This is a genomic window from Fibrella rubiginis, from assembly GCF_017353185.1.
Classification (GTDB): domain Bacteria; phylum Bacteroidota; class Bacteroidia; order Cytophagales; family Spirosomataceae; genus Fibrella; species Fibrella rubiginis.
The window spans coordinates 173,015-230,685 of sequence record NZ_JAFMYV010000008.1 but is presented as its reverse complement, the minus strand read 5'-3'; the positions used below and the strand labels follow the sequence as shown (position 1 = coordinate 230,685).

Here is a 57,671-nt window from a genome sequence, read left to right as displayed (position 1 = left end):
CCTCCTGCTCGAAATATGACCGCCCGCTCACTCTGTAGGCGTTGTCCTTGTAGTTCATCTGCACGTAACTCTGCCCGCACCATTCCTGCCCCGATGTGCTTACTTTCAATGTGTTAGGAAATCGTGACGGACTGCCGTTGGCATTGTCGATGGGCGTGAATACCGACGTGAACAGCGAATAATCGTACACGCCCGTAACAAACTGGCGGACGTAGTTGGTTTTCAATACCGGAATGGCCGTGTTTCGGCTCGCTTCCGACTCCAATTTTACCTGCTTATCGACCCGAAAATCTTCCGTCACAAATACCAGAACGGCTTTGCCGGGGTACATAGCGCCATATTGAGCCTGTTCAAGGCGGTAGTTGTTTAGCTCCGCCTTGCCACCAAACCAGTAAGCCCTGAAGGCCTCGGTTGTAGCGGGCGATGGGGTAGGTGGCGTGGTAGGTTCGCGCTGGTAGACAGTTGCTTTCATAGCCACGGCCAACAGCACGGCCAGCGCCATGACGATGAACAGGAAATTGCGTTGAATAAACATAGCTCAGCTGGTGCTAACGGGTCTTAGGCAATCAGGACATACAAACCTACGCCAAACCCAATAACGCTGCTAACGTAGAAAAGCCAGATCAGGCAAAAACGTAGGTAATGACTCAGGCAGGCTGGGTAGGGGCGCGTTAGCTCAATACCAAGCCGGTGCCGTAAGTCGCTGACAGGGAGCTGCATAAGTTGGGTTTTGGTTAACCCCAAACTAAGAATAGGACGACAATAGGTGCCCCGCACAAAAGCCAGGAAAGCACGCCTCGGAAAAAGCAACACTCCAATACTGCTGGCTAGTATAATCAGCAGCCAGACATACAGTTGCCAACCCCAGCCGCCCGTTGCCAGCTCCCAGGCCGATACACGCCCCTCACCAGACCACGTAGTAGGGTATTCGTTGAGCAAATGGTGCAGGTCGTGAAGCCAGATCACTTTTTTACGTTGCTCCGTATTGGGTAATGGAACTGCAACAGGACCAAACGTAAGCCAGACAACCTGTTCATTCACTCCACCCTCTTCGCCAAAGTCATGGTCTGTATAAAACTGGTTAAGAGCGTGTTGTACAGTACTGGTCGGATGCACATTCATAGCATAGCGGTAATTGATTCGGGAGCAAAGCTCTGCGTGGGTACGTGTCGGTGCATTATCAAACGTTAATTTCCGTGGCTTCACCGGCCCGCCATTAATCGCTTGCGTATTCGGCTCAGGCTTACGGGGGTTACGCCTACATACGAAGCAAGAATGGTTTGGGGAACACGCTGAATCAGATCAGGGTCGTGTTCGAGCAGGTAGAGATAGCGTTCTTCGGGACGGCGGGTCATGTATTGACTCATCTGCGCAATAAGCCGGTAGAGATATTGCTCGGTATAGAGGCGGCTGAGGTGATCGAGGTCGGCGTATTGGTCGCAGGCAAGGCGTAGGTCGGCAATGGGGGCCAGCATAATCAGGCAAGGTTCGAGCGCCTGTACATAATGGTCGGCAGGCTGATTGAGCAGCATATTGTTGTATTCACCCACCAGATCACCGGCTCTGGCAAATTCTACGGTGATTTCGGTGCCATCGGTCTGAAGAAAATAGTGGCGCATCAGCCCTTCTGCCAACAAGCCCATCTCTGGCATATACTCTCCCGCCCTAACCAGATACGCATGCTTGTTTAACTGGACTGGTCTGAATAGTTGCATGGCATACGCTGTGGCATCGGCACTGACAGCACCGACTCCCAACCATTCGGCAAGGCTATCGAAAGGGCTAGAAAAGGGAGGAATAGTCATAGCGGCAAGCTACTGAGAAAAGGCTGAACACAGTATCTTCGACCCTAAACTGACATCGTTATGCGCCGCCTTCGCCTGTTGCTCTCCGCCACCCTCATCATGCATTGTACATTGTCCATTGTACATTCCTCAAACGCCCAGGTCGAGAAAGCTCCGGCCCGGAAGGCCGGGGAAGGTGGCGGACCGTATGATCGGCTCATTGTCAGGGGGGTAACGCTGATTAACAGCACGGGCGCGCCGCCAATTGGGCCGGTTGACATTGTGGTGGAAAAGAACCGCATTGCCCAGATCCGGCAGGTAGGCTACCCCGGCGTTGCCATCGATCCAAAGAGTCGTCCGCAGGCTACGGCGGGTACGCACGAATTAAACTGTGAGGGTATGTACCTCATGCCGGGGTTTATTGACATGCACGGGCATATTGGCGGAAAAGATCAGGGGGCCAACGCCGACTATGTGTTTAAACTCTGGCTTGGTCATGGCATTACCACCATCCGCGACCCGTCGGCGGGCAACGGGCTGGACTGGGTACTGGAACACCGTGCCAGGAGTGACCGTAACGAGATTGTGGCTCCGCGTATTAAGGCTTATACTGTCTTTGGGCAGGGGAGCAAGGAACCCATCACCACACCCGAACAGGCCCGCGCCTGGGTGCGCCTGAACGCCCAAAAAGGCGCCGACGGTATTAAATTCTTCGGAGCCGAACCGAACGTTTTCCGGGCGGCGCTGGACGAAAACAAGAAGCTGGGGCTTCGTTCTGCCTGCCACCATGCGCAACTGGAAGTGGCCCGGATGAACGCCCTGGCCACCGCCAAAGCTGGTTTAACTACGATGGAACACTGGTATGGCCTGCCCGAAAGCCTCTTCGCTGACCGTACCGTGCAGGATTACCCCGCCACTTACAATTATAACAACGAGCAGGACCGCTTTACCGAAGCCGGGAACCTCTGGCAGCAGGCCGCCAAGCCTGGTACCGACCGCTGGAACAAGGTCATGGATGAGCTGATTGCCCTCGATTTCACCCTCGACCCCACGTTTAACATCTACGAAGCTAACCGCGAACTGATGCTGGCCCGCCGCGCCGAATGGCATGACGACTACACCCTGCCAAGCCTGTGGCGGTTCTACGGGCCGAGCCGCATTTCGCACGGGTCCTATTGGCACAACTGGGGAACGGAACAGGAAGTGGCCTGGAAAAAGAATTACCAACTCTGGATGCAGTTCATCAACGAATACAAAAACCGGGGAGGACGCGTTACCACGGGGTCCGATTCGGGCTTCATCTACCAGCTATACGGCTTTGCCTACATCCGCGAGCTGGAACTCCTGCGCGAAGCCGGTTTCCACCCGCTCGAAGTAGTCCGCGCCGCCACCATCAAAGGGGCCGAAGCTCTCGGTATGGCCGATCAGATTGGCTCGGTGGAAGTAGGTAAACTGGCTGACTTTGTGATCGTTAAAGAAAATCCGCTGGTAAATCTAAAAACACTCTATGGTACCGGGGCTATTCACCTGAACGACAAAAACGAAGTGGAACGCGTGGGCGGCGTGACCTATACAGTCAAAGACGGCGTAGTCTACGACGCCAAAAAACTCCTCGCCGATGTACGGGCGTTAGTGGCTGAGGCCAAGAAGAAGGAGAACTTCGAGATCACCCAACCCGGCATTCCGCAAAAACCCGCTAAAGTGGGGGAGGGGAAGAACTGATGTCAGTGTAGCCAGCGAATTGGCGTATTGCCAGACCTAACGTCATTACATACCCAACCCGCTAATTTTTACGGTTTTTTGGATGAAGTTTATCTGCGTTGGGATTGGGGCGGTTAGACGAATCAGGCTGAAGCCCCTTGCTGTTTTTGGGAACGTCAAAGTTTCTTAAAAACGTAGCCAGGTTTTCGTCAGATGCAGGAGGGCCTGAGTAGGTAGGCATATTTATGGCCGTTCCCTGACCTGTCCGGGTAGGCATCTCTCTGGCGTGTGCTATGTCTCTCAGAACAGGCATGTTATCTACGTTACGAAGTGAGTCAACTCTATTTTTGGTCGAGTTTTGCTGGGCAAGTCCCGCTGATGCAAGTACTGAGCAGAAGAGTGTGATAAGCAGTTTCATAGCTGTTAGCCAGGATAATTATACGCTAAGGACCCGAAATTCTGATTTAGAGTTGCATTGCGGTTAGGATTAGTACAAAAACGGCCTGCGCAAATCACGCAGGCCGTTTTTGTACTAATGAAGTGTTTACTATCGGGTGAAGCGTCGCCCCGATGGCGGCTAATGCAACACAACCACGCGCTTGGATTGTACCCCCGCCGGTTCAGCCACGCGAAGGAGGTACGTGCCGCTGGGCAGGTTGCGCACGTCAATATGCAAGCGGTTATTGTTAGTCAATTGGCTACTGCGGAGTTGCCCATTCAGGTCGAGCAGGTCAACGGTCGAGCCGACTTCGAGACCTGCTACGCCAAGTTGTTCGGCGGCCGGGTTCCCCCAAATAGCCAGTTCGCCATTGCTCCGAATTTGCACCGCCCGCACCGGCGAATACGAAAACCGGCCATCGGCGTCGACCTGCCGCAGTCGGTAATAATTGGTTCCTAAACTGGGCGATTCGTCTGAAAAGCTATACACCTGAGGAGTAGATGTAGTCCCCCGGCCCTCCACACGGCCTACGTGCTCGAACAATCGGGCGTCTGCACTGCGTTCCACGTCGAAATAAGCGTTGCCCTGCTCAGTCGCCGTTGCCCAATCCAGGCTGGCCATGTGGTTATTGGCTTTTGCATTGAATGACGTCAGCGTAACGGGAAGCGTCGTTGACGATACGGTGAACGAGGCCTTTACGTTGGCACCACCGTTGCTATCGAAGCGATCACCTAAGTTGGTCGTAATCTGCCAGTACACTTCCAGTGTGTAGTTGCCCGCCGGTAATCCAGTGGCCATGTTGATATTGGCCATTGTAGTGGCCCACTTTTGGTCACCACTGCCGTTTAGGTTGGCAGCAAAGGGAAGATTGATCAACGTAAATGCTCCTGCCGGACTACCTGCTGGATAGACGCGGTAATATAAACGTGCCCCCGTCACGTCACCCCCGTTATTCTTGAATGTCTTGATTTCACCCCCTTTCAACGTGATCGACGTGTTGGCTATGCCGTAGCTGGAGTTGTTGAAAGTGGTGGCGCCATCTGCGTTTCTGTTTCCAGCCCTATAACTGTCTGTACCCCCATCTACGTTAACAATGGCGTACGTTTGAAACATATCTGCCTGCTGGGCTACAGCAGTATGAGTAAGTAATAAAGTGCTGAAAAGTAGCCTGTAGAATAGCTTCATATGCGGGGTTTTTAAACCGCAAATTCGCAAGGATAAGTAAGCTTTCAATGTCTGCCCGTATTATTTCTAAGCATACCCAGCAAAAACGCGAAGGGGGCGTCGACGTATAAATAACAATTATACGTCGACGCCCCCTTCTGCCTATCAATGCTTCCTACGGCTTGTTGCTGTCTACTTTCAGCCGTTCGTCGCGGTTGGCGATATCCCAGGCGGTATAGAAAACGAGGCGCGCGGTTTTTTCGGCCAGCTTGAAATCAATCTTCTCTACGTCGTCAGTAGGGCGGTGATAATCGGCGTGTAAACCGTTGAAATAGAAGATAATGGGTATTTTATGCTTCGCGAAATTGTAATGATCCGACCGGTAATAAATCCGCTCCGGGTCTTGCGAATCATTGTATTTATAGTCCAGTTCCATCTGCGTGTGTTCGGCGTTCTGCGCTTCGCTGATCTTGTGCAAATCGCTCGACAGCTTGTCTGAGCCAATCACGTAGATGTAGTTATCGTTGGGCGATTTGTCTTTGTGCAAATCATCGACCCGGCCTACCATGTCGATGTTTAAATCGGCCACGGTCTTTTCCAGGGGGAACACAGGGCTAAAATCGGCGTAGTATTCCGAACCCAGCAGGCCCTTTTCTTCACCCACCACTGTCAGAAACAGTACCGAACGCCGGGGACCGTGCCCTTCGGCTTTGGCCTTCGCAAATGCCTGCGCCAGTTCCAGCACTGATACCGTACCCGAACCGTCGTCGTTGGCGCCATTGTTGATTTGCCCGTCGGGATTAATGCCGATGTGGTCGTAGTGGCCTGAAATGACCAACACTTCATCTTTCTTGTCCCCACCTTCCAGGTAGCCCATCACGTTTTCGGTCTGCACGTTTTCGTCTTTACGCTCAGCTTTCACGGCTACTTTGCCCGTCAGCTTCCCGAAAGGCGGCTGCGCGCTATTAACCGACTGCTCCAGGGCCTTCCGAAACTTGTCGGGTTTCTGGCCCAGCAGGGCCGCGCCCATATCGGCCGAGACTATAAACGCACCTACCGAACCTGTGTTTTCGTTGCCTGCTTTCAGACCCAGCCGGTTGAACCGCTGCACCATGGCCGACCGTTCGGCCAGCATTTGCTTAAACGACGCCGCGTCGGCCGCCGAGATAATGAATACCTGCGCGGCTCCTTTGTCTTTGGCGGCGGTCAGTTTCACGCGATAGCTGTCAGGGCGGCCCCATTTCGAGGGGTCTTTGGTACCGCTGATGAGTGAGGTGCCGTCGGCGTTTTTGGGTTCACCGTCAATCATGACCACCGCCTTACCTTTCACGTCGCGGTTGGCGTAGTCATCGATTTTCTCACCCGTGATGCCGTGCCCTACGAAAACGGTCTCGAAATTGGTTTCGGTGGGAATCGAAAAAAGGCCGTTGACCAGGAAATCGGTGAGGTAGGCAAAGCTCTTGCCGTTGGCTTTGACGTAGAGGTCGCCCCAGGTTTTTTTGTAGAGGGTAAATGGCTGGAGGTAGCCCATTTTGCCGTCGGCCTGCTTCACTACAGGCGCAAGGCCGAAGCTCTCGAACTGCCCGGCAATGTAGGCGGCAGCCTTTTTCTGGCCACGGGTGCCCGTTTCGCGACCTTCCATGTCGTCGGCGGCCAGAATACGCAGGTGCTTCTCGAGGTCAGCCGCCGAGACGGTCTGGGCGTAGGTGTTGGCAAATGAAGCGGTACTTGCCGATGTAGTGGGAGTGGCCACACTGGCCGCTGGGGCCTGTGCCACGGCCAACTGCCCGGTGAGAATCAAAAGGCCAGTCAGCCGACTAGCGCGTGATGTGTGCATGGACGCGAAAGGATTGTGATGAATAGCCAGCCTGCTGGCGTACTGCAAAGGTAAACGATTCAGAGGGTTAGGCTGGTATGTGGCTCGCCTGTAACCAGTTATGTAGAATATGTACGTCGCTGGGTCAAAATCAGACAGTTCATGGTCAAGATAGTGCAGCACACAAGCGACTGATTCACAGGGTTTTTACGTTAATAAATAAGAAATTTGCTAGACAGATAACGAAAGTAATTGGTCATATTCCTTTTGTTGATCAACTGAAATGGCTGTTTTAACCGGATTGTAGGCGTTATGAAAGCAAGGTGGCTGGTGATGAGTGCAACAGGTGCGGTGGTGGCGTTGTCGTCATTTTCGCTATTGGGCGGTTTTGGCGAGAAAGTCGATTTCAACACGCAGGTTAAGCCCATTCTGAATAAAAGCTGCATTACCTGCCACGGGGGCGTGAAAAAAGCGTCCAACTTTTCGCTGCTCTTTAAAGAAGAAGCCTTTGCCCCGGCCAAATCGGGTCACCCGGCCATTGTTCCCGGCGATGCCGACAAGAGTGAGCTGATCCGACGCCTCACCGCTACTGACCCCGACGAACGAATGCCGCTGGACGGTCCACCCATGAAACCGGAGGATATCGAGACGCTCAGAAAATGGATTGACCAGGGAGCCGAGTGGGGCGACCATTGGGCCTACCAAACACCGGAAACCCCGTCTGTGCCCAGCGTTGGCACGATCTGGAGCCGAATGGGCCTCACTAATCACCCCGAAACGGACTGGTCTACCAACGAGATCGACCGCTTTGTCATTGCCAAACTGCACACGACCGAAGCCCCCGGTGGCGGTACGCTTATGCCCGCGACCATTGCCGATAAGGCCACGCTGCTCCGGCGTGTGAGCCTCGATCTGACCGGGTTACCCCCCACCGAAGCCGAAGCCAGTGCATTTCTGCATGACGCTTCGCCACGGGCGTATGAAAAGCTGGTCGACCGCCTGCTGGCCTCGCCGGCGTTTGGCGAAAAATGGGCAGGCATGTGGCTCGACCTTGCCCGCTATGCCGATACCAAGGGCTACGAGCGCGACCCCGGACGAAGCATCTGGCGGTACCGCGATTACCTCATCAAAGCGTTCAATTCCGACAAACCGTATGACCAGTTCCTGACCGAACAACTGGCCGGCGATCTGATGCCCCAGGCTACCGACGAGCAGTTTATTGCCACGGGCTTCCACCGGAACACCATGAACAACGACGAGGGCGGCACCCAGGACGAAGAATTTCGCGTGGCCTCGGTCATTGACCGGGTCAATACTACCTGGGACGTGTTTCAGGGCACCACTTTTGGTTGCGTACAGTGCCACAGCCACCCATACGACCCGTTTCGGCACGACGAATACTACAAGTACATGGCGTTTTTCAATAACGCCCGCGACGAAGACGTCACCACCGACACCCCCACGTTGCGATTCTACAAAGGAGCCGATTCGGCCAAACTGGTGCAGCTGAGATCGTTTGTGCAAAAGACCTGCCCCGACCGTAGCCGCGCCAACGCTGAAGCCAGGCGTGTGGAACTGCTGGCCCGAACAATGGAGCCTAAGATCAATTCGCACGATTTTGACCAGCACCAGAACGCGGCTCTGCTCGATGCCAAGTTTTTCGGCATTATGGATAAAGGCACGGCCCGACTCAAAAACGTAACCCTGACCGGTCGTACCCGGCTCTACCTGGCCTGGGGTACGTCGGCTCCTGATGCCCAGTTAACGTTCCGGCTCGACAACCCCGCCGGACGGGTGCTGGCTACAGCGATGGCGCCGAAAACAGGTAATCAGTGGAAAGACTCGGTGCAGGTAATTTCGTTGCCAAACGTTGCGGGCAGGCACACCCTTTTCCTGTCGCTGAACAGCCCGACAAAACCCAAAGACTGGGTCATGATTAAGTGGGTGTCGTTCCAGCCTGCCCTGGCCCCACAAGCCGAAGCCACGTTGCTGAGTTTGCTGAATACCCATCCCGAACAAACGCCGATTATGCTGGACGGGCAGGGTGATCTGGCCCGAAAAACGCACGTGTTTACGCGGGGAAGCTGGCTCACGCCGGGCAAGGAAGTGCAACCCGACGTGCCGCATTCGCTGCCGCCGATGGATGTAGATGGCCAGAAATTACCCCGAAATCGCCTGGGTCTGGCACAATGGATGACCCGCCCCGACCACCCGCTCACTGCCCGCGTGGCCGTAAACCGGTTCTGGGAACAGCTTTTTGGCACGGGCCTGGTCGAAACTGTGGAAGATATGGGTACACAGGGCATTCAGCCCACCCATCGCGAACTCCTCGACTGGCTGGCAACGACGTTTGTGCAGGAAGACGGATGGAAAATGAAGGCGCTCCTGAAGCGGATTGTCCTCTCCAGCACCTATCGCCAACGGTCGGATGTGACCAAACAGCTGGTGCGCGAAGACCCTTACAACCACTACTTCGCCCGTGGGCCACGGGTGCGTCTGGCGGCAGAACAGGTGCGCGATCAGGCGCTGGTCGTCAGCGGGCTACTAAGCCGGAAAATGTATGGTCCCAGCGTGATGCCCATGCAGCCCGATGGCATCTGGCAGTCACCCTACAGCGGCGAATCGTGGGTGCTTGCCAAAGGAGAAGACGCGCACCGCCGGGCTTTGTATACCTATTGGAAACGCACAGCTCCGTACCCCTCGATGATCACGTTTGATAGTCCCAGTCGCGAGTTTTGCCAGATCCGTCGACTGCGCACCAACACGCCTTTGCAAGCACTAGTCACGCTCAACGACCCCGTCTACGTAGAAGCTGCCCAGCGCCTCGCCGACTACATGGCAATCCACGGAAAAACGCCTGCTCAACAGCTACAGGCCGGTTTTCACCGGCTTATGCTTCGTGAGCTAGCCCCTAAAAAACTGGCTATACTGACCAAATTGTACCAGGATACGGAAGTGTATTACGCCCAAAATCCTGCCGAAGCGGGTAAGCTCCTGGCCAGTGCCACCGCCTCGCCCAAACAAGCCGCGCTGACGGTTACAGCCAACGCGATGATGAATTTAGATGAGGTCATAACCAAAGACTGATGAACAAGCTCCAGCAAGAACTTCAACAGGCGGCCCTGCAACGCGACACACGGCGTCATTTTCTACAGACCTGCTCAACGGGCCTGGGAGCCATGGCGCTTGGCTCTATTCTGGGTAGCTGCGGGAGCCTCTTTGGCCGCGACGAGAAAGTAGCCGCCAGCCTCGCCAACGCCGATTATGACCCGATGGCCGCACCCATGGACCCCCGGCTGTCGCAGTTTGCGCCGAAGGCCAAGCGGGTGATCTACATCCATATGGCCGGGTCGCCGAGTCAGTTGGAACTGTTTGACTACAAACCCGAACTGATGAAGTATAACGGCAAAGACTGTCCGCAGGAACTGTTGACGGGCAAAAAATTTGCCTTCATCCGGGGGGTGCCCAAGATGCTGGGGTCAACGGCCAACTTCCGGCAGCATGGGCAGTCGGGCGCATGGATCAGCGATTACATGCCTCATTTGCAGACCGTTGCCGATGAGCTGACGTTTATTAAATCCATGCATACCGACCAGTTTAATCACGCTCCGGCGCAGTTGCTGATGCACACGGGTTCGGCGCGGCTGGGAAGGCCCAGCATGGGGTCGTGGGTGACGTATGGGCTTGGTTCTGAGAACGATAACCTGCCCGGCTTCATCGTGCTGGCCTCTGGTGGCAAACAGCCCGACGCGGGTAAGTCGGTGTGGGGCAGCGGCTTTTTGCCCACGGTGTATCAGGGCGTGCAGTGCCGCACCGACGGCGACCCCGTGCTCTACGTGTCGGACCCCAACGGCATGCCGCGCGACATTCGGAAGCAGACGATTGAGGCTATTAACCAGATTAATCAGCAGGAGTATGAGGCCGCTAAAGACCCGGAAATTCTGACGCGCATTTCGCAGTATGAAATGGCCTTCAAAATGCAGACCTCCGTGCCCGACGCGATGGCTATTTCGGGCGAACCGCAGTACATACTGGATGCCTACGGCGTTGACCCGAAGAAAGGTTCGTTTGCCCGTAACTGCCTGCTGGCAAGACGATTGGTTGAGCGAGGTGTACGCTTTGTGCAACTATTCGACTGGGGGTGGGACACCCACGGTACCAGCAAAGACACGTCGGTAGATATTGGTTTGCAGATGAAATGTAAAGAGTCGGATCAGGCCGTGGCGGCCCTCATCAACGATTTGAAACAGCGCGGCATGCTCGACGATACATTAGTGGTATGGGGGGGCGAATTTGGTCGGACACCCATGCAGGAAAACCGCGACGGACAAACACAATCTTTCCACGGCCGCGACCATCACCTCGACGCATTCACCGTGTTCATGGCGGGCGGCGGTCTGAAAAAAGGACTATCCTATGGCGAAACGGACCCCATCGGTTACTATGCCGTAAAAGACAAAGTACATATCCACGACCTCCAGGCCACGATTCTTCACCAGATGGGCTTTGATCATACCAAGCTCACCTACCATTTCCAGGGCCGCCCGTTCCGGTTGACCGACGTAGCGGGGAAAGTGGTAAAAGGCGTAATTGCGTAAGGGGTAGTTCGATTGTTTTTGTTATCCTGACGCGTTTTTGTCATCCCGACGTCAGGATAACAAAACAACCCAAGATGTGAACCCTTACCTACAAGTATAATTAACACAACACCCACCAATGAAACACCTCTTCTTTCTCCTCTGCCTGACCACTACCGCCTACGCTCAACAATATGACCTCGTCATCAAAAACGGGCGTGTGGTAGATGGCACGGGAAACCCCTGGTACTACGCCGATGTAGCCATAAAAGAGGGACGTGTAGCTCATATTGGGCAGATTCCAGATTCGGAAGGGAAACAGGTGATTGATGCGAAGGGGCAAATTGTAGCCCCCGGCTTCATCGACGTACATGCTCACGTGGAGGGTGACCTGGAACGACAACCCGGTGCCGAAAACTTCATCTACGACGGTGTTACTACCCTTGTTACAGGCAACTGCGGCGGCTCAAATACCAACCTCCGCGCCATGTTCGACACCCTCCGGCTGAAAGGTTTCACGCCCAATCTGGCCTCGTTGATAGGGCATAATACCGTGCGGATGAAAGTGATGAAAGCCGCCTTCCGTGAACCTACCGCCAAGGAACAGGCCGAAATGGAAGCGGTTGTGGAGCAGGCCATGAAAGACGGAGCCGTGGGCCTCTCGACGGGCCTCATTTATACCCCAGGCACCTACGCCCGCACCCCCGAAATTGTGAACCTGGCCAAAATGGCAGCCAAGTACGGCGGGGTTTACGCTACACACATGCGCAATGAGGGGCAGGATGTGCAAACGGCCATTAATGAAGCTATTCAGATTGGACGCGAGGCCCGTATTCCGGTGCAGATATCGCATTTCAAAGTAGCCAGTAAACCACTGTGGGGTCTTAGTACGGAAACCGTGGCGCTGGTGGAGGCTGCCCGCAAAAACGAAGGTATCGACGTCACGGTCGATCAGTACCCCTACACCGCCTCCAGCACGTCGCTCCAAAGTATTGTGCCATCATGGGCGTTGGCCGATGGCGATTCAGCCACGCTGTTGCGGTTTCGTGAACCGGTTACACGCCGCAAAATTCGCGATGAGATGCTGGCTTCGCTGAAAAAAAACGACCGCAAGAATTACGAATACGCCGTGGTGTCGCGTTTCGAGGCCGACACGACCTATAATGGCAAGAGTATCCACCAGATTGCAGGCCTGCGCGGTCTGAAAACCGACGGTGCCACAGAAGCTGAGCTGGTGATGGCGTTGCTGGAACAGGCGCAGATGAAACGAGTGCAAATGGTCTACCACACCATGTCGGAAGGGGACGTGGCCACGATTATGCGCTATCCAAACACCATGATCGCGTCGGATGCGGGCGTGGCTCGGTTTGGGTCGAATATGCCTCACCCACGCGCCTATGGCACTAATTCGCGGGTGTTGGGCCGGTACGTTCGAGAGCTGAAGGTGATTCCGCTGGAAGAAGCCGTTCGCCGGATGACGTCGCTTCCTGCGCAACGGTTCCACTTTACCGACCGTGGCCTGCTTCGCCCCGGTTACGCCGCCGACCTGGTCATTTTCAACGAAAATACCGTCAGTGATCAGGCCACATACGAGGCTCCTCATGCGTACGCCACAGGGATTAATTACGTCCTTGTCAATGGCGTTCCGGTCGTGGAGAACGGCAAACATACTGGCAAAAAACCAGGACAAGTTTTATTGGGGAGTGGGTATGTTCGGGAGTAGCGTAGGCTTCCGTGGTACACACAGAACAGGGTAAAACAGCCTGTTTTTCTCTTTTTAAACCAAAGCCCAGACCATGCAAACTCGACGTACATTTTTGAAACATACGGCACTGGCTTCGGCGGCGTTGGGTGGTCCTGTTGTCAGCTTCACGAGTCGGAAGGAAGAGGCTGTAGTGATTGGGCAGGGTACACACAAGTACCGCGTAGTGCCCAACTGGGGCGTTTTAGATGCCGGAAAGAACCCCGTCAACGATTGCCACGAAATGGTGCAGGATGCCAGAGGACGCATCTTTTTGCTCGGCAACGAAACCAAAAACAATGTTTTGATCTACGACCGGTCCGGCAAATTGCTTGATTCCTGGGGCACGACCTATCCCGGTGGGCATGGTCTCTCTATTGGCACCGAAGGCACTGATCAATACCTGCTTATCTGCGACACTGACCGCCATCAGGTGATCAAGACTGACCTCGCGGGCAAGGAACTGATGAAGCTTGACTACCCCCGCGAAACAGGCGTGTATGCGTATCCGGGGCAGTTTAAGCCTACCGAAACGGCCATCAACCCCGTCAACGGCGATATCTACGTGGCCGACGGCTACGGGTCAAACTACATCACGCAGTTCGACCGGACGGGTAAGCTCATTCGCTACTTCGGTGGGGCGGGTGCGGCCAATGAGCAGTTCGATTGCTGCCACGGCATCATTGTCGATTCACGCAATGCCAGCAACCCAACCCTGCTGATCACCGACCGGCGGCACAATGCGCTGAAACGCTTCACGCTGGATGGTAAGTACTTGAGCACCATTAGTCTGCCCGGCTCGTATGTCTGCCGCCCCGTGATCAAAGGTGACCATATATACGCCGCCGTATTTCGCTCAACGTCAGATAGTTATCCCGATTCGGGTTACGTGCAGATCCTGGACAAAAACGACAAAGTAGTCTCGACGCCGGGCGGTTCAGCACCTGTTTACCAGAACGGGCAGCTACAGGAACAGCGCAAAGACCGGTCGTTTATGTCGTTCCTGCACCCCCACGATGTGCTGGTTGACAACGACGAAAACCTCTACGTAGCCCAGTGGGCCTCGCGGAAAACGTACCCCATCAAGCTAGAACGTGCGTAGCATGAAGACGCTGGGCTGGCTGGTAGTCGTGTGCCTGTTGGCGGGTGAACTAGTAGCGCAGACACCCCGCAAGCAACCCCTGCGCCGGGCCGACAGTTTTTTTGGGCTGCACTTCGATTTTCATGCCGCCCTTACCGACACGCTCATTGGCAAAACCCTGACCGACAGTATGATAGACAGCCTGTTACAGCTGGTGAAGCCCGACTTCATTCAGGTCGACAGTAAGGGCCATGTCGGCGTGACAAGCTACCCCACAAAGGTCGGTTATGCCCCCAGCCGGTTCGAGAAAAACACCCTGCAGCTTTTTCGTGACGTTACGGCCCGGCACGGTGTTGCGCTGTATGTGCATCATTCCGGCGTCTGGGATGATCAGGCCGTTCGGCACCATCCCAACTGGGCCAGAATCCGCCCCGACGGCACCGCTGATCCTCAAAAAACATCATTGTGGAGTAGCTACGCTGACAGTCTGCTGATACCACAATTGAAAGAAATCAGCGACTACGGTGTCGATGGCGTTTGGATTGATGGCGACTGCTGGGCCGTAGAGCCTGATTATGGCCCGGCATCGATAGGGGCATTTAGGCAGGCAACTGGCCTTGTTGATGCACCCAAACAGAAAAGTGATTCTGGCTATGTCTCCTTTATCGACATTCAGCGGCAGGCTTTTCGTCGCTACGTAGCCAGATATACCAATGCCCTGCATCAGTATAACCCCCGTTTTCAGGTGGCAAGCAACTGGGCGTTCTCGTCGTTTATGCCCGAACCGGTGAGCCTGCCTGTCGATTTTATTTCGGGCGATACCGACCCGCTGAATGGTGCCAACCGCTCGGCCTTTCAGGCCCGTTGCATTGCCCCGCAGGGTAAGCCCTGGGACCTGATGTCGTGGAGTTTCGGCCATGGCTGGACAGATCAGGTGGGCACACCCAAACCGGCGGTGCAGCTTTGTCAGGAGGCAGCACAGGTGCTGGCTATGGGCGGCGGTTTCCAGGCGTACTGGATACAAAACAACGACGCCAGCCTGACCCCCTGGGCCTTTACTACGATGGCCGAACTGGCCCGGTTTTGCCGTGCCCGCCAGCCATTTTGCCATAAAGCTACTCAGGTGCCGCAGGTCGCCCTGCTGTATTCGGGGGTGGCGCACCGGGCACGAACAACCGGTGCCTATAAGTTCGATGCCAACCAGTCGGGCAATCTGCTGGGTACGTTGAACGCGCTGCTTTACAGTCAGTTACCTACCGAAGTTTTGATGGAGCATCACCTGCATGGCCGCATGGCGGAGTACCCGCTCATTGTGGTGCCGGAGTGGTCAACGCTGGCCGATACGTTCCGAACGGAACTGGTTCAGTACGTTCGGGGAGGTGGCAACCTGCTGGTGATGGGCCACGAAACCGTGCGGCTGTTCGAGCGCGAACTGGGCGTTACGTTCACCGGTGCGGCCCGCCCCGTCACTTATTTTGGTTTCGATACTGACCTGACGGGCATTAAAAGCCCCTATCAACCTTTTCAGCCGTTACCCGGCACAGCCGTTTTCGGTAGCGTGTATAGCCAACGTGATAGCCGTTTCCGAACGGGGCCACTGGCCACCGTAGCGAGGCTGGGTAAGGGACAGATTGCCGGACTGTACCTCGACGCAGGCGACGCGCAGTTTCGACGCGAAACCCACGTGGGCAGGCGGGTCATTGCCGGGCTGGCGCAACAGCTGTTCAGTCCGCAGGTGCGCGTGGTAGGGTCACAGTTTGTGCAGGTAGCGTTGACGCGCAAAGACGGAAAAACGATGCTGAATTTGATCAATATGGCAGGTAATCACGGTAATCAGGCCGTTTTCTCTACCGACGAAATACCAACCCTTGGCCCGCTGACCATCACCTGTCGGGCCACCCGGAAACCGCGGCAGTTGACGTTGCAACCGGATAATCGCCCGGTAGCGTTTACGTATAAAAACAACGAAATTTCCTTTACTATCCCCCGCCTCGCCATTCACTCAATTGTTGTTATCAACGAGTAACCGCGTAGCCTATCGCTATGAATGCATTCCTTCTTCTTCAGGCCAATCCCTCTGACTGGGCGTTGTTTTTTGGCCATTTTCACCCGCTGGTCGTACACCTGCCCATCGGCTTTCTGCTCATTGCCGGCCTGCTCGAAATGGGGCGGCGGCTGGGGCGTATTAGTCTGAGCAACAGCACCATGTCAGCCATTTTATTTTGGTCGGCGGTAAGTGCCACGGTGTCTTGCGTGTTTGGGTATCTGCTCTCGCTGGGGGACGGGTATGATGAGGAAATCCTGACCGAACACCAGTGGCAGGGCATCGGCGTGGCGGTGTTTGCGTGGGTAGCGTGGGCCGTTTCCAGCGACCGATTCATGAACCGTATCCCGTTTGGCAATGCCCTTTATGCTCCCGCGCTGGTACTGACGCTGGTGTTGCTGATGGCTGCCGGGCATCATGGTGGGGCGCTGACCCACGGCTCGGACTACCTCACGCAGTATACACCCGAACCTTTCCGTAGCCTCGCAGGCCTGCCCCCACGTGCGGCGGCCGTGGCGTTCAAAGCCGAACCCATCACCGATGTGAATCAGGCTATGGTCTACGCCCAGATCGTAAACCCAATTCTGCAAACGCGTTGCGTACAGTGCCACAATGCCGAAAAATCGAAGGGTGATCTTCGCATGGACACCCCCGCTATGCTGAAGAAAGGCGGCGAAGACGGCCCCATTTTCGTAGCGGGTAAAGGCACTGATTCAGAGATGATTAAACGTTGCCTGCTTGACGAAGATGACGAACACCACATGCCCCCCAAAGGCAAAACCCAACTCACCGACCAGCAGGTGACGCTCCTGACCTGGTGGATAGACCAGGGCGCTTCGTTCGACAAAAAAGTGGCCGACCTGACCGTCAATGACGCCGTGAAACCCGCCCTGGCTTCGCTTGGTGGGGGAGACATTAAAGCGGGCGACAAGACGCTGGCAGTTGCGGGTGCTACCCCCAGCGCGCCCCGCCCCGTCTCGCCGGTGCTGACCATGAAAATGCCCGTAGCGGACCCGAAAGTGGTGGAAGAACTGAAGAAGACGGGGTTGCTGGTATTGCCGCTTTCGAAAGAGAATAATCAATTGGAAGTCAGTGCTGTTAACGTGCGCACGTTCACCGATGCACAGGCGGCGCTGCTCGCCAAAATCAGTACCCAGCTCGTGTGGCTGAAACTAAGCGACACCCAGGTAGGCGATGGTGCCATGGCATCTATTGCCAAGCTTAAAAACCTCCAGAAACTCCACCTGGAGCGCACCGCCATCACCGACGCGGGCCTTCGCCAACTCACCGGCCTGCCTTACCTTGAATACCTGAACCTCTACGGTACCGCCATCACCGACGCGGGCCTGACCAGTCTAACGGGCCTGAAATCGCTCCAGACGGTCTATCTCTGGCAAACCAAAACCACTGAAGCAGGCATCGCCAATCTCAAAAAAGCCCTGCCCAATCTGGAGGTTGTGGGGGGTATGAGCGGGAATACGGTGGCGGCTAACTGAATTTGAATTTCTTGTAAACCTCCGCCAGCGTTACATCGTGGGCTAATACACCAATGCTGTCGGTGAGAGTGTGCGCACTGGTGTTAAACCACATACCGGGTGTATCACTGCGGACAAATGAGCTAACCCAAGATTGTTCCTGACTCACAAACAGTACCTGTTTAAGCGATGGTATCTGCTTGTAGATTTCCAGCTTATCGCTCAAATCAAATGCCTGTGTACTTTTCGATAAGATTTCTATAACCAAAATTGGGTTTGTGATCTCCACTATCGAGAATTGGCCGCTTGGCAGACGCAAGTAATCTGGCTCCCCCGAATAATGCTCACGTCGGCATTGAATGAATCGCCCGTAGCCGCCACGTGAATCTTAATATTGCTGCCGCAAACCATGACTGCCTCATCGCCATCGAAAAGGTCATTGAATATTGCCCCTATTCTCGCAACCAAACTTTCATGTGATAAAGAAGCATCGGACGTAGACAGGGTTTCACCATTAACGTATTCCGTTGTACTCGCACTGTTCGGCGAAGTCAAGGTACTCCTCAAACGTGACCTTCACGTGCAGCACGTCTGGCGCGAGGGCGCGTTCAGCAAGTGTTAATGGCAGTAATGCAGGTGCAGTCATGGCTGAGTATGAATAATAGCAACAACGAAAAAGCTAAAATACACTATGATCGGCTAGCTTTTAAGGGCAACTGGCTGGCTATCAACTCAAAATCTGAGTCGTTGTGTAGCAATGTCATGTCGGCCTGTAAGGCGTACTGAGCAATCAAACAATCATTTGCTTTACGAATGGTAACGCCTTTTTTACGCAAGCTGCGGTAGAGATCTGCTGCTCCTATTGCTGTTGTGAATGCGTCAAACTGAAAGAGATTAAGCGCTAATAAGCTGCTTCGGACAACGTCATATTGCTTATCGTCGCGAATGCCCTGTAACGTTTCCTGTACAACAACAGGAGGTACCCAAATCGGGTAATTACCTATGATATATGCAGCAACCCGGCTAGTTTGTGGGTTGTCAATCCCGTTGAACCAATCAATCCAGATGGTGGTGTCTACCAAAATAGGTTCCATCAGTGTTGGCGTATGGCATCAAGGTCACCTTCCCATGCTACCTTGCCACGTAATGCAAGTAACTGTTGACGTTGTAAAGACTTAACAAAACTGTCCAATGCCATTGTGACTACTTCTTTCTTTGTTTTGGCTTTACTCAACAGTAATGCTTGCTCAATGAGATGAGCATCAAGATCAATGTTAGTTCTCATAGATTGAGACGTTTATACACAAAGATAAGGCATTCTATGTGTATGGTTTATGCTTTTCGCTTTGCCAGCCATTGTTTCAGGGCTGGGCCGGTGCCGAAGGGCCAGGGGCGGAGTTCGGGGATGGGCGTGACTTTGTAAGCCTGTAGCTCAGTGGTGTCCAGCACAATATCGCCTTTGGCGTGGACGTGGTAGGTGAAAATGACCTCGTTGCGCTGGTAGAAGGTGTAAATGCCCAAAAACTCCACGATTTCGGCATCAAGGCCGATTTCTTCTTTCACCTCGCGCAGCACGGCGTCGGCGGGTTCTTCACCTTTTTCCAGGAAACCCGTCACAAGGCCGTACCACTCGGCGGGCCAGCCAATACTCTGCACCAGCACCACGGTGTCATTGTCATACTCCACAATGGCCCCCACCACCGGCAATGGATTGTCGTAAAAGACATAGCCGCAGGGCTTCGAACAAACGAGTCGTTCGCGTCCGGCATTTTCGGCCAGCACCAGCGGTGAAGCACAGTTGGGGCAGAAGTTGTGTTTCAAGGTGTGTTTCAGGTTTAATGTCTAACGTTCAAGGTTAGCTGACGCGAGAGTAGCTTCGCGCTCTAAGCCCTTCGACAAGCTCAGGGTGACAGGAAAGTTGATTCAACATACTTGGCCTGAGTCAACTTTCCTGTCACCCTGAGCTTGTCGAAGGGCTTAGAGCGCGAAGCTACTCTCGCGTCAGCTTAAATTATTTTTCTTCCCAAAACGCCTCAATCGCGTCCAGCGCCCCATCTACGGAGGTTGCTACGATGAGCAGGGCGCGGTTTTCGGGCTTCAGAAAACCCTCTTCCACACAACGGTCGAGTTGCTGAAGCATGAGGTCGTAATAGCCGTTGACGTTGATGATGGCAATGGGACCGTCGTAGAGCTTCAGTTGCCGCCATGCCAGAATCTCGAACAGCTCGTCGAAGGTGCCGTAGCCACCGGGGAGGGTGATCACACCTTTAGCGAGGGTCACCATTTTGTATTTCCGTTCGTGCATCGTTTCCACGAAGTGCATCTCGGTCAGCGTTTTATGGGCTACCTCCAGGTCGGCCAGGAAGTTGGGAATTACGCCCGTAGCTTCGCCGCCGTTGCTCAACACGGTGTCGGCCACGGTGCCCATGAGGCCGTAGCCCCCGCCCCCGTAGATGAGGCGGATGTTCCGCGCGGCCATTTTTTGCCCCAGTTCGGTAGCAACTTCATTAAAAACAGGCTTGGTCCCCGGCGAGGACCCGCAATACACGACAAGGCTTTGCATAAGAAGAGAATGTACAATGAACAATGGCTATCGCGTTAAGGTGGCCTGAGCGCGATAGCCATTGTTCATTGTACATTAGTCATTGTACATTAGTTTAGTTAAATCTAACCCCCCAAACGTGCCGGAACTCATCAGAAGAATGACATCAGCGTCGGCGGTGTATTGGGCAATAAATGTTTGAAAATCAATTAGTTCGGTGAAAACTTGAAGGCCCGGTTTATTGAATGCAGCGAGCACATCGGCGGGAGCGATGGGGGCGAGGCGCTTGATAGCCAGCGTATGGGCATTGTAATACACCGCCGCCGTATCGGCCATGTCGAGGCTGTGGGCATATTGAGCCAGGAACTCCTTGTTGAGGCTGCTGAAGGTGTGCAACTCCACGCAGGCCAGCAGGTGTTTGTCGGGAAACTGCGCTTTCACGGCTTCGGTAGTCGCCATCACCTTGGAAGGGGCATGGGCAAAGTCGCGGAACACGATCTGGTCGGCGGTCTGGGCCACTATTTCCAGCCGCCGCGCCGCGCCGCCGAAGGTTTGGATGGCTTCGTAAAACCCGTTTTCGGTCACGCCCAGCCGGTCACAGATGGCCATCGCACCCGCGATGTTTTTCATGTTGTGCAGCCCGAATATGCGCAGTGGAATTTCGGCACCGTCGGGTGTAGTCAGGTACGTATGTCCATCGCGAATAACGTGTGGATGAGCATCGTAGGGCACTTTTTGCACATCGTCGCGGCCATTCTGTCCAATCACGTCGAGCATATTGTCGGTCTCGTCGAAGAGCAATACCCCCGATTTTGGCATCTGTTCGGCCAGCAGCTCAAACTGAGCGACGTAGCTTTCGTAGGTCGGGTAAATGTTTACATGGTCCCAGGCAATACCGCTAATGAGGGCCATGTGGGGCTGGTAATGTAGAAATTTGGGCCGCTTGTCGAGTGGTGATGAAGCATATTCGTCGCCCTCGATGATGATCACCGGCGCGGCATTGGCCGAATGGTCGTCTGTAAGGCTCACCATCGTCTCGAACCCTTCGAGCTGCGCCCCCACGAGGTAATCGAAGCGGTGGTTATGGTGTTTCAGCACGTGCAGAATCATCGACGTAATGGTGGTTTTGCCGTGGCTGCCGGCAATGACCACGCGCTGCTTCTGGCGACTGTGTTCATAGATAAATTCGGGATACGAGAAAATAGGCAGGCCTAATTCCTGTGCACGGGCTAGTTCGGGGTTATCGGCGCGGGCGTGCATACCCAGAATCACGGCATCAAGGTCAGCGTGAATGCGTTGCGGAAACCAGCCCATTTCAGCAGGAATGAGGCCTTTTCGGGTTAATCGGCTCAGGGCAGGTTCATAAATCTCGTCGTCGGAACCCGTAATCGTGTGGCCTTGCTGATGGAGCGCCAGGGCAAGGTTATGCATGGCACTTCCGCCAATGGCAATGAAATGATAGGCCTGCGGCATGAAGATTGGTATGTATTGACTGGTAGACGAAGGTAGCTACTATCTTCGTTTAGCGAATAATGAGTTGCCCACTGACTATGAAATGGAATAACGGCCTTGCGGTTGGATTGTTGCTGCTAAACGGCTTTGTAGCCCATGCGCAGGCCCCCGCGTCGGTGTCGGCCACATCGCCCTATCGGGGTGAGAATCTGGGCCCACAGGTCAATTCGCCCTATAACGAAGGCAATCCGCTGATCAGCCCCGACGGCAAAACGCTGTACTATACCCGCGAAGATCACCCCAACAATACGATGTTTGCCGACAAGGAAAACGGCAGCGCCGACATCTGGTATTCGGAGTGGCAACCCAGCAACCAATGGGGGCCGGCGCGGCGGATGGGGGCACCGCTCAACCAGTTCAATCACAACGCTGTTTTCAGTATCACGCCCGACGGCAACACGCTATTGCTGCGCGGAGCCTACACCAACGGACGTTACGAAACGCGCGGGTTTTCGATCAGCAAACGCACGGGCGGCGGCTGGAGCACGCCCGAAACGCTGAACATAGCCAACTACGAAAAAATGAGCAAGGGCCAGTTCGACTTTGCTTACCTGACCGTCGACGGAAAGACGCTGGTGATGTCGTTCAGCGAAAAGCGCAACGGACAAAAAGATGACCTCTACGTGTCGTTTCGGCAGAAAAACGGCTCCTGGAGCCAGCCCATGAACCTGGGGGCCGACGTGAATACCGACGACTATACCGAGACCACGCCCTTTCTGGCCCCCGACGGCAACACGCTCTATTTCTCCTCCAACCGCCCCGGCGGGCAGGGCGACAACGACATCTGGGTAACGCGCCGGGTAGACAAGACCTGGAAACGCTGGTCGAAACCGCAGAACCTTGGCCCCACCACCAATACCGATGGCTACGATGCGTATTATTCCATCTCGGCTCTTGGCGATCTGGCTTATCTGACCACGTTCAAAAACGTGGGCACGGAAGGTGGCAAAGGCGGTGATATTGTGCAGATTCGCCTACGCTCGCTTATGCCCCCCCGCAGTGCCGATTCAACAACGCTGGCGCAAACGCCGGGGCAGTTGGGCGGAGGTAAGAACCCGAATGACCTCACCCGTCCCGACCCTGTAGCCCTGATTTCGGGCAAGGTGATTGACCAGAAAACCGGTCGGCCCATTGCGGCTGAAATCATTTACAGTACCCTTCCCGACGGAGCCGAAGCTGGTCGCGCCACCGCCGACCCGACCACCGGTGAATACAAGATCATTCTGCCCTATGGCAAGAAATATTCTATAGTTACGGTAGCCCCGGATTTCATTGCCGAAGGAGCCAACGTTGACCTAACCGGTGGCCCACCTGACCCCAACAAAGGCTTCCAGGAGATTAAAGGCAAAGAGCTTCGCCTGACGCCCATTCGCGAGGGCGAGTCTATTCCACTTACCAACGTCTTTTTCGATACGGGCAAAGCCATCTTGCGCGACGAGTCGGCCCCAGAGCTGGATCGGTTTGTGGCGGTGATGAACGAAAACCCAAAGCTAGTAGCCGAACTGAGCGGGCACACAGACAACGTAGGGTCTAACGAACTGAATGCCAAGCTCTCGCAGGACCGCGCCGACGCTGTACGGGAATACCTCATCGGCAAGGGCATTGAACCCGACCGCCTTACAAGCAAGGGCTTCGGCGAAACAAAGCCCGTGGCCCCCAACGATACCGACGAAGGCCGCCAGCGCAACCGCCGCGTGGAGTTTCTAATTGTGAAGAAGTAAAGCAAGAACCGGAGATCGGGTGAATGTAGCTGGTCTGCCGGTGCGGCATTAAGGCGGATTTTTCAGAGTATGCAATTGAGCTTTTTAGAAGAAGTTGAGCCGAAGCGTAACTAGCGCATCTTTTCGTCGCGTAGCGACCAAACGGTTTAACGCCTGTTGTTTGGTCGCTACGCGACGGTAACCAACCTATTGTAAGAACCCCTTCTTCTACAAACATTGGGTCGCTACGCGACGAAAAGATGCGCTGGCCCCCTTCTAGCAAAGGTTATGTTCGCACTAACTATGTATCTGTTCACGTGACGGCTATATTTAAATTCATCTAACCGTCATTTTTATCAGATGCCTAACACTTATACGCAGCTATATATACAGGTCGTTTTTGCTGTGAAACATCGCCACGGACTGATTCAAACTAAATGGAAGGAAGACCTGTATCGCTACATGACAGGTATTGTTCAAAAGCAGGGCCACAAACCGATTGCCATCAATGAAATGCCTGACCATGTTCACGTTTTCATTGGCTTCAATCCTAAACAGGCTGTTTCAGAATTGATGCAATACCTCAAAATGGATTCATCGAAATGGATTAACGAAAAGCGGTTGACATCAGCTCGGTTTGAATGGCAAACAGGTTATGGTACTTTTTCTTACGGTCATTCACAAATAGACGTGGTAGTCAAGTACATTCAAAATCAAGAACATCATCACCGTGAACGAACGTTTTTGCAAGAATATAAAGCCCTCTTGCGGAAATTCGATATCCCCTATGATGAACGATATGTATTTGTTTCAATTCAGGATTGACATAAGTAATCTGCCCAATCCGCATTCAATTACCTTATTTTGCCCCTTATGTGGCAAATCTGGATTGACACCGGGGGTACCTTCACTGACGGCCTCGCCCGTGACCCCAACGGCACCTTTCACCGAACCAAAGTACTTAGCAGTGCCCGGTTGCGCGGCCAACTGATCGGCGGTCGGTTGCAGGCAGCGTGGCTCATGGCTTCCATCTTCGACGGGTATACGTTGCGGGTGGTGGAAACCAATGAAACGTTTGTCATCCAGTCGCTTTCGGTGGCGGGTGAACTATTGCTTTCTAAGGATGGACATGCTCTTGGCAGCCTGATGGATGCCATCACTGAGGCGGGCGGCCAGCCTGATGGCATTGTTTCCTCCTTAACTGTAGAACTTTTCACGGGCGAAGAAGCTCCCGTACTGGCCGCACGGCTGCTAACGCAAACGCCATTAGGTAGTCCTTTTCCGGCGCTGGAAATGCGGCTGGGTACCACCAAAGGCACCAACGCCCTGCTCGAACGGCGGGGTGGGCGGGTGGCATTGCTCGTGACCAAGGGCTTTCGCGATTTGCTGGTGATTGGCACGCAGCAACGGCCTGACCTCTTTCAACTGGCTATTCCCCCAGCCGAGGTGCTCTATGACACGGTGCTGGAAGTACCCGCACGCATTGCCGCCGATGGTACAGAATTAACTCCACTAACTGACAAAGCTATCGCCCAGCTCGTCGGGCAACTGCGCGAAGATGTTCCCGACGTGGTGGCTATTTCGTTGTTGAACGCTTACCAAAACCCCGCTCATGAACGGCAATTGGTTGATGCCCTCATGGCGGCGGGCTTTCCGCTCATAACCCGCGCCACGGCTCTTTCCACAGCGCCAGGCTATGTAGCGCGCACACAGACCACTGTGGTCGATGCCTACCTGACGCCTGTGTTGCGTGGCTACCTGACCAATATTCAAACGCAGCTGGGTGGGGCGGTGGTGCGATTGATGACGAGCGCAGGCGGGCTTGTCCGGGCCGATCTGTTCCAGCCCAAAGACAGCCTGCTAAGCGGCCCGGCGGGGGGCGTCATTGGGGCGGCAGCCATTGCTCCGCACGAGGCCCTGCTCACCCTCGACATGGGCGGCACCAGTACCGACGTGGCCCGGATTGAGCGTAACCAGCCCGATTACCGGTTTTCGACACCCATTGGCCCGTTTGACCTGCAACTACCATCGCTGGCCATTGAAACCGTGGCGGCGGGCGGAGGGTCGGTCTGCTGGTTCGATGCCCTGGCCGGGCAGCTGCGCGTAGGGCCGCAGAGCGCAGGGGCCAACCCCGGTCCGGCCTGCTACGGAGCAAACGCCCCCGACGCGGTGCCGCTGCTAACTATAACCGACGTGAACCTGCTGCTGGGCAAGCTGCACCCCCGCCAGTTTGGCATTCCTATTTTTCCTGAAAAAGCCCAGGCCGCCCTGGCGGTAATAGCCGCACAAGTGGCAACGTCTACAGGCCAAAAAATGCCTTCAGACGAGTTGCTGCGTGGTTTTGAGCGCATTGCTAACGAAATCATGGCGGGGGCTATTCGCAAAATTTCGGTGGCGCGGGGCTTCGACCCGGCGCAGTATAGCCTGCTGGTTTTTGGTGGCGCGGGTGGTTTGCACGGTTGCGCCGTGGCTCAGTTGCTGGGCATCAACCGCCTGATTCTGCCCTTCGACGGGGGCCTGCTGAGTGCCTATGGTATGGGTCAGGCGAAGGTTGAGCGGATAATGGCCCAGGCTGTTTTGCAGCCGCTGTCCGCTTTTCGGAATAGATTAGACGATGTGGTTGCCCAGCTTGCCAATGAAGCCTCAACGGCTCTATTTCTAGATATGGGGAGCGTAGTGCCGGTGGAGCAGTCAGCAACGGTTTTTCTGCGTTTGAAGGGGCAGGAGGCCACAATTGGTGTTCCACTTAGTCCAACGCTGGAGGCTGACTTCCGCTCGACGTACCAACAGCGTTACGGCTATTTGCCCGCTAATACGGATGGTCAGCCATTGGAGATCGACGTTGAAAGTGTTCGGGTACGTGTGTCTACGGTTCCAGGGGTACTGCCTGAATCAACCGCGATAGCCTCGCCCCGCCCCGCCAAACCTGCGTTTCAGACTGACCAGTACCCCGCCTATGACTGGGCGCAATTACAGCCTGGCCATACCTTTTCCGGCCCGGCGTTATTGCTCAACACCACCTCGTCTGTCTTTGTGGAAGAGGGATGGACGGTTGTCATTCAGGCCGATAAGACGGGTTTGATTGAGAGAATGTCAACTAGAACGGCGCAAAGTAAAGCTGCTGATAATGAGGTCATTCAGCTCGAATTGTTTACGCAGCGGTTTCGGGCCATTGCCGAAGAAATGGGTGCCCAGCTACAGCGGACGGCCTTTTCGGTTAATGTGAAAGAACGGCTCGATTTCTCCTGCGCCCTGCTCGATGCCGACGCCCGGCTGGTGGCTAATGCCCCGCACATACCCGTGCACCTGGGTAGCCTCGGCATATGCGCCCGGCTGGTTCTGGCCAAGCTTGCGCAGGATGGCACCGCTCTCGGTCCCGGCGACGTAGCCATTACCAACCATCCGGCCTACGGTGGCTCGCACCTGCCCGACGTAACCCTGTTGCAGGGTGTCTATTCGGCTAATAACCGGATCGCCGGACCGCAATTGATTGGCTACGTAATTAATCGGGCGCACCATGCCGAAATCGGGGGTAAAACGCCCGGGTCCATGCCACCCGATGCCACGTCGCTGGTGGAGGAGGGCGTCGTGCTGGAGCCACAATTCATTGTCAGGCAGGGTGAGTTTTTGTGGGAGAAGGGCCTGGCCGCCTCCTTCGTCCAGGCTCCGTACCCAACCCGCGCGCTGGCCGAAAACCAGGCCGATCTGGAAGCCGCGCTAGCCTCATTGCGGGCGGGCGAAACGGCTTTGCAGAATCTTGTTCAGGCGCATGGTATCGAGACAGTACACCACTACATGGAACGCCTGCAACAGTCGGCCACGGAAGCAATTCAGGCCGTTTTAGCGCGCCATGAAGGGCAGGAATTCGCCGCTACAGAATCGTTGGATGACGGTCATCAGCTTTGTACGAAGCTGACAATCAGCAATAAACGGTTGTCTATTGACTTCCGTGGCACAGGGGGTGTACATCCGAACAACCTGAATGCTAACGTGTCTATTCTGCACTCGGCGGTGCTGTATGTGTTGCGCTTGTGGGTGGCGCAGGACATTCCACTCAACGAGGGACTGATGGCTCCGGTAGCATTAATGTTGCCTGAATCGTCGTTTTTGAACCCTGTTTTTTCGGCAAATCCAGCCGAATGTCCGGCGGTGGTAGGGGGTAATACGGAAGTGAGTCAGCGGCTGGTCGATACGCTGTTGAAGGCGCTGGGGCTGGCCGCCTGTAGTCAGGGCACGATGAACAATTTCCTGTTTGGCAATGATATGTTGGGCTACTACGAAACCATCGGCGGCGGGGCGGGGGCCGTGTGGGGCATGGCTGGTCGGTCGGGGGTGCATCAGCACATGACCAACACCAAACTCACTGACCCCGAAACCCTGGAACGGCGCTACCCTGTACGGCTGTGGCAGTTCAGCCTTCGGTCAAATTCGGGTGGAGCCGGGCAATGGCGTGGCGGCGACGGGCTGGTGCGCGAGATCGAGTTTTTGGCCAGGATGCAGGCTACTTTACTTAGTCAGCACCGGGTGCAGGCACCCTACGGCCTCAACGGTGGGCAGGCCGGCGCGGTGGGGTGTCAAACGCTGATTTCGCCCAGTGGTAAGGTAGAAGCCCTACCCGGCATCTTTACCCGTCAGATGATCCCCTGCGAACGCATCTGCCTGGAAACACCCGGCGGGGGTGGCGTAGGGAAGGCGGAGTAGCAGACAGCGGCCTGTTGCTACACCTTGACGATTATTGACAGGTATAGGTGTAATTGGTTGTGGCCATTCGTGTTTGTGGGTTGGCACCTGTGGAGGCAACAACCGATTTAGCTACAGCAGTACTGATGTTTCCATCGCCATCGTAGGTGTATGTGTAATCTGTTACACCCTCGCCGTTGACGCCGCTCACGATTTGTTTCAGCGCATTTCTGCTGGTTTTGCCGAGCAATCCCGCCGTATAAAAGGCTGATAACAGATTAGTGTTGGCATCAATACCTGGAAGTATAGCGGCCAGCGGTGACTTATCTTCGTAATAGGTAAGCGTTGTTGTATAGTCTGCATTCCCGTTTTGCGCATAGCCTTTAACGGTCGAAAGATTCCCGTTCTTGTATTCGTAGATCCTGTATGACCCGTTGCTATCGTCTGTGGCTTTGCTGAGATAACCATCGGCATTGTATTCGTACGACATCGTACTGATTGATGGGGTAGTTGAACCGGATATCAGTTGCTTCGTGCTGATCTTCGAGATGTAGACAGCCCCGTTTAGTGCAAATGTTTCCGATACAACACCATAGGTAATGGATAGTGCGGTTGGTTTTGCTTCAATCCGGTCGGCGAAATAAGTTAGATTCTGCGCGTCTACCTGGGTGCCAAGACCGGGAATAATTTTTGTTTCAGTGATGGTATTTAGCTGACGGCTAGTATTGTATGTGAAAGCACTGGTAACGGTAAACGAACCAAACGTGCCCAGCTGAGCAACATAGTTAGTGCTGTTGATCAGGCATTTGCGCACAGAAACAGGGTCGGTACCAGCGGTTTTACAGGCATTAATAACAAACAGAATGACGAGACCAATGGCCAGTGAACGTAAAAGATGGTTGAGCTTCATAATAATGATGAGTAAAGTATAGCATACAGATATGCTTATTAGTAAATGAGCAAACGCCGCACCCGTTTACTACGCCAAATCCTTTTCACCCCCGCTTCTATGAAACCTGTTAGCTGGCTTTTGTGTATAGCCCTCGCCTTCCCCGCTTTTGCCCAAAAACGCCCTACCAGTAAGGAGGACTGGCTTTCGTTGTTTAACGGAAAAGACCTGACTGGCTGGGATATCAAGATCACAGGCTACCCACTGGGTGAAAATTATGGTGATACGTATCGCGTGGAAGACGGGATGATCCGGATTACATACGACAAATACAAGACCTTCGATGGGAGGTTTGGCCATATGTATTACAAGCAGCCATTTTCGCACTATGTGCTTCGGTTCGAGTACCGGTTTACGGGCAACCAAACACCCGGTGGGGCCGTCTGGAACGTGCGCAACAGCGGTGTGATGTTCCATTCGCAGTCGGCGCAAAGTGTGGGGCTAAAGCAGGATTTTCCTGTTTCGCTGGAGGTGCAAACGCTGGGTGGTCTTAGTAATGGCAAGCCCCGCCCAACGGCCAACCTTTGTTCGCCGGGTACATTGGTGAAGCAAAAAGGACAGGTCAATCCACTCCATTGTATCGAATCGACGTCCAAGACGTATGACGGTGACCAGTGGGTAGCTGTGGAAGTGCTGGTGTTGGGCGATTCGCTGATCGAACACCGCATCGACGGGCGAACCGTGCTGGCCTACGAGCATCCCGTCACCGACGAGGTGTTTATCAGCAAGACCAATGACTTCGAGCAGGCAGGCGTAGCCGATGCCGCTTACTGGCGGGCAAGGGCCGGGAAACCGTTGACAGAAGGTTATATTGCCCTGCAAGCCGAAAGCCACCCCATCGATTTTCGAAACATTAAGTTGTTGAACCTCAAAGGCTGCATGAACCGCAAAGCGAAAAACTACAAATCGTACTATGTGGTGGGGGATGAGGGGGCGTGTGTGTTTAACTAATTTGGGATTGTGGATTTGGGATTTCGGATTGGTTGCTTACGCCAGAGCAAACGTGCTCTGGCGTAAGCAACCAATCCGAAATCCCAAATCCACAATCCCAAATCTTCTCTCATGCCCAAATCTTTATCCTTTCGCGCTGGTCTTGGCAGCATCTTGTTTTGGTCTGTCATCTCGGCGGCGTTCATCGGACCAGGATCAGTAACGGCCTGTGCTATTGCGGGTTCCAAATATGAACTTCAGTTGCTCTGGGTGCTCACGTTTGCCACGCTGGGAACGGTCTGGTTGCAGGAGGCAGCTTCTCGCATAACCATCGCCACTGGCCGTGATCTGGGGCAGGTAATCCGGCAAAGTTATTCGGGAAAAACCGGCCTCTGGGTGGCCTGGGCGCTGTTTCTGGCTATTTTTCTGGGATGCGCCGCCTACCAGGCGGGCAACATCCTGGGCGCCGTGGCGGGGCTCTCGCTCATGACGGGATTGCCTGCTCCCACGCTCACGGTGGTGGTTGGCCTTGTCTGCGTTGGGCTGCTTTGGGTAGGGTCAACGCAGAGTCTCGCCAACTTTCTGGGTGTCATCGTTTTCGCTATGGGCGGGGCGTTTGTCTACGTGGCCTTCGGTGCTCCCGTCACGCCCGGTGCCGTGGCGAAAGCCTTGGTTGTGCCAAACGTGCCCAGTGGGTCACTGTTGCTGGTCAACGGGCTGATTGGCACCACCATTGTGCCTTACAACCTCTTTTTTGGGTCTAGTATTTCGCCCAGCCAATCCCTGTCCGACATGCGGCTGGGCATCTGGGTGGCGGTCATCCTGGGCGGCATTATTTCGGTGGTATTACTGCTGGCAGGTATGCTCATTCCAGACGACTTTTCGTACCCACACATGGCCACCGTGCTGGCCGAACGGTTGGGACCATGGGCAGGCAATCTGTTTGCGTTTGGCCTGTTTGCGGCGGGGTTCGCCTCATCGCTTACGGCTCCGCTGGCGGCAGCCATTACAGCACAAAGCCTGCTGGGCGTACCTAAAAACAGCCCTGTTTTCCGGGCAATCTGGCTGGCGGTGCTGGCTACGGGCGTAACCTTTGGCCTGCTCAATGTTACGCCCATTCCTGTAATCGTGGCCGTACAGGCTATAAACGGCATTTTACTGCCTTTCGTCACGGTCTTTCTGTGGCGGGTTGTCAATGACCGTGCCCTGCTGGGCGAACACCGTAATTCGGTAAGTCAGAATGTAGCTATGGGCTTCGTGGTCCTCGTCACGGCCGTCCTTGGCGGCTGGAACGTCTGGCTGGCGCTAGCTAGTTAACCCGCTCGTAGAGCTTCTTGCCATTACCCCGATAGAGCAGCATGTTCTCTCCGTTTTCGGCCATGCTAAACCGGCCATACAGTTCGTCGGGCACTTTTTGTTGCGTGGCGTGGAGCCATATCTGGTCACCCTTTGTGTACCACCGCACCCCCTCGGCAACGGTCACGCCACCACCCGACGAATTACCACTCGACGAACCGGCATTGCCACTATAGCTGGCATTGGCCGATGACCCGCCCGATCCTAGCCGACCATCGGCGAAGAAAACAAGGGTGCTGCGGGTTGATCCATAGAAATCGGCGCCGCTTTGGTAGGTGCTGGTTGTGGCCCAAACCCCCACCAGTCTGGCATTCCGGGCCAGACCATCTGTTGCCGTATTTGGTGGAAGCGCATTTTTCAACTGGTTAGGCACCGAAGCCTGCCCCGCTCGTTTAAACGTACCCGCCATGATGGGCGCGTTGTTCAGACCTACCCCAAAGGCTAATTGCTCATTGGTGAGCAGAGCCTCAAACTGAAACACCGCGCCATCTTTTGGGTAGGTAGCTGTTCCGGCGGCCTGATCATTCTGCGTGGTACCTTGCAGCGTATATGTTTCGGCCACGCCCTGCGCCTGCATCACAAGTGTGCCTGTTAGCTGTGCGCTATTTAGCCGGAAGGTGATAGTGGCCGGAAACGTCATCACCGCATTTTGGGACAAAACGAGTGTGCCCTGCCAACTACCAACAAGCTTCTGTGCTTGCAGGCTGGGTGGGGAAGACAAGATGAACCATAGCGCAACAAGTCTCTGTGTAGTCTTCATCTTATACCGCCCGGCTGATCTGCATTTGTGGTTGCACGTCGGTGAAGTTGGCAATGTCGCCGATGAGTTCGGGGCCGTGGGTAGCCATGGCGTTTTGAAGATCATCCATTGAGCCGAAATTAAGTTGCGTAATCATGGTGTAGGCTTGCGGGCTGCCGGGTGTTCCGCCCGCAATGCCTTCCTTCAAATCGACCCCGGTGAGGCCCATGGGCATAAGGCGGTCGCGCACCAGTGGCGTATGGTGGTTGAGGTAGTAATCCATGTCAAACCGGCTGTCGATGGTGTTGGGATAGAGAACGGTGACGCTAAACATGAGCTTGTTGGTTTATAGTGGCTTATGGGCCAGAAGGTATGCCACGAAAGTCGAAATTCCGCGTAAATCTGTTTAACGTGCTCCGGCCGTTGCGGTTTCGTCACTTGCTAATAAAATAGGCGCGTAATCGTTTAGTATAAGACCCCGCCAAAACGTTATTATCTTGGGCGTGTTAATCTGTTTTGCTCTGTTCATTTTATGAAATTCTCTATGCGGTTTCCGCTGCTGTTCCTGACTGTGACCGTTTTGCTGGGCGGCTGCAATTCGGCCATGCAGACGTATAAAAAGGGTGTCAAGCACTTCGAGGCGGGCGAGTACAACCCGGCTATCGACCAGTTTGCCAAAACTGGTGACAAGGTAGATGCTGCCCGGCTCAACTACTACACCGCCGAAGCCTACCGGCTGTCTGACCGGATTCAACTGGCGGCTCCCTACTACAAAAAAGCCCTCGACGCCAACGTAGAGGCATCCGTGCCCGGTGCCACGCCCGACCTGGCACCCAAACCAGCATTTACCGACGTGAACCTGGCCGACGTGCGGCTTAACTATGCCTACGCCCTGAAAGCCACCGGCGACTACGCCGGGGCGCAGGCGCAGCTACAACAGTTTCTCGACAGTCGCCCGAAGAACAAGGTAAGCCTGGCACGGGCACAGCGCGAGATTGAAACCTTGCGGGCTATTGGTGCCATTCAGGCTAAACAGACCGATTTCCGGCTGAAGAACCTGGGCGGGGTTAACTCGGCGGGTACCGAATACGCCCCCGTTTTGCGGGGTGACGAGTTGATCTTTACTGCCTCGCGGAAAGATGTGACCTACAAAGCCAACGGCTTGCCTATGACCGCTTTGTATAAAGCCAAAATAGGCCAGAATCCCGACGAAACCGGTGCCGACCGCGGCGACGGAGCGGGGCCGCAGTTGTTCAGCAATAGCGTGTTCCAGAACGACGTGAACGAGGGTACGCCTGCGTTCTCGAAAGATGGCAAGGCCATGGTGTTTGCGCGGGGCAACAACGGCAAACGCAAAGGTGGCGACGATGTTGACCTGTACCTGAGCCGGCAGGATAAAGACGGTAACTGGAGTGCCCCCTTCCGCCTGCCTATCTCCGATTCATTGGCCTGGGACGGTTCACCGGCCTTTTCTGCCGACGGCAAAACGCTCTACTTCGCCTCGAACCGTACGGGCACCGTGGGTGGCCTTGACCTCTACCGTGCCAACATGGACGCGTCGGGCCGGTTTAGCCGCCCTGTCAATATGGGGCGTGACATCAACACGGCTGGTAATGAGCTGTTTCCGTTTGTGGCTGCCGATGGTAAGCTGTATTTCTCGTCTGACGGGCACCCCGGTTTGGGTAAGCTCGATGTATTTGTGGCAACGCGGTCGGGTGGGGTTATCCGGGTCGAGAACATGGGGCAGCCCATCAACTCACCTGCCGACGATTTTGGTCTGACGTTTCCCGAAGCGAACAAAGGCTACATGGCCAGCAACCGCGCCGGTGGCAAAGGCGACGATGACATCTATTTGGTTGAATCGGGTCAGCCCGATACCACGACCATTGCCAAGAATACTCCGCCCAAGCAGGGTGCTGCCAAGGTGGTGCGTTACTTCTTGGCGGGCACAGTAGCTACGAACACATCGCCCAACAATCCCCTTGATTCGGCGCGGGTGCGGATTGTAGACGATGCCAACGACGCTACCGTGGCCGAAGTAACAACGGGTAAGCCAGGTACATTTGGCAAATTCCCCGTTCAGGAAGGCAAGTCATACAGCATTTTGGCCGAACGCCCTGGCTACCTAACCCGCCGCGAACCCTTCACGATGCAGGGCCGCAGCATCCCCGACATTTTCCTGACCAAGCCCGAAACCGACACCACTTTCAATGTGGCCTTGCTACTAGACAAGGTAGAGTTGAACAAGACGTTTGTGCTGGAAAACATTTATTACGACCTCGATAAATACAACATCCGCTCTGATGCCGCAACGGAGTTGGACAAGCTCGTGACGATTTTGAAAGACAATCCCACGCTGAAAATCGAGCTAAGTTCACACACCGACGTCCGCGCTGCAGATGCTTACAATTTGCGTCTATCGCAAAACCGGGCCAAAGCAGCCGTGGATTACATCATCTCGAAAGGCATTGATGCCGAGCGGCTTACGGCTAAAGGGTACGGTGAAACGCAGCTTGTGGTCAAAAACGCCCGCACCGAAGAAGAGCATCAGCGCAACCGCCGTACTGAGTTTAAGGTGTTAGCCTTGTAACGAGAAACCGTAGGGGCGGGCCACAGTGCCCGCCCGCTCTCGGCCAAAGGCCGCCCAAAGCTGATGACAGCGATGAATGAACAGCAAGTCAGACAAGCCCCGCTCTCATAGGCGGGGTTTTGTATTATAGGCAAATTCTGTAGCCACTACTTGTCCGAAAGCGGGCAGGGGCGAGCCTTGCCCCTACATTTGTCTTATGAAAACAGTTTTCCTACTATTCATTGCATTCACCGCCCACGCGCAAATCATCCTCAAAGGCCGGGTCGTAAATGCCGCTAATGAACAACCGGTGCCGTTTTGTAGCGTGTTTTTAGCCAACACCACCAAAGGCACCACCGCCGACGAGAACGGAAATTTTACCCTGACGAACCTACCCGATGGCCGTTATGATCTTGTAGCATCGAGTGTAGGCTTTGAGACGGTAGCTGCGCCTATTCAAACGAAACAAACGGCCCCGCTACTGATTAAAATGAACGCCAATGCCACACAACTGGCTGAAGTACAAGTAAAAGCAAACAGGGGTCCCGAATGGCTGGCCAATCTTGAGCAGTTTACAAAGCTGTTTATTGGTACATCGAAAAACGCGCGTGACTGTAAAATTTTGAATACCAACGCGCTTTGGTTCGAGGATAAGCCGGACAGCTTGATGCTGGTGGGTGGGGCGCGGGAACCGCTGGAGATTGAGAATTCGGCACTGGGCTACCGCATTCACTACGTGCTGACGCAGTTTGTCTATGACTATGGTAGCCGTTACGTCAGCTACCTGGGTTACCCCGTCTTTGAGGCTATGACAGCGCGGAGTAATGCCCAGGAAAAACGTTGGCAGAAGTCCCGCAGAGACGCTTTTAGCGGATCAAGCATGCACTTTATGCGGGCCCTGTACGCGGGTATGACCGAACAGCAGGGATTTGTCATTCAGCGTATTATTGAACGGAAAGACAGCACGAAAACAAGGTTGACAAACCGGGTAAAAACAGACCGTTACCTGATCAAAGACCCCCTGCCCGGCTCCTTCCTGCTCGACACGGATTCCTCATCGGCGCAGTTGGCACGAGTGCAGTTCGACAACCTGGTGCAGGTGACTTATAGGCTGGAAAAGGAGGCTCCGGAGTATCGAAACGAGCATTCGTTTCAACAAGCGAGTACGTTTGCTCCGCCTCCCCAAACCTCTATTATGCGGCTGGTACAACCCTATGTGCTGATCGAGGCTAACGGAAATTATTACAACCCGCTGGGCATTGTTTTCGAGGGCTACTGGGGTTGGGAAAAGATAGCCGATATGCTGCCGTTTACGTACGAACCCTAACAGACAGTGCTATTTAGCGGTTTGGTTGTCTGTAGCTCTTAAACCACCCTTCCCATGCTTAATGATCGTCTACGTCAGGTGCTTGTTGTTTTTGTGACAGTCTCGCTCATAGTCATGAACGGCCTGTCGAACGTACGTGCATTTGCTCCCAACACCAACGCCGACATTTCGGCTAAGTACACCACGCTGGTGACACCCGCGGGTTATGCATTCTCGATCTGGGGACTGATCTTTTTGGGTCTGATGGGGTTCGCCGTTTACCAGGCTCTGCCCTCGCAGCGGCATAACCCCCGTTTTCGCTCGGCGGGGCCGTGGTACATTATCAACGCCATCTGCAACGCCGCCTGGAGTCCTATTTTTAACCAGGAATGGATTGCCACGGCCCTGCTGGTGATCCTGATTATGTTTGTCAGCCTGTTTATGGTTATGGAAGGGCTGCGCATTAACCCCCGCACCGAGGCCGCCATGATGCGCCCCGTGAAAGCACCCGAAACCTGGCTGGCCCGCGTTCCGTTTTCTATCTATTTCGGCTGGCTCACCGTGGCTACTATCCTCAATATCACGATCTGGTTTAAAGCCACCGCTTTCGATTTGTCAGGTATTTCCGAGCCGGTTTGGGCGTCGGGCGTACTGGTACTCGGACTAGTTGTCGGCGCAGTGTTGTACAATCGCTATCGCAGCGCGGCTTATATGCTGGTGTTTGCCTGGGCCTACGCTGCCATTGCTGTGAAGCAGGCCGCCTACCCAACCGTTCAGATTATGGCCTGGATTGGTGCCGCCGTAGCCCTGCTCCTGACCATCTGGGGCCTGATCGCACCCAGACAGCAACGAGCAATAGTGTAGTGATTTACGATGTACGAATGACGACTTACGATTTGTTGCTGTCGCCGGTGGGCTGAAGCAAGCGTACTCCTGCGTCAGCAACAAATCGTAAGTCGTCATTCGTACATCGTAAATCCCTTTATCCGTTCACCAGCTTCATCATTGCTTCCGGGTAACGCTCACCGGCGGCGAAGCCTTTGGGCGAAATGGCGTCAATCTTAGCCAGGTCGTCGGGAGTGAGGGTCAGGTCAAGGGCGCCAAGGTTTTCCTGGAGGTAAGCCCGGCGCTTGGTACCCACCAGCGGAATAAACTCGTTACCCTGCGCCATGATCCAGGCCAAGGCCAGCTGTGCGGCTGTGGCCCCTTTCTGAGCGGCCAGCTGCTGAATCTGCTTCACCACGTCGAGGTTTTTCTGGAAGTTTTCGCCCTGAAAACGGGGTGAGTGCCGCCGGTAATCGTCAGCTTCCAGATCATCAAACTTGGTGATCTGGCCCGTCAGAAAACCACGTCCCAGCGGGCTGTAGGCCACCAGTGAAATGCCCAACTCACGTACTACGGGCACTACCTCGTCTTCAATGTCGCGGCTCCAGAGTGAATATTCCGACTGCACCGCCGCAATGGGATGCACCGCATTGGCCCGCCGAATGGTATCGGCGCCGGCTTCAGAAAGGCCCAAAAAACGCACTTTGCCTTCTTCTACCAACCGGCTCATGGCCCCAACCGTGTCTTCGATGGGTGTGTTCTGGTCAACACGGTGCTGGTAATACAGGTCGATGTGATCAACGCCAAGGCGCTTCAGGCTGCCCTCGCACGATTGGCGTACATAATCGGGGTGGCCGTTGATGCCGCGTTTAGTGGGGTCGTTGGGGTCGCGTACAATTCCGAATTTAGTAGCCAGGAATACCTCCCCACGGCGGCCACGAATGGCTTGCCCCACCAGTTGTTCGTTGGTAAAGGGACCGTACATGTCGGCGGTATCCAGGAAATTCAACCCCGCGTCGAGGGCAGCATGAATGGTGGCAATCGACTCATTATCATCGCGTTGGCCATAGAAATCAGACATGCCCATGCAGCCTAATCCAATGGCAGAAACCGCCTGGCCTGATTGGCCCAATGTGTTCGTTTTCATTGCAATCGTTTTTGTGTAAAATGGGTATTCACGTTGATAAACCCAACAGGCCACAGTCTGTTTAGGTGCTTCCGACGCGTAGGCAATGGCAGCCCACAATTTACTTATTGAGGCAACGGACTTGGCAGGTGAGCAATTTCCAAACCTGTACCTTCGTCTTTAATACAGGGTTGTTGCCCGTTTACTATCCAACTATGCATCGTTGTCTGCTGGCGTTTCTTTGTGGTTTTGCTGCACTATTGACCTTACCGGCCTTGGCTCAGTCACAGCGCATTACGCAAACGAATCTTGAAGCTGGCGCGCTCCTGTCTACTGACCAAACGCCGTTCTGGCTGCGGGCCAATCAATATGGCATTGTGCCCCTAAAAGGACCTGTACTGCGTCTACAGGGCGGTATCCGATCTGATTACCGCCCTGCTGACAGTACCGGTAAGCGACCGAAAATAGATTGGGGATACGCCTTCGACGGGGTTATCAATGCAGGTGTTACCAACCAACTGATCCTGCCCGAAGCATACGTAAAGGGCCGGTTGGGGGCGTTTGAACTGTATGTGGGTCGGCGGCGCGAAATCGTTGGGTTGGTCGACACCTTGCTCACAACGGGTGCTTACGTCTGGTCGGGCAATGCGCTGCCAATTCCGAAAATTCAGCTTGCTATTCCGGTATTTACGGCGGTACCCTTCACTAAAGGCGTACTCTCGGTGATGGGGGCTTACAGTCATGGCTGGTTCGAGAACAGTGATCGCATCGTGACGGGGTCCTACCTGCATCAGAAGTACGCCTACGCCCGGCTGGGCAAACCTACCTGGCGGTTCAGGCTCTATGGCGGGTTCAACCATCAGGTAGTATGGGCCGGGAAAGCACCACCGGGCGTGCTCAACCCCAACCTGTCGGTCAATGGCACTTTGCCTTCCGACTTTCGGTACTACCGGGCTATTGTGCTGGGTTCACGGGGGCAAGGTGACCGCAACGATCCCAACGTGACCTCGTTTGAAGATAACCGCATCGGCAACCACCTCGGCTCTCTCGATTTTGCTGCCGACGTTGACCTGACTAACTGGAACCTGATGGCCTATCGGCAGTTCATATATGATGATGGGTCGCTATTCTATGGTACCAATCTGGCCGATGGGCTAACCGGCCTGCGCCTTAAAAACCGCCGTCAGCCTGCCGGAGAAACCTTTTTTCTGCGTCAGATCACCGCCGAATACTTGTACACCGAAAGTCAGGGCGGCGATGCTTTTGTGATTGATGATCCCGAACAGCGGGGGCGCGACAATTACTTCAACCACGGCCAGTTTATCGACGGCTGGCAGTATGTCAGGCGTACCATTGGTACTCCGTTTTTGACCCCACAGGGTGAAACACGGCCCTCGCTTCCCCATCCTATCGGTATCGTCAACAACCGGGTGAGCGTGTTGCATATGGGGCTTGCAGGCCTGTTGCACAACCGCGTCGAGGTTACGTCCAAACTGTCGTTCAGTAGGAATTTGGGTACGTACGGAACTCCCTTTCCAACGCAGCCGGGTCAGTTTTCTGGATTATTGACCGCTTCAGTGCCAACCAACCTGTTTGGTGGAGCGCAACTTAGCGGGTCGCTGGGTGTAGACCTTGGGGAATTGCTGCCCACCAGCATAGGCATGTATGTGGGACTTCGCAAGACGGGATTGTTGGGTAAAAACACCGTTTCCAGCCTCAGTCCGCGGTATATAGAGCGGTAGATGTAGTTATGCTACTAACCAATGACCAGTAAACTTTACCTGCTTCTTGGCGCTAACCTGGGCAACCGGCACCACACGCTGGCGCAGGCCCGTGAGCAGCTTGCACAGCGCGTAGGTGCCATTGGCCAGGAGTCCCCCATCTATGAAACCGCCGCCTGGGGCCTGACCGCCCAACCGGCTTACCTCAATCAGGTAGTGCTGCTCGAAACGACCCTTTCGCCCGGAGTTGCGCTGGCTGAGACACAGGCTATTGAACAGGTCCTTGGCCGCGTCCGGGCCGAACGCTGGGGCGCCCGCGTGATCGACATCGATCTACTTTTTTACAACGACCTGATCCTGAATACCCCTGCCCTTACACTTCCCCACCCGTACCTACACCTTCGCCGATTCACGCTTCAACCCCTGGCCGACATTGCGCCTGACCTTGTTCACCCCGTGTTGAAACAGACCGTCCAACAACTGTTGGAGGCTTGTCCGGATGAAAGCGAAGTAATTAAATTATTGTAACAACGGGGCGTAATTACTTGAACTTCACTAATTTTGCGTTAGAATACTTGCCAAATTTTCAATAAAAAGACAAAACGTATGTCTGCCGCCGTAGCGAGTACCGCCACCCTGTTAGCCGACCGGATCAACGCTCTGGAAGAATCATCGACGTTGGGTATGACCAAAATGGCCCGCGAATTAGCCGCGCAGGGTCATAAAGTAATCAGCCTCAGCGTGGGTGAACCCGATTTTAAAACACCTGCTCACATTTGCGAAGCCGCCAAAAAAGCCATCGACGATGGGTTCCACGGCTACAGCCCCGTAGCGGGCTATCCCGACCTGCGCAAAGCCATTGCCGACAAGTTCAACCGCGATAATGGCCTGAACTGGAAAGCCGAAAACGTGGTGGTCTCAACCGGGGCCAAACACTCACTGGCCAACGTGTTGCAGGTGCTCGTAAACCCCGGCGACGAAGTCATTATTTTCTCACCCTACTGGGTTAGTTATTCCGAGATGGTGAAGCTGGCCGAAGGCGTCTCGGTAGTGCTCGACGGGGCGTTTGACAACGACTTCAAAGTCACACCCGAACAGTTTGAAGCCGCCATCACCGAACGAACAAAAGTGGTCATGTTTGCCTCACCCAACAACCCGACCGGGTCGGTGTATACCGAAGCCGAACTCCGGGCTATTGGTGAAGTAGTGGCCCGTCACGAACAGGTGCATGTGCTGGCCGACGAGATTTACGAATACATCAATTTCACGCCCGAAGGTCATTTCAGCATGGGTTCCATGCCCGAAATCGCCGACCGCGTGATCACCGTAAATGGTGTGGCTAAGGGTTTTGCCATGACCGGCTGGCGCATTGGCTTCATCGGCGCGGCCAAATGGATTGCCGACGGCGTAGAGAAACTACAGGGTCAGGTAACGTCGGGCACGAACTCGATTGCCCAGAAAGCGGCTGTAGCGGCGCTGAATGGCACGCTGGAGCCAACTAAAGAAATGGCACAGGCCTATCAGCGTCGCCGCGATCTGGTGGTAAAGATGCTGAAAGAAATTCCCGGTTTCAAAGTGAACGTACCGCAGGGAGCCTTCTACGCTTTCCCCGACATCAGTGCCTACTACGGCAAGTCAGACGGCACCACCACGATCCATAACTCCGACGATTTCGCCAACTGGTTGCTCAACACCCAATACGTCGCCACGGTGGCGGGTTCGGGTTTTGGCGCCCCCAACTGCATCCGTATTTCCACCGCCGCTGCTGATGAGGCACTGGTAGAAGCCGTGGGCCGGATCCGGGAGGCGGTTGCCACGCTGGTGTGAGAGAAGGAAGGGCATTGTAAAATGAAGAATGGATAATGGAATTGCGCAATTCCATTATCCATTCTCCATTTTACATGCCCTTCTCCTTTATCAACGCCTTTTCTCCTTCTGTCAACTCGTCTACGAGCGCATATCGTTTGATTTTCAACGCGGCCATGATGTCAAGAGCATTGACCATGTTTTTGTAAGAAGATGTGGGTAACGGCTTGATAATGAGCACAAGGGAGTCTTTGCCAATGGTTTGTTCCGCCTGCTGTCTTATGCGTTTGATCGCTTGGGAAAGTGAATCAGTTGGCATCGTCAAAAGGGCTTTACTGGCGTTGACTGTTTCAGGAGCTACACGGTCAAGTAAGTAAGTTTGTTTATCGCCCAAATACACCACCAAGGTAGTCTGCGCATTAAGGACAGGTCTAGCTTCATTGCTGTCTGGCACAGTAAGCGTCATTTTTGCTGGCTTGCTTAATGTTATTGACAGAATGAAAAAGCTGACGAGCAGCAAGGCTACACCTATTAAGGTCAGTACAATCCAGATAGGTCGCATACGATTACTGGTTATTCACATGAAAAAAGCCCTGCCAATGTAGCTATTAGCTCACGAGCAGGGCTTAATCTTACAAAAATTTCTTGTTAAGCTACTTGCAAATCGAATAGCTCAGCAGGTAGTTTAATCTTTTCCAATAGCTTCTCTTCCAGCAAATTAGCCCACTCGTTAAGATAGGCTACTACGTCATCGCGGCGGTTGTGTTTCAGAAAGCGTGCTTCAATGGGGAAACGGCGCAGCACTTCGCGGTCGTCCAGCTTTTCTAAATGTTTCAGGTCTTCCAACGAAAGTCCCGCGCCGAGCATCTGGTTAATAATCACGTCGAACGGGAGTTGGCTGGTGTCGCAGTAGTCAGCTACCTGTTCGTTCCAGTCGCCATAACGCTGCATGGCATACTGGTGAATCTGGTCTTTGGTCATCCGGGTCAGTTCCTGAGCCAGATTACCACAATTGCAACTCCCCATGTGGCCCCATTGGTAGGGGGCACCGTCGGCTACTTTGCGGGCCGTACGACGGAGAGCGTCGATTAATTCCGGGGTTGGACGTGCCATTTTTTTGGTTGTTTGTGTGTTTAGTTTTCTGTGTGTTTGTTCGGTTAAATAACAGACAAACCCACAAACAACCAAACACGCTATTGTGCCCTCACAACGCCTTGTTGGGGCTATTTGTTCGACTGTTGAACCGGGTAATCCGCCTATCATATTTTGGTTTAGTTGTCTGAAAGGCAGGGCGTACCTTTGGCCCGAAACACCATCAATCTCTGTGACAAGCTTCTTTTTTCGCGGTATTTTTTGCTGGCTTTCCGGACTACTGCTGCTCAACGTTGGCCTTCTGGCACAACCGCTGCCACCCCCACCGCCCAATCCGCTTAATCATGTTTATTCGGTAGATCAACTGCGTAATGACTTTGCTCTGGTTCGAAAAGCACTCGAAGAAGCCCATCCCGGTTTGTACCGCTACTACCCCCGCGACAGTATCAACCGCTGGTTCGATGCCGCCGCTGCCCGCCTCGACCGGCCCATGACCGAGCTGCAATTTCGCCGTGCCATCGAACCCGCCATCGACCATATTGGCTGCGGCCATACCGACCTTTATGCATCGAAGGCCTTTACGCGGTTTAGGAAACGCAATCCCCTGAAACCGTTTCCCGTTGATGCCATCGTGCTCAACAATAAACTCTACGTGCGTGAAAACCGCAGTACCGACACCACCGTGCGGCGGGGTAACGAGATCGTAAGAATCAATGGCCGGCCGGCGCAGGCAGTGCTGGAACGGATCTACAACTACATCTCGTCTGACGGCTACAACCAGACATTTAAGCCATTTGTCATTAATACGGGCAGTTTTGGTTCCTACTATACGCTGGCGTTCGGAGCCGATTCTGTGGCCCACGAACTGACCCTCCGCGATTCGACCGGAGCCACCCAAACCCTTAGCTTCCGCACCCGCCCCGACCGCATCAAACCCCGCCTCGATTCGCTCGATAAGCGCACCATTCCTGCCAGCCGCCCCAAACGCAAGCCCGCCACCGAAACCAAACCCGATGAACTGCGTTCGTTTGTTTTCTCTGACCGCGACACCACCACGGCAATCATGACCATTACCTCCTTTTCGGGCGGGGGGCAGCGAGGGTTTTTCAAGCAAAGTTTTCACACGCTGGCCGCAAAAAAACGCATCAAAAACCTTATTGTCGACGTCAGGGGCAACCTGGGTGGTAATTCAGGGGCAAGTATCAACCTGGTGTCGTACCTCGTTGGCAAGTCGTTTCAGGCCTATACACAGGTAGATGCACCCGTGCGGCAGGTGTCGTTCAATCAATACCTCGGCTGGAAATTCTGGCGGTTTTTTCTGCGCAACTTCTTTACCCGCCGCACCCCCGAAGGCACATTTCGCCGCACCGGTGAGACGGGTATTATCAAGCCCGTTCGGCGCAATGGTTTTAAGGGACGCGTGTTTGTGCTGACCAACGGTGGCACGTTTTCGGCGGCGGCCATCTTTGCGTCGCTCGCCAAACACAACGCCCCGGACCGTGTGACGGTGGTGGGCCGTGAAACCGGGGGCGGAGAATTTGGCTGTAACGCGTTCACCTCGCCCTACCTGACACTGCCCGAAACCGGAGTTCAACTGCGTTTGCCACTTTACAAAATTGTGCTTGGTATTGAGGGAAAAGACCAGGGTCACGGCGTTATGCCCGACGTGCCCGTTGCTTATACGCTGCCCGCCGTCATGGCGGGGCGTGACCTGGATGTAGAGGTCGTCTATGAGCTGATAAAGCCGAAAGCAGGTAGGTAAAACAATGCCAACCGCTTTTGACTTATAGCTGCATAGCACTCTGCGGCGCACTTCATCATGGATTTTGGCAAGCTAATTAACCTCAACAACGTCACGTTCTCGTTGCCCCCCGGCCACGCCTTCAACGCCCGTATATGGACCGACGTGACCCCCAACAAACGCCCCGACGTATACATTGGTGGGCCAGTCTGGGCCAATAAAGATTACGTGGGAAAAGTGTATCCGGCCACGGCCAAAGAGCGCGATTTTCTGCACCACTATGTCCGGCAGTTCAATACAATTGAACTGAACCTGACGCACTACCAGATCCCTACGGCGGGTATGATTGAGAAGTGGAAAAACGAAGCTGCGGGGGCAGGACATCCGTTTCATTTTTGCCCGAAATTTCCGCAGATCATCAGCCACGAACGGCTGCTGGAAGGAGCCGAAAACCTTACCAATGAGTTCATAAACGCCATTTTTGGGCTGGAAGAATTTCTGGGCATGTCGTTTCTGCAACTGCCGCCCCTGTTCGCACCCAACAAATGGCCTGTGCTGGAACGCTACCTCAGTCACCTCCCCGACGACCTCGACGTGGCTGTTGAGTTTCGGCACCCCGACTGGTTCAAGGCTGCTACCTGGAGCCAAACGCTGGAGAAACTCCGTAACCTGCACCGCCACACAGTCATTACCGACGTGGCTGGTCGGCGCGACGTGTTGCATATGGGCCTCAGCAGCCCCGTGCTGACCCTTCGCTTTATTGCCAACGAAGGCCATCCCACCGACTACACCCGGACGGATGAATGGGTGCAGCGCCTGAAAAAATGGTTTGATAAAGGCCTGCAAACGGCTTACCTCTTCGTACATGGCGGCGGCGACAACGACACTGCTCCGGAGCTGATCCGCTACTGGATCCGGCAACTCAACGAGCACTGCGGTCTGCAGTTAAGCGAGCCCGTTTTGCAGCCACAGGTGGTACAGGGAAGCCTTTTCTAACTACTCTTCCAGCAAATTGCGAAGCTTGGCAGGGTAGGAGAGATAGGCTTTGTTACCCTCTACACGATACGGAAAAAGCTGATACTGACCCTGATAATACCAATAGTATCGGTCTGTGACGGTATAAATTTCGTCAGTGTAGAATGACTGTACCAACTCATGCGAAGCGCCGATGTAGTCGAAAACGGTATCTGTTTCAATGGGGTGTACAAAGGCAACGCCCTTGGCCGGAATGCTCACAACAGCGCCAAACGCCCCAATGGCCTCTTCAATATTCTGGTCTAGCTCAATGGCATAGGCAGCTGCAAAATCGTTGTGAAAGAGGGTGAAAAATGGGAGACGTTCGGCCAGGAGGTAGGCGCTGACGTCTGTTTTTTCACGGGCAATATTGGCCAGGGCTACATCAAAGAGTTGATCAACAGGTTTTTCCCATTCTTCGGCCTCGTTACTGCGCACGTAGTGAAGGGCATCCTGAAAGTCGATGACCAAAAACGTGTAGGTGTCGGGAAAATCCTGCCGGTACACACAGTCCTGCATCACTTCTTTGGCAAAGCCCTTGGGTTTCACCTGCACTTTGAGCAGGGGCGCCGCAAACTCAAAATCTTTGTAGATATACGTTATAGCGGCGCTGTTGATGGGCAGAATTTTCACGTGGTTGAACACGATGGCTTCCCACTCACTTTGGTCAGCGGCCTTGCACTTGCGTAGCAGGTTGTCCAGAAAAAAGAGGGTGGCACCCTGTTGTCCGGCAAACAATATAGAAAGGCTTCCATCGTCATGTATGGCCTCAATGGTACCTTTCAAACTGAGCTGCTCAATGGTTAGCTGAAGAATCTGGTTGTACTCGGCCGGGGTAATCAGCGAGATCAGATGAGCGGGAAGTTGGTAGAGAGGGCTGCTCACAGCAGCACTTTCGGTGGGCTTTTTGCGCTTGAATAGTCCAAACATGGTGGTAACAATATACGAATACTTCTAATTTTACAGTTCGTCAATAAGAAGAAATGGCGCAAAAAGTGTTTTGTATATAAGTTCAAATTCGTAGTGCTGGAATCAACGCCATTTTAGGTCAACCGCCTGTGAGCAGTGCTACAATAACTCTTTAATAAGTTACATGAAAAATGTATTGATTCTCTGCGCTGGCCTGGCCCTGATGTCATCGTGCGCTGCCAGCAAAAAACGGAAGTTGGATCTGATCAACCTGCAGGCTGCGCACGAAAAAACGGTTGCAGACCTCAATAACTGCGACAAAAAGACCGCAGAACTTCAGGCAGCGATCAAAAGTAAAGACGCCGATTTAGCCACCCGCGCCAATCAGATGTCTGATCTTCAAAGCCAGATCGATTATCTGAAAAAGACCAACAACAACCTCCTCGACCGCATGTCGGACCTGTCGGTAGTGAGTAAGCAGGGGGCCGAGAGCATCAAGAAATCTCTGGAGACCCTCAACGAGCAGACCCGCTACGTGAACAATATCAACAGTTCTATCCGTAGCAAAGACTCACTAAACCTGGCGCTGGTGATGAACCTGAAACGTTCGCTGGCCGACATCAACGATCAGGACGTGCAGGTAGAGGTGAAGAAAGGTGTGGTATACGTCTCTATTTCTGATAAACTGCTTTTCAACTCAGGCAAGTTTGACGTGAATCCGCAGGCTGAGGCCGTTTTGGCAAAAGTAGCCAAAGTGGTCAATGATCATAGCGAGCTTGATATTCTGGTGGAAGGCCATACCGATTCGGTGCCTTTCTCGTCGACCAACCTGAAGGATAACTGGGACTTGAGCGTATTGCGGGCAACGGCCGTATCGCGGGTGTTGCAGAATAAATTCGGCGTTAGCCCTGCTCGTCTTACCGCCGGTGGTCGTGGGGAGTTTGTGCCTAAAGATGACAACGGTACCCCCGAAGGTCGCCGCGTAAACCGCCGCACCGAAATCATCCTGACCCCCAAACTGGATCAGTTCTTCAACCTGCTCTCAGCAGGACAGGGAAAATAAAGTAGCATTGTGGTTAAAGTTTAAGGGCCAACCCTGGCTGACGCAAGAGTACCTATGCGTCAGCCAGGGTTGGCCCTCAAACTTTAACCACAATGCTAGCCTTCAACCGCCATACCAAAACCCGACGCGCCGAAGCCATTGCCGTTGTAGAGCATGATCCACTGACCTTTATGGTCGAAGATGTGGCAATAGTCCATCATCTGAGAATCCCACCCTTCCGCTGACCGTTCAATACCGGTTTGTTCGTCTGTCCGTGTCCAGGTAATGCCATCGGCCGATTCAGCACACCCCATGCGGTAGCTTCGTTCCACATCGGTTCGGTAATTGGTGGCTGAGCGGTACGAGAAATACATCCGGTACCTATCGCCGTCTTTAAATACCGTAGGCCGGCCAATGGCGTCGGTGAACTCGTCGTAACCCACACATACTTGCCCCGTACGGTTCCAGTGCATGCCATCGGCCGACTCAGCGTATTTAACGTCGTAGAAGGGTTCCGGGTGGCCGTTGATGACCTCAATCTTGGTACAGGATAAATACCACATCCGCCAGCGGACGGTACCATCGGGCTGAACCTCGCGCATAACACAGGGTTGCGCTACCCACACCTGATCGAAAATATAGCGGTCCAGCAAAGGCCCAGTGAATTTCCGCTCGAAGGTTAGGCCCCCATCGCGGCTGATAGCCAGACCAATACCGAGGCGGTAATGCGTGGTTTCGCTTTTGTTCCAGCCCGTGTAGTAAAGCCAGATTTCGTCCGTACCGTCTTCGGCGGGAACGCGCAAGAACCACGACGGCATCGCGCCCGTTTCGTCGAACATACCGACCGCACCGTGGGTGATGCAGGGCCTGTCATGCACGTAGAGCACATTGGAAAGATCGTTGGCGTCTAACTCGACAAACGACGTAGCCGACTGCACCTTTGCGTCGCGGGTAGCGAAATATACCCTTACCCTGTCTTCAGAAATGGGAAACCCAAACGGCACCTGCGCATGGGTTTGGCTGAACGGCAACGAGCCGTCGGGCTTGTAGATGAGGCCTTTTTTAGTCCACTGCATACTCTTATTGTGCGTACTGCCTATACCACTGCTGAAACACCATCAGTGTCCAGAGCAGTTTTCGGTTGTTTTGTTTGCCGTTGAAGTGGTCCTGCTTCAGTTTCGTCACAAATGCCGGGTCGAAAAGGCCATGCTGTTTGAGCGACGATTCAGAAAGTAGGTCATTGCACAGGCCGCGCAGTTCATGGCGCAACCAGTGCGAAAGCGGGATGCCAAAGCCTTTTTTAGGCCGGTCAATGATGTTTGAGGGCAGTTTGCCGCGCATCAATTCCTTCAGTATGTACTTGCCCGTCAGTCGCTTACGCTTAAAATTATCGGGTAGCGTATTGATAAATTCCACCAGCCGGTAGTCCAGAAAAGGCGCACGCACTTCCAACGAGTTGTACATACTGGCCCGGTCTACTTTCGTCAGAATATCGTCGAGCAGATACGTCTGGTAATAGATATACGACGTCTGGTCGAAGGCGCTCGTGTTGGCCGGCAAATTACGTAAGTGCCTGTCAATTAAGGATAACCCCGTAGGATCGGTAAGTTGATCGCGTACTGCCTGGCTTAGCAAGCCCTGTTTCTGGTTGGGCGAAAAACTGCCCAGCCAAAGCGTGTGGGTGTAAGCCGGGCTTTGCTCGAAACCCTTCAAAAACTGCTTTACCTTGAAATCGAAGCTGATGTTAGTGTCCTTAACGGGCAGCATGTTGGCCGCCTGCCCCGCCATAGCCCGCACTGCGCGTGGCAACCGCTCGAAGTAAGGCCGCGCATAATCAGACTGAAACGTAGGGTAGCCCGCTAGCAGCTCATCAGAGCCGTCGCCACCCAGGGCCACCGTCACCTGTCCGCGAGTAAACTGCGAGAGCAGGTAGGTAGGAATGATGGAGGCATCGGCAAACGGTTCGTCCAGTTTTTCGGTGATGGCGGGCAGCAGATCGAGCGAATCCTGCGCAGTCAGGATTTTTTCGTGGTGATCTGTACCGAGGTGTTTGGCCACCTGCCGGGCGTAATCGGCCTCATCGTACGACTTTTCCTTGAAGCCAATCGAGAACGTTTTCAGCGGAACAGTGCTGTTTTTCTGCGCGTAATAGGCTATGGCTGAGCTGTCTAGCCCGCCGCTCAGAAAAATGCCCAGCGGCACGTCGGCAATGAGGCGGGCGGCCGTGGCATCATTCAGCAGCGCATCGAACTGATCTTTTGCGTCGTTAAAACTAATGTCCTGGTGGTTAAACTCAATTGTCCAGAACGGTTTATTGTCCGTTATTTCGCCGTTTTCGAACGTCAGGTAATGGCCCGGTTCCAGCTTACGGATGCCCTTGAAAATGCTGAACGGCGTAGGCACATACTCAAACGTGAGATAGGCGTTCAGCGCGTCGAGGTCCAGTTCTTTCGAAATCAGCGGATGTTGCAGTAGCGCCTTAGGCTCGGAGCCATAAATCAGCGTTTGGGCCACTACAGCGTAATAAAGGGGTTTTTTACCCATCCGATCCCGCGCCAGCAACGTCCGCTTCCGCTCAAAATCGTGGATGGCAAAGGCAAACATGCCGTTGATTTTGTCGAACAACTTGATACCATGTTCCTGATACAGATACAGGAGCACTTCCGTGTCTGACGTGGTTCTGAAGTGGTAGCGGCCTGTTTTGGCAAGCTCGGCTTTCAGCGGCAGATAGTTATAAATCTCACCGTTGAATACCATCCCGACCTGCCGATCCTCGGTGTAGAACGGCTGATTGGCACCGGAGCTAAGGTCAATGATACTCAGCCGGGCATGACCAAGCCCCACACCGGGCGTGTGATCCCCTCCCTGAAAATCGGGTCCCCGGTGTTGAAGTTTCCTGATCATGCGAAGCAGGTCATCCTCACTACCGCGTCCCGTAAACCCTGCTATTCCACACATAGATTAATGGTAGAGGTAAGAGACAAGATATAAGAGCCAAGAGACTGGTTCTACGACTACGCCTATCGACGTGATTTACTTCTTATCTCCTGCCTCTTATCTCTCGTTTCTTAGCACTACAGATTCATTGTTTCCTTTACACTATACGGCATTTTGTGCTGCGATTCGTAATACGTACGCATCAGAATTTCGGCCATAACGCCCATGAGCACCAGTTGAATGCCTACCACAAAAAACATCGACGCAATGGTGGGCAGTGGCGTTTCAACCAGGTCTTTCTGGCCCGTCAGTTTGAAATAGGCTGCCAAAATCGTGGCTACAAACGTGACCAGAAAGGCCAGAATACCCGCCCCGCCAAAGAAATGGATGGGCCGTTGCATGTACTTTTCCAGAAATTTGATCAGCACCAGGTCCAGCAGTACTTTGTAGGTACGGAAGATGCCGTAGTTGCTTTTGCCAAATTGCCGGGGCTGGTAACTCACCGGCATTTCGGTGACGGTGCCCCCCTGCCAGGCGCAATAGACTGGAATGAAGCGGTGCATTTGTCCGTAGAGCGACACATTTTTGATCACGTCGCGCCGGTATGCTTTCAACGTGCAGCCGTAATCATGCAGATACACGCCCGATATGTAGCTGATGAGTCCGTTGGCCATGCGTGAAGGCAGCTTCCGGGTCAGCTGTTCATTCTCCCAGCGGTTTTGCCGCCAGCCGCTCACCACATCAAACCCTTCGTCGAGTTTACCCAGCAACTTCGGAATGTCGTTTGGGTCATTTTCCAAATCGCTGTCGATCAACACGATAACATCGCCAGAAGCGTATTGGATACCCGCGTTGATGGCGGCCGTTTGGCCGAAATTACGCCGAAAGTTAATGGCCTTCACGCGGGGGTCAACGGCGCAGATCTTTTTAAGCTGTGCATATGAATCGTCCTTCGAGCCGTCGTTGATGGCAATGATTTCGTAGTCATACTGCCCCACGGCTTTAGCGAGGGCATCGAACAGGATAGGTATACTTTTCGACTCGTTGTAGATGGGTAAAACAACGGAGAGGTAGGTCATGACAGGCGGTTGTGGGGCTGGTTTTGGGACAGCCGATTCATCAGAAAAGAGAACGAAGATACAGCCCCTAACACTAAAAACGGGTAAAAAGGGGCCAAATAGCGGGTTTCGGGGTGGCGCAGTGCCAAAGCAAAAACGACCACGGCATAACCCACCATCAGGGGTGGCACAAGGATCAGGCCATTATTTACCAAACGTCCGCGTAGCCCCACAACCAACAGGCCTATTAGTCCAATCACGCCCGGTAACAACACCAGCAGCCAGTGGTAAGCCCTTAAGAACCAGCGTGGCCAGGCGGTTTGAACCATATCATCAAGAAAATGATAGCCCCGCGTACCATTTAAAAAATCAAACGTGTAGCGAGCCAGAGCAATGCCATAATAGACTCCCGGTTTTTCGGCCTTTACCGACGCCGTATAAGCCACCAGCTGCCGACGAATGTCGGCGTGAATAGCACGGCGTTTCAGCGAGTCGGAGGCAGGCAGCAAGTCCATGTCCAGAAACGTTTGCCGCATCACGCGCATCGAATCCTGGTTGAAGCGGCTGGTATACACGTAACTGGGCGGCGGCCCCAGTTTTTCATCGACGTACCAGCGGATAGGGGGCAAGAAGTTATTATCGCCCCAGCCCGAAAACCAGCGTATGCCTGCGTTGGGAAACCAGAACGAGTAATCTTCGCCATAGGTCTCGCAAAAGGCAATCATCGGAAAGTAGTTGGTGGGCCAATAACTTTCGGGATACCAAGGGCTTTTCAGCAGCGGTATCACCGCGTGGTAAGTGCGGTAATTGCGCACCATCCAGGCTGAATCCGCCACTATAAATGGCAATAGTACAAGTGCACAACGTACCAACAACTGCCTAAAGGCCAGATTCTTACGCAACCATTGGTAGCCAAAAACAACCACCGGGATAGCCAGTGTGCCAGCATGAGCTGGTTTTAGAAACACCGAGAAAGCCAGCCAGCACCCCGCGCCCAGTAGCCAGCCCCACTGCCGTGGTTGTGCTTCGAAACAGAGCAGGGCATACAGGAAAAAGATAGATGAGGCCGCCGCCAGACTTTCGGTCAGGATGTAGGCATCGAATACGCTGACGAAGGTGCTGAAGAGGTAGATAAAATAGGCCCAGTAAAAGGCCCGGCGATGCCGAAAAAGCCGTTGCGCCACCAGCCCGAGTACATATACCGAAAAGGCTGAAATGACCAGCTGAAGCAGGATCATGGCGTTGCAGGCATGAACCTGCCCCATGAATAGTCGGAACGCCAGATATACTGCCGAGTAGCCCGGCATCCGGTAGTCTGTGTTAAACCCCTGATGGGCTAGTAAAGAATCAATCGGCGCGAGATAAGTCATCATATCGCCGTTGCTTTGACCCCAGAAACCGTCCAGGTTGTGGTAATAAGCGCGGCTTAGATACCAGGCAAAAAACGCGCCCTTTACCACCAGCGCCAGCAACAGCCAGCCAACTGGATAGCGGATAGGTTTGGGCGCAGCTACCTGATTCATAGCGACTTGGCTTCGTGCCAGGCAATAAACCGGCGCAATCCTTCGCGCAGAGAAACGGTGGGTTGATACTGAAGCAGACGGGTGGCTTTGGCCACATCGGCAAAGGTGCGCTCCACGTCGCCGGGTTGTTTGGGGAGGTACTCGATGTTGGGCGTTTTACCCATCAGGTCATACAGCGTATCAACCAGCGTCTGCAGGCTCACGGGGCTGCTATTGCCCAGGTTAATGATTTCGTAGGTGTTGGGGTGCGCCGCTACGTAGTCATGCGCCGCCAGAATACCCGTCACAATGTCGCCCACGTAGGTATAGTCGCGGGAGGTATCGCCGGTGCCGTACATCGTTACGGGCTGGTCGGCGGCAATCATGCGCACAAATTTATTGATGGCCAGGTCGGGCCGTTGGCGTTCACCAAAAACGGTGAAAAAGCGCAGGTTCACCACGCTCATCTGGTAGAGGTGGTGGTAATTATACGTCAGCAATTCGCCCGCCCGCTTCGTAAACGCATAGGGCGAGATGGGTTGCTCAACAGCATCATTTTCGCTGAACGGCACCTTCGGATTGTTGCCGTATACCGATGATGATGAGGCAAATACCAGCTTACCAACGCCCTGCCCTTGCATCCAGGCCAGTAGGTTGTTGGTGCCAACAATGTTGGTCTGCACATAAGCGGCGGGTGCTTCAATAGAAGATCGAACCCCCGCTTTGGCGGCTATATGGATGACCGAATCAACAGGACCAACTACCTGCGATTGCCAGTCAAGGCCCTGAATGTCAGCTTCAATGAAGTGAAACTGACCATGACCCAACACATTCGATAGATTTTCTTCTTTAAGCGTTCGGTCGTAAAATGGATCGAAGTTATCAATGCCAATTACGCGGTAGCCACGCTGAAGGAGTTGTTCGGTGAGGTGACTGCCAATAAACCCCGCGCAGCCCGTAACAAGTACTGAGGAAGCCGTGTGCATTTTGGTTGCCGTTCAAGGTTCAATGTCTAAAGTCTAAGATTAACTGATGCACGAATACTTGTGTCAGCTAACCTTAGACTTTAGACATTGAGCCTTGAACTCATTTTTAGTGCGCTGCCGCCAAACGGGCAACCATGCTATCGTGAATTTGGGCCAGCGTTTGTTTCAGATCATACGTCCAGTTCCAATCGGGGTAATGGTCTTTGAACTTGGTCAGGTCAGAAATGTACCAGATATGGTCACCAATACGGTTGGTTTCTGAGTAAGTGTAGTTCATTTTATTGCCCGAAATTTCTTCGCAGAGGGCAATGCCTTCCAGCATCGAGCAGTTAGCATAGCGACCACCCCCGGCGTTGTATACTTCGCCTTCGCGGGGGTTCTGGTAGTAGTGCCAGAACATATTTACAAGGTCATAGCTGTGAATGTTGTCGCGGACCTGCTTGCCTTTGTAGCCAAACACAGTATACTGGTTGCCCGTAATGGCGCACTTCATCAGGTAGCTCAGGAAGCCGTGCAACTGCGCGCCCGAATGGTTTGGCCCGGTGAGGCAACCACCGCGGAACACCCCCGTTTTCATGCCAAAATACCGGCCATATTCCTGCACCAGCACGTCGGCAGCCACTTTCGATGCCCCAAACAGCGAATGCTTGGTGTGGTCGATGCTCATGTGCTCATCGATGCCGTTTTCGAAATAGGGGTGATTCTTGTCAATTTCCCAGCGCGTTTCGGTTTCGATCAACGGCAGGTAATTGGGGTTATCACCGTATACTTTGTTGGTCGACGTGAAGATGAAAACGGCTTCCGGGCAGTGCTGCCGGGTCATTTCCAGCATATTCAGTGTACCATTGGCGTTGACCGTGAAATCGGTAAACGGCTCGCGGGCGGCCCAGTCGTGTGAGGGTTGAGCGGCAGCGTGAATGATGAGCTTGATGTCGGCTCCAAATTCCTTGAAAATCGGCTCCAGCTGGCTCACTTCCCGAATATCGGCGGGGCGGTGGGCGTAGTTTGAATAGGCTTCTTCCAGACGGTTGCGGTTCCATTCGGTTGAGCCATCGGCTCCGAAAAAGTATTGCCGCATGTTGTTGTCGATACCGACAACGAGATCAAATTTTTCTGAAAAAAAGGCAACTGATTCGCTTCCGATCAAACCGGCTGAACCTGTAACGAGTGCAACTTTCATAGCGTAACTGTATTGTCTGGCAGATTATCTATTCAAAAAATCCAAATTCGGCAACCCAATAATGGGGCAAAGTAACGCAAAAAAGTTATATCGGCTGGCACCACTTGCTAACAAACAAAAAAGCGATGCAGTCTGCATCGCTTTGAATATCAGGGAGGTCAAAGCACAGATTAAGCGCCTTCGCCGATGGTGCCACTACCAAAGAGCTTTTCCCGGATCTTCTGCACTTTTTGGTCCAATTCAGGACGGGGGGTGTATTGATATTTCGACTGCACGGCGGCTGAGTCTTTGCCAGTGCCATATACTTCAGGATCACCTGCTTTATAACCGGCACGAAAATCATCCCGCCGAAAATCTTCCTGACGGATAGTGTTATTCTTCTGGTAGTCGCAGGAGGCCAATGAGAGACCGGCCAGCACGAACAAACCCATGTAAGCGACGCGTTTCATAGCTGGTTGCTTGTGGAGTCAATTTTGGTGCAAAGGTAATTAGAAACTGATTACCGCCGGGGTTTGGTAGCGCACTTTATCCTTCCCCCGCCACACCCCAACCTCAACATTGTAGACCGATGAGCGCAGGTATTTCCGCAAAATCGGGATGGATGCATAAGGTGATGTGGTATACTGCTGCCGACGTAACGCCATCAGGGGTGAATAGGTTGTGGCTTTGGTTGGAAAGATATGCACCGCGCCGGTTTTGGTTCGCAACAGTATAAAAACGGCATCAGGCACAGCGGCAGCCTCGCCACCGGGTATGCGCGGAACTGTAATGGAAATAAACGTCGGCAACTGATTAACGACCACTTCGGCCTGACCAACCACAAGAGCAGTACGCAGACTATCTATATCAGGGTTCTCGTACCTAAAAATGCCTCGTTTCATACCATTTTCAAACAACGTGTCGATGGCCGGGCGGTGGTCGAGATAGATGGGCGAAGAAGGCAACACCCGGTTATAACGCCAGCCATAGAGGTCAGTTAATAGCGTATGTCGAAACAAGGTAAGATCATTCCAATACTGGAAATAAGTGGTCAGGCAATACAGTAAACTTAGGGCCACAACTCCCCCACTAACCAGCCTGTTGGTAGTTAGCTTAGTGTTTAACCGGCTCAAAATCAATAGGTACAGCAGTATAAACCAAAGCAAATACAATACCCGGTAGCGCGAAATAAAAGCGGCGTCGACCCCTTCTAGTGCTCGTCCGGTGGCGAATAGGGTGAAAGTGCCCAGCAACATCAGCAGCCCCCCGTACAAAAACAGCTCTTGTCCTTCTGGTTGCTGTCTTGTAAATACGTAGGTCCTAACGCTGTTCCACAAACTGCTGCTCCAAATTCCCACGGCCACCAACCCCAGTGTGATAGTAAGCACCAACCGGCCCGGCAAGCCCGCGTGGGGAAGTACGTCGGCCCAAAGACCCTGCATGGCCAGCCAGAGCGCCGCAATGGTGAGCGGATGGTGCAGGTTGTCTGACAGCGATGGGCGATAGCTGGGCACCACCAGGCCATGCATGTAGAACGCCACCAGACCGCCCATAATGACCAGCCAGATACCCAGTCGTTGCCAGCGTTTAGTGGCAATGAGCATCAAGGCCCCCACCGGCAGAATTAGTACACCCGTAACGTCGGAAAACAGCGAGATAATAGCCGCCACCGTAGCCAGCCAGAACAACCTGCTCGTATCACGTGATAACCACCAGATGGCCAGCAAGGCCCACACATACACGCCAATATGCTGCAGTGGAATCATTGACCAAAGCACGGCGTCGTAGTACTGCATGTTGAAGAGCACGAACGGAATGGGCAATGTCCATATCCAGGGCAGTTTACTACGCCGGAACCAGGCTATAAACACGGCCAGCACCACCAACAATACCAGCGAACCGATCAGAATTTGGGTGCGAAAATCGATATGCCCGGTGAGCAGGTAGTGCATGTGCGCCACAAACCGGTCGACGATAATGCGTCGTTCATCGTCCTGAGCAGCATAGGCTTTCCAGACTTGCGCCAGCGAATAGGGACCATGGCTAAGGGCCATGACTGGTTCAAAAAGAGCGTCGTAGTCATCTTGCAGGGGTACGTTAACGGCTTGTTGCCAGATGACGGTATAAAAAAGAAGTACCGGTATCATGGCCACTAGTAGCAGCAACCACGCACCGGCGCGGAATTTCAGTAACGGGGTAGGCGGGGTCATGGGGGCAAAAATAAGTTCAAAGTCTAAGGTCCAATGGATAAAGTTGGCTGACGCAGGCATCCCCTTGCGTTAGTTAACTTTACCCATTAGACCTTAGACTTTGAACTCTCTTTAAACCGTTACGGTCTTGCCGGGCACGGCGATGGGGTAGTAGCCATCCGCGTTGGGCAGCAGCTTGGGTTTGGCATCCCAGGCAAGGGTATCGGGGAAGAGGTTAATTTGAGAATTGATGGCATCGTCCCATTTGATGAGGTTGCCCGAATAGGTCGCCATGCGCCCCATGATAGATGTCATGGTGCTTTTGGCGCCGTTTTCGGCATCGGCAAATTTATACTGACCTTTGGCAATGGCATCAAACAGTTCGTTGTGTTCAACCTGGTAGGGGTCGATGTCTGTTTTAGCGCTTGCGTGGGCATATAATGGTTGCTGACCTTTATA

General features: G+C 54.0%; 49 protein-coding genes (2 of these 49 running past the window's edge). 21 read left to right on the top strand and 28 right to left on the bottom strand.

All coding sequences use genetic code 11. The annotated features are described in order from the left end of the window. The 3 genes from J2I47_RS16630 to J2I47_RS16620 form a co-directional block, all read right to left on the bottom strand. On the bottom strand, positions 1–535 hold the 5' portion of the coding sequence (locus tag J2I47_RS16630) for a hypothetical protein (protein ID WP_207365712.1). The gene continues 449 nt to the left of window position 1, outside the view; only the first 535 of its 984 coding nucleotides appear in the window; it begins with the start codon at positions 533–535; its stop codon lies beyond the left edge, outside the window. A gap of 23 nt (positions 536–558) precedes the next feature. Continuing rightward, positions 559–1,122 (bottom strand): hypothetical protein, encoded by a 564-nt coding sequence (locus J2I47_RS16625; RefSeq protein WP_207365711.1) that lies wholly within the window; start codon positions 1,120–1,122, stop codon positions 559–561. A gap of 80 nt (positions 1,123–1,202) precedes the next feature. Continuing rightward, positions 1,203–1,805 carry a Crp/Fnr family transcriptional regulator gene (locus J2I47_RS16620; RefSeq protein ID WP_207365710.1) on the bottom strand — a complete coding sequence of 201 codons (603 nt, stop codon included), beginning with the start codon at positions 1,803–1,805 and terminating at the stop codon, positions 1,203–1,205. A 60-nt stretch (positions 1,806–1,865) separates the two neighbouring features. On the opposite strand from J2I47_RS16620, the gene J2I47_RS16615 reads away from it, so the two are divergent. After that, a complete protein-coding gene (locus tag J2I47_RS16615) occupies positions 1,866–3,506 on the top strand; it encodes an amidohydrolase family protein (RefSeq protein WP_207365709.1) in 1,641 nt (546 codons plus the stop codon). A 61-nt stretch (positions 3,507–3,567) separates the two neighbouring features. Here J2I47_RS16615 and J2I47_RS16610 read toward each other — a convergent pair whose 3' ends face one another. The 3 genes from J2I47_RS16610 to J2I47_RS16600 all read right to left on the bottom strand — a co-directional run bounded on the left by J2I47_RS16610 (position 3,568) and on the right by J2I47_RS16600 (position 6,925). Continuing rightward, on the bottom strand, positions 3,568–3,903 hold the full coding sequence (locus J2I47_RS16610) for a hypothetical protein (RefSeq protein ID WP_207365708.1): 336 nt from the start codon (positions 3,901–3,903) through the stop codon (positions 3,568–3,570). A 159-nt stretch (positions 3,904–4,062) separates the two neighbouring features. After that, positions 4,063–5,037 (bottom strand): T9SS type A sorting domain-containing protein, encoded by a 975-nt coding sequence (locus J2I47_RS16605; protein ID WP_207365707.1) that lies wholly within the window; start codon positions 5,035–5,037, stop codon positions 4,063–4,065. A gap of 226 nt (positions 5,038–5,263) precedes the next feature. Continuing rightward, positions 5,264–6,925 carry a M28 family peptidase gene (locus J2I47_RS16600; RefSeq protein ID WP_207365706.1) on the bottom strand — a complete coding sequence of 554 codons (1,662 nt, stop codon included), beginning with the start codon at positions 6,923–6,925 and terminating at the stop codon, positions 5,264–5,266. Positions 6,926–7,216: 291 nt separating this feature from the next. On the opposite strand from J2I47_RS16600, the gene J2I47_RS16595 reads away from it, so the two are divergent. From J2I47_RS16595 to J2I47_RS16570, 6 genes are all read left to right on the top strand, one after another. Next, positions 7,217–9,991: a DUF1553 domain-containing protein gene (locus J2I47_RS16595; protein ID WP_207365705.1), complete on the top strand. Its 2,775-nt coding sequence runs from the start codon at positions 7,217–7,219 to the stop codon at positions 9,989–9,991. Next, entirely contained in the window at positions 9,991–11,502 is a 1,512-nt protein-coding gene (locus tag J2I47_RS16590; protein ID WP_207365704.1) for a DUF1501 domain-containing protein, read from the top strand. The genes J2I47_RS16595 and J2I47_RS16590 overlap by 1 nt, the downstream gene beginning before the upstream one ends. Before the next feature lie 118 nt (positions 11,503–11,620). After that, a complete protein-coding gene (locus tag J2I47_RS16585) occupies positions 11,621–13,204 on the top strand; it encodes an N-acyl-D-amino-acid deacylase family protein (protein ID WP_207365703.1) in 1,584 nt (527 codons plus the stop codon). 73 nt (positions 13,205–13,277) lie between these two features. Beyond that, a complete protein-coding gene (locus J2I47_RS16580) occupies positions 13,278–14,324 on the top strand; it encodes a 6-bladed beta-propeller (RefSeq protein ID WP_207365702.1) in 1,047 nt (348 codons plus the stop codon). Position 14,325: 1 nt separating this feature from the next. Beyond that, positions 14,326–16,329, top strand: a complete 2,004-nt coding sequence (locus J2I47_RS16575) for an alpha-amylase family protein (RefSeq protein WP_207365701.1) — start codon at positions 14,326–14,328, stop codon at positions 16,327–16,329. A 17-nt stretch (positions 16,330–16,346) separates the two neighbouring features. Beyond that, a complete protein-coding gene (locus J2I47_RS16570; RefSeq protein WP_207365700.1) occupies positions 16,347–17,843 on the top strand; it encodes a c-type cytochrome domain-containing protein in 1,497 nt (498 codons plus the stop codon). Here the strand turns inward: J2I47_RS16570 and J2I47_RS27020 are convergent. The 6 genes from J2I47_RS27020 to J2I47_RS16540 all read right to left on the bottom strand — a co-directional run bounded on the left by J2I47_RS27020 (position 17,836) and on the right by J2I47_RS16540 (position 21,837). Beyond that, entirely contained in the window at positions 17,836–18,111 is a 276-nt protein-coding gene (locus J2I47_RS27020) for a Uma2 family endonuclease (protein WP_207365699.1), read from the bottom strand. The two genes, J2I47_RS16570 and J2I47_RS27020, sit on opposite strands and share 8 nt — an antisense overlap. A gap of 400 nt (positions 18,112–18,511) precedes the next feature. After that, positions 18,512–18,916: a type II toxin-antitoxin system VapC family toxin gene (gene vapC, locus J2I47_RS16560; RefSeq protein ID WP_207365698.1), complete on the bottom strand. Its 405-nt coding sequence runs from the start codon at positions 18,914–18,916 to the stop codon at positions 18,512–18,514. After that, the gene (locus tag J2I47_RS16555; RefSeq protein WP_207365697.1) at positions 18,916–19,107 is read right to left on the bottom strand and encodes a type II toxin-antitoxin system VapB family antitoxin; all 192 of its coding nucleotides are present in this window, start codon (positions 19,105–19,107) and stop codon (positions 18,916–18,918) included. The genes vapC and J2I47_RS16555 overlap by 1 nt, the downstream gene beginning before the upstream one ends. Before the next feature lie 47 nt (positions 19,108–19,154). Continuing rightward, the gene (locus J2I47_RS16550) at positions 19,155–19,643 is read right to left on the bottom strand and encodes an NUDIX domain-containing protein (RefSeq protein WP_207365696.1); all 489 of its coding nucleotides are present in this window, start codon (positions 19,641–19,643) and stop codon (positions 19,155–19,157) included. Positions 19,644–19,833: 190 nt separating this feature from the next. Beyond that, complete coding sequence (locus tag J2I47_RS16545) at positions 19,834–20,385, bottom strand: LOG family protein (protein ID WP_207365695.1); 552 nt, start codon at positions 20,383–20,385, stop codon at positions 19,834–19,836. A gap of 75 nt (positions 20,386–20,460) precedes the next feature. Beyond that, positions 20,461–21,837: a UDP-N-acetylmuramate--L-alanine ligase gene (locus tag J2I47_RS16540; protein ID WP_207365694.1), complete on the bottom strand. Its 1,377-nt coding sequence runs from the start codon at positions 21,835–21,837 to the stop codon at positions 20,461–20,463. Between the two features lie 77 nt (positions 21,838–21,914). Here J2I47_RS16540 and J2I47_RS16535 point away from each other — a divergent pair, with 77 nt between their 5' ends. The 3 genes from J2I47_RS16535 to J2I47_RS16525 all read left to right on the top strand — a co-directional run bounded on the left by J2I47_RS16535 (position 21,915) and on the right by J2I47_RS16525 (position 28,277). After that, complete coding sequence (locus J2I47_RS16535) at positions 21,915–23,597, top strand: OmpA family protein (RefSeq protein WP_229374698.1); 1,683 nt, start codon at positions 21,915–21,917, stop codon at positions 23,595–23,597. Positions 23,598–23,936: 339 nt separating this feature from the next. Next, complete coding sequence (tnpA, locus tag J2I47_RS16530; protein ID WP_207365692.1) at positions 23,937–24,401, top strand: IS200/IS605 family transposase; 465 nt, start codon at positions 23,937–23,939, stop codon at positions 24,399–24,401. Between the two features lie 48 nt (positions 24,402–24,449). Continuing rightward, a complete protein-coding gene (locus J2I47_RS16525) occupies positions 24,450–28,277 on the top strand; it encodes a hydantoinase B/oxoprolinase family protein (protein WP_207365691.1) in 3,828 nt (1,275 codons plus the stop codon). 31 nt (positions 28,278–28,308) lie between these two features. On the opposite strand, the gene J2I47_RS16520 is transcribed toward J2I47_RS16525, so the two are convergent. Continuing rightward, complete coding sequence (locus J2I47_RS16520; RefSeq protein WP_207365690.1) at positions 28,309–29,166, bottom strand: DUF4595 domain-containing protein; 858 nt, start codon at positions 29,164–29,166, stop codon at positions 28,309–28,311. A gap of 99 nt (positions 29,167–29,265) precedes the next feature. On the opposite strand from J2I47_RS16520, the gene J2I47_RS16515 reads away from it, so the two are divergent. Next, a complete protein-coding gene (locus J2I47_RS16515) occupies positions 29,266–30,156 on the top strand; it encodes a 3-keto-disaccharide hydrolase (RefSeq protein ID WP_207365689.1) in 891 nt (296 codons plus the stop codon). Positions 30,157–30,267: 111 nt separating this feature from the next. After that, positions 30,268–31,452, top strand: coding sequence for an NRAMP family divalent metal transporter (locus J2I47_RS16510; protein ID WP_207365688.1), 1,185 nt, complete (start codon positions 30,268–30,270; stop codon positions 31,450–31,452). Here J2I47_RS16510 and J2I47_RS16505 read toward each other — a convergent pair. Together J2I47_RS16505 and J2I47_RS16500 are read right to left on the bottom strand one after the other, a co-directional pair. Beyond that, positions 31,445–32,251, bottom strand: coding sequence for a hypothetical protein (locus J2I47_RS16505; protein WP_207365687.1), 807 nt, complete (start codon positions 32,249–32,251; stop codon positions 31,445–31,447). The two genes, J2I47_RS16510 and J2I47_RS16505, sit on opposite strands and share 8 nt — an antisense overlap. A 1-nt stretch (position 32,252) precedes the next feature. After that, complete coding sequence (locus tag J2I47_RS16500) at positions 32,253–32,564, bottom strand: EthD family reductase (protein WP_207365686.1); 312 nt, start codon at positions 32,562–32,564, stop codon at positions 32,253–32,255. Between the two features lie 198 nt (positions 32,565–32,762). Here J2I47_RS16500 and J2I47_RS16495 point away from each other — a divergent pair, with 198 nt between their 5' ends. The 3 genes from J2I47_RS16495 (at position 32,763) to J2I47_RS16485 (ending at position 36,969) form a co-directional block, all read left to right on the top strand. Beyond that, positions 32,763–34,820 carry a CHU_0125 family OmpA-like outer membrane integrity protein gene (locus J2I47_RS16495; RefSeq protein WP_207365685.1) on the top strand — a complete coding sequence of 686 codons (2,058 nt, stop codon included), beginning with the start codon at positions 32,763–32,765 and terminating at the stop codon, positions 34,818–34,820. A 196-nt stretch (positions 34,821–35,016) separates the two neighbouring features. Beyond that, positions 35,017–36,126: a carboxypeptidase-like regulatory domain-containing protein gene (locus tag J2I47_RS16490; protein ID WP_207365684.1), complete on the top strand. Its 1,110-nt coding sequence runs from the start codon at positions 35,017–35,019 to the stop codon at positions 36,124–36,126. Positions 36,127–36,180: 54 nt separating this feature from the next. Then, positions 36,181–36,969, top strand: coding sequence for a TspO/MBR family protein (locus J2I47_RS16485; protein WP_207365683.1), 789 nt, complete (start codon positions 36,181–36,183; stop codon positions 36,967–36,969). A gap of 118 nt (positions 36,970–37,087) precedes the next feature. Here the strand turns inward: J2I47_RS16485 and J2I47_RS16480 are convergent, their stop codons facing one another. Further along, positions 37,088–38,077: an aldo/keto reductase gene (locus tag J2I47_RS16480; protein ID WP_207365682.1), complete on the bottom strand. Its 990-nt coding sequence runs from the start codon at positions 38,075–38,077 to the stop codon at positions 37,088–37,090. A 194-nt stretch (positions 38,078–38,271) separates the two neighbouring features. On the opposite strand from J2I47_RS16480, the gene J2I47_RS16475 reads away from it, so the two are divergent. From J2I47_RS16475 to J2I47_RS16465, 3 genes are all read left to right on the top strand, one after another. Further along, entirely contained in the window at positions 38,272–39,798 is a 1,527-nt protein-coding gene (locus J2I47_RS16475; RefSeq protein ID WP_207365681.1) for a capsule assembly Wzi family protein, read from the top strand. Positions 39,799–39,819: 21 nt separating this feature from the next. Further along, entirely contained in the window at positions 39,820–40,305 is a 486-nt protein-coding gene (gene folK / locus J2I47_RS16470) for a 2-amino-4-hydroxy-6-hydroxymethyldihydropteridine diphosphokinase (RefSeq protein WP_207365680.1), read from the top strand. Between the two features lie 78 nt (positions 40,306–40,383). Then, entirely contained in the window at positions 40,384–41,604 is a 1,221-nt protein-coding gene (locus J2I47_RS16465) for a pyridoxal phosphate-dependent aminotransferase (RefSeq protein ID WP_207365679.1), read from the top strand. A 70-nt stretch (positions 41,605–41,674) separates the two neighbouring features. On the opposite strand, the gene J2I47_RS16460 is transcribed toward J2I47_RS16465, so the two are convergent. Both J2I47_RS16460 and J2I47_RS16455 read right to left on the bottom strand, forming a co-directional pair. Further along, on the bottom strand, positions 41,675–42,145 hold the full coding sequence (locus J2I47_RS16460) for an ExbD/TolR family protein (RefSeq protein WP_207365678.1): 471 nt from the start codon (positions 42,143–42,145) through the stop codon (positions 41,675–41,677). An 86-nt stretch (positions 42,146–42,231) separates the two neighbouring features. Then, on the bottom strand, positions 42,232–42,696 hold the full coding sequence (locus J2I47_RS16455) for a hypothetical protein (protein ID WP_207365677.1): 465 nt from the start codon (positions 42,694–42,696) through the stop codon (positions 42,232–42,234). A gap of 211 nt (positions 42,697–42,907) precedes the next feature. Here J2I47_RS16455 and J2I47_RS26890 point away from each other — a divergent pair, with 211 nt between their 5' ends. Both J2I47_RS26890 and J2I47_RS16445 read left to right on the top strand, forming a co-directional pair. Next, positions 42,908–44,437 (top strand): S41 family peptidase, encoded by a 1,530-nt coding sequence (locus J2I47_RS26890; protein WP_207365676.1) that lies wholly within the window; start codon positions 42,908–42,910, stop codon positions 44,435–44,437. A 57-nt stretch (positions 44,438–44,494) separates the two neighbouring features. Further along, positions 44,495–45,412 (top strand): DUF72 domain-containing protein, encoded by a 918-nt coding sequence (locus J2I47_RS16445; protein WP_207365675.1) that lies wholly within the window; start codon positions 44,495–44,497, stop codon positions 45,410–45,412. On the opposite strand, the gene J2I47_RS16440 is transcribed toward J2I47_RS16445, so the two are convergent. After that, complete coding sequence (locus J2I47_RS16440) at positions 45,413–46,360, bottom strand: DUF1444 domain-containing protein (RefSeq protein WP_207365674.1); 948 nt, start codon at positions 46,358–46,360, stop codon at positions 45,413–45,415. Between the two features lie 163 nt (positions 46,361–46,523). On the opposite strand from J2I47_RS16440, the gene J2I47_RS16435 reads away from it, so the two are divergent. Then, the gene (locus J2I47_RS16435) at positions 46,524–47,402 is read left to right on the top strand and encodes an OmpA/MotB family protein (RefSeq protein WP_207365673.1); all 879 of its coding nucleotides are present in this window, start codon (positions 46,524–46,526) and stop codon (positions 47,400–47,402) included. Between the two features lie 95 nt (positions 47,403–47,497). On the opposite strand, the gene J2I47_RS16430 is transcribed toward J2I47_RS16435, so the two are convergent. The 9 genes from J2I47_RS16430 to J2I47_RS16390 all read right to left on the bottom strand — a co-directional run. Then, positions 47,498–48,457 carry a glycoside hydrolase family protein gene (locus J2I47_RS16430; RefSeq protein WP_207365672.1) on the bottom strand — a complete coding sequence of 320 codons (960 nt, stop codon included), beginning with the start codon at positions 48,455–48,457 and terminating at the stop codon, positions 47,498–47,500. Positions 48,458–48,461: 4 nt separating this feature from the next. Further along, a complete protein-coding gene (asnB, locus tag J2I47_RS16425) occupies positions 48,462–50,339 on the bottom strand; it encodes an asparagine synthase (glutamine-hydrolyzing) (protein ID WP_207365671.1) in 1,878 nt (625 codons plus the stop codon). A gap of 116 nt (positions 50,340–50,455) precedes the next feature. Continuing rightward, complete coding sequence (locus J2I47_RS16420; RefSeq protein WP_207365670.1) at positions 50,456–51,397, bottom strand: glycosyltransferase family 2 protein; 942 nt, start codon at positions 51,395–51,397, stop codon at positions 50,456–50,458. Then, the gene (locus tag J2I47_RS16415; RefSeq protein WP_207365669.1) at positions 51,394–52,899 is read right to left on the bottom strand and encodes a glycosyltransferase family protein; all 1,506 of its coding nucleotides are present in this window, start codon (positions 52,897–52,899) and stop codon (positions 51,394–51,396) included. The genes J2I47_RS16420 and J2I47_RS16415 overlap by 4 nt, the downstream gene beginning before the upstream one ends. Further along, the gene (locus J2I47_RS16410) at positions 52,896–53,864 is read right to left on the bottom strand and encodes a GDP-mannose 4,6-dehydratase (RefSeq protein WP_207365668.1); all 969 of its coding nucleotides are present in this window, start codon (positions 53,862–53,864) and stop codon (positions 52,896–52,898) included. Before J2I47_RS16410 ends, J2I47_RS16415 begins: the two co-directional genes overlap by 4 nt. 106 nt (positions 53,865–53,970) lie before the next feature. Continuing rightward, positions 53,971–55,044 carry an NAD-dependent epimerase/dehydratase family protein gene (locus tag J2I47_RS16405; RefSeq protein WP_207337338.1) on the bottom strand — a complete coding sequence of 358 codons (1,074 nt, stop codon included), beginning with the start codon at positions 55,042–55,044 and terminating at the stop codon, positions 53,971–53,973. Between the two features lie 170 nt (positions 55,045–55,214). Then, a complete protein-coding gene (locus J2I47_RS16400) occupies positions 55,215–55,493 on the bottom strand; it encodes a hypothetical protein (RefSeq protein ID WP_207365667.1) in 279 nt (92 codons plus the stop codon). 39 nt (positions 55,494–55,532) lie between these two features. Next, a complete protein-coding gene (locus tag J2I47_RS16395) occupies positions 55,533–57,233 on the bottom strand; it encodes a hypothetical protein (RefSeq protein WP_207365666.1) in 1,701 nt (566 codons plus the stop codon). Positions 57,234–57,344: 111 nt separating this feature from the next. Beyond that, positions 57,345–57,671, bottom strand: the end of a protein-coding gene (locus tag J2I47_RS16390; RefSeq protein WP_207365665.1) for a Gfo/Idh/MocA family protein. The gene runs 1,035 nt beyond the window's last position; the window shows 327 of its 1,362 coding nt (coding positions 1,036–1,362); its start codon lies beyond the right edge, outside the window; it ends in the stop codon at positions 57,345–57,347.

Bases quoted from the DNA above. Each gene is read 5' to 3' on its own strand.
- J2I47_RS16625 (WP_207365711.1), bottom strand. From the start codon at position 1,122: ATGAATGTGCATCCGACCAGTACTGTACAACACGCTCTTAACCAGTTT.
- J2I47_RS16620 (WP_207365710.1), bottom strand. From the start codon at position 1,805: ATGACTATTCCTCCCTTTTCTAGCCCTTTCGATAGCCTTGCCGAATGG.
- J2I47_RS16615 (WP_207365709.1), top strand. From the start codon at position 1,866: ATGCGCCGCCTTCGCCTGTTGCTCTCCGCCACCCTCATCATGCATTGT.
- J2I47_RS16610 (WP_207365708.1), bottom strand. From the start codon at position 3,903: ATGAAACTGCTTATCACACTCTTCTGCTCAGTACTTGCATCAGCGGGA.
- J2I47_RS16605 (WP_207365707.1), bottom strand. From the start codon at position 5,037: ATGTTTCAAACGTACGCCATTGTTAACGTAGATGGGGGTACAGACAGT.
- J2I47_RS16600 (WP_207365706.1), bottom strand. From the start codon at position 6,925: ATGCACACATCACGCGCTAGTCGGCTGACTGGCCTTTTGATTCTCACC.
- J2I47_RS16595 (WP_207365705.1), top strand. From the start codon at position 7,217: ATGAAAGCAAGGTGGCTGGTGATGAGTGCAACAGGTGCGGTGGTGGCG.
- J2I47_RS16590 (WP_207365704.1), top strand. From the start codon at position 9,991: ATGAACAAGCTCCAGCAAGAACTTCAACAGGCGGCCCTGCAACGCGAC.
- J2I47_RS16585 (WP_207365703.1), top strand. From the start codon at position 11,621: ATGAAACACCTCTTCTTTCTCCTCTGCCTGACCACTACCGCCTACGCT.
- J2I47_RS16580 (WP_207365702.1), top strand. From the start codon at position 13,278: ATGCAAACTCGACGTACATTTTTGAAACATACGGCACTGGCTTCGGCG.
- J2I47_RS16575 (WP_207365701.1), top strand. From the start codon at position 14,326: ATGAAGACGCTGGGCTGGCTGGTAGTCGTGTGCCTGTTGGCGGGTGAA.
- J2I47_RS16570 (WP_207365700.1), top strand. From the start codon at position 16,347: ATGAATGCATTCCTTCTTCTTCAGGCCAATCCCTCTGACTGGGCGTTG.
- vapC (WP_207365698.1), bottom strand. From the start codon at position 18,916: ATGGAACCTATTTTGGTAGACACCACCATCTGGATTGATTGGTTCAAC.
- J2I47_RS16555 (WP_207365697.1), bottom strand. From the start codon at position 19,107: ATGAGAACTAACATTGATCTTGATGCTCATCTCATTGAGCAAGCATTA.
- J2I47_RS16545 (WP_207365695.1), bottom strand. From the start codon at position 20,385: ATGCAAAGCCTTGTCGTGTATTGCGGGTCCTCGCCGGGGACCAAGCCT.
- J2I47_RS16540 (WP_207365694.1), bottom strand. From the start codon at position 21,837: ATGCCGCAGGCCTATCATTTCATTGCCATTGGCGGAAGTGCCATGCAT.
- J2I47_RS16535 (WP_229374698.1), top strand. From the start codon at position 21,915: ATGAAATGGAATAACGGCCTTGCGGTTGGATTGTTGCTGCTAAACGGC.
- tnpA (WP_207365692.1), top strand. From the start codon at position 23,937: ATGCCTAACACTTATACGCAGCTATATATACAGGTCGTTTTTGCTGTG.
- J2I47_RS16525 (WP_207365691.1), top strand. From the start codon at position 24,450: ATGTGGCAAATCTGGATTGACACCGGGGGTACCTTCACTGACGGCCTC.
- J2I47_RS16520 (WP_207365690.1), bottom strand. From the start codon at position 29,166: ATGAAGCTCAACCATCTTTTACGTTCACTGGCCATTGGTCTCGTCATT.
- J2I47_RS16515 (WP_207365689.1), top strand. From the start codon at position 29,266: ATGAAACCTGTTAGCTGGCTTTTGTGTATAGCCCTCGCCTTCCCCGCT.
- J2I47_RS16510 (WP_207365688.1), top strand. From the start codon at position 30,268: ATGCCCAAATCTTTATCCTTTCGCGCTGGTCTTGGCAGCATCTTGTTT.
- J2I47_RS16505 (WP_207365687.1), bottom strand. From the start codon at position 32,251: ATGAAGACTACACAGAGACTTGTTGCGCTATGGTTCATCTTGTCTTCC.
- J2I47_RS16500 (WP_207365686.1), bottom strand. From the start codon at position 32,564: ATGTTTAGCGTCACCGTTCTCTATCCCAACACCATCGACAGCCGGTTT.
- J2I47_RS16495 (WP_207365685.1), top strand. From the start codon at position 32,763: ATGAAATTCTCTATGCGGTTTCCGCTGCTGTTCCTGACTGTGACCGTT.
- J2I47_RS16490 (WP_207365684.1), top strand. From the start codon at position 35,017: ATGAAAACAGTTTTCCTACTATTCATTGCATTCACCGCCCACGCGCAA.
- J2I47_RS16485 (WP_207365683.1), top strand. From the start codon at position 36,181: ATGCTTAATGATCGTCTACGTCAGGTGCTTGTTGTTTTTGTGACAGTC.
- J2I47_RS16480 (WP_207365682.1), bottom strand. From the start codon at position 38,077: ATGAAAACGAACACATTGGGCCAATCAGGCCAGGCGGTTTCTGCCATT.
- J2I47_RS16475 (WP_207365681.1), top strand. From the start codon at position 38,272: ATGCATCGTTGTCTGCTGGCGTTTCTTTGTGGTTTTGCTGCACTATTG.
- folK (WP_207365680.1), top strand. From the start codon at position 39,820: ATGACCAGTAAACTTTACCTGCTTCTTGGCGCTAACCTGGGCAACCGG.
- J2I47_RS16465 (WP_207365679.1), top strand. From the start codon at position 40,384: ATGTCTGCCGCCGTAGCGAGTACCGCCACCCTGTTAGCCGACCGGATC.
- J2I47_RS16460 (WP_207365678.1), bottom strand. From the start codon at position 42,145: ATGCGACCTATCTGGATTGTACTGACCTTAATAGGTGTAGCCTTGCTG.
- J2I47_RS16455 (WP_207365677.1), bottom strand. From the start codon at position 42,696: ATGGCACGTCCAACCCCGGAATTAATCGACGCTCTCCGTCGTACGGCC.
- J2I47_RS16445 (WP_207365675.1), top strand. From the start codon at position 44,495: ATGGATTTTGGCAAGCTAATTAACCTCAACAACGTCACGTTCTCGTTG.
- J2I47_RS16440 (WP_207365674.1), bottom strand. From the start codon at position 46,360: ATGTTTGGACTATTCAAGCGCAAAAAGCCCACCGAAAGTGCTGCTGTG.
- J2I47_RS16435 (WP_207365673.1), top strand. From the start codon at position 46,524: ATGAAAAATGTATTGATTCTCTGCGCTGGCCTGGCCCTGATGTCATCG.
- J2I47_RS16430 (WP_207365672.1), bottom strand. From the start codon at position 48,457: ATGCAGTGGACTAAAAAAGGCCTCATCTACAAGCCCGACGGCTCGTTG.
- asnB (WP_207365671.1), bottom strand. From the start codon at position 50,339: ATGTGTGGAATAGCAGGGTTTACGGGACGCGGTAGTGAGGATGACCTG.
- J2I47_RS16420 (WP_207365670.1), bottom strand. From the start codon at position 51,397: ATGACCTACCTCTCCGTTGTTTTACCCATCTACAACGAGTCGAAAAGT.
- J2I47_RS16415 (WP_207365669.1), bottom strand. From the start codon at position 52,899: ATGAATCAGGTAGCTGCGCCCAAACCTATCCGCTATCCAGTTGGCTGG.
- J2I47_RS16410 (WP_207365668.1), bottom strand. From the start codon at position 53,864: ATGCACACGGCTTCCTCAGTACTTGTTACGGGCTGCGCGGGGTTTATT.
- J2I47_RS16405 (WP_207337338.1), bottom strand. From the start codon at position 55,044: ATGAAAGTTGCACTCGTTACAGGTTCAGCCGGTTTGATCGGAAGCGAA.
- J2I47_RS16400 (WP_207365667.1), bottom strand. From the start codon at position 55,493: ATGAAACGCGTCGCTTACATGGGTTTGTTCGTGCTGGCCGGTCTCTCA.
- J2I47_RS16395 (WP_207365666.1), bottom strand. From the start codon at position 57,233: ATGACCCCGCCTACCCCGTTACTGAAATTCCGCGCCGGTGCGTGGTTG.